The sequence below is a fragment of the Citrobacter werkmanii genome, from assembly GCF_008693645.1.
Taxonomy (GTDB): domain Bacteria; phylum Pseudomonadota; class Gammaproteobacteria; order Enterobacterales; family Enterobacteriaceae; genus Citrobacter; species Citrobacter werkmanii.
On sequence record NZ_CP044100.1, the window covers coordinates 57672 to 114210 of the forward strand.

62 protein-coding genes and 1 pseudogene (2 of these 63 only partly in view) are annotated in these 56539 nt (G+C 52.7%); 50 read left to right on the forward strand and 13 right to left on the reverse strand.

The features are described 5' to 3' along the window. Positions 1–1449: the 5' portion of a multicopper oxidase PcoA gene (pcoA, locus tag FOB24_RS00335; protein WP_001176305.1), read on the reverse strand. It extends 369 nt beyond the left edge of the window; only the first 1449 of its 1818 coding nucleotides appear in the window; the start codon lies at positions 1447–1449; the stop codon falls past the left edge of the window. Between the two features lie 234 nt (positions 1450–1683). Between pcoA and FOB24_RS00345 the strand changes: the two genes are divergently transcribed. Both FOB24_RS00345 and FOB24_RS00350 read left to right on the forward strand, forming a co-directional pair. Beyond that, positions 1684–2130: a hypothetical protein gene (locus FOB24_RS00345; RefSeq protein WP_000688485.1), complete on the forward strand. Its 447-nt coding sequence runs from the start codon at positions 1684–1686 to the stop codon at positions 2128–2130. A 283-nt stretch (positions 2131–2413) separates the two neighbouring features. After that, the gene (locus FOB24_RS00350) at positions 2414–3154 is read left to right on the forward strand and encodes a peptidoglycan DD-metalloendopeptidase family protein (RefSeq protein ID WP_001667049.1); all 741 of its coding nucleotides are present in this window, start codon (positions 2414–2416) and stop codon (positions 3152–3154) included. Positions 3155–3184: 30 nt separating this feature from the next. Here the strand turns inward: FOB24_RS00350 and FOB24_RS00355 are convergent, their stop codons facing one another. The 7 genes from FOB24_RS00355 to FOB24_RS00385 form a co-directional block, all read right to left on the reverse strand. Further along, positions 3185–3382 carry a DUF2933 domain-containing protein gene (locus tag FOB24_RS00355; RefSeq protein ID WP_000843500.1) on the reverse strand — a complete coding sequence of 66 codons (198 nt, stop codon included), beginning with the start codon at positions 3380–3382 and terminating at the stop codon, positions 3185–3187. Between the two features lie 30 nt (positions 3383–3412). Next, complete coding sequence (gene silP / locus FOB24_RS00360; protein WP_003830763.1) at positions 3413–5866, reverse strand: Ag(+)-translocating P-type ATPase SilP; 2454 nt, start codon at positions 5864–5866, stop codon at positions 3413–3415. 118 nt (positions 5867–5984) lie between these two features. After that, positions 5985–6425 (reverse strand): DUF411 domain-containing protein, encoded by a 441-nt coding sequence (locus tag FOB24_RS00365; RefSeq protein WP_000758233.1) that lies wholly within the window; start codon positions 6423–6425, stop codon positions 5985–5987. An 86-nt stretch (positions 6426–6511) separates the two neighbouring features. Next, positions 6512–9658, reverse strand: coding sequence for a Cu(+)/Ag(+) efflux RND transporter permease subunit SilA (gene silA / locus FOB24_RS00370; protein WP_000574019.1), 3147 nt, complete (start codon positions 9656–9658; stop codon positions 6512–6514). A gap of 10 nt (positions 9659–9668) precedes the next feature. Continuing rightward, complete coding sequence (locus tag FOB24_RS00375) at positions 9669–10961, reverse strand: efflux RND transporter periplasmic adaptor subunit (protein ID WP_000168542.1); 1293 nt, start codon at positions 10959–10961, stop codon at positions 9669–9671. Positions 10962–11052: 91 nt separating this feature from the next. After that, the gene (gene cusF / locus FOB24_RS00380; RefSeq protein WP_001246157.1) at positions 11053–11406 is read right to left on the reverse strand and encodes a cation efflux system protein CusF; all 354 of its coding nucleotides are present in this window, start codon (positions 11404–11406) and stop codon (positions 11053–11055) included. A gap of 28 nt (positions 11407–11434) precedes the next feature. After that, complete coding sequence (locus tag FOB24_RS00385) at positions 11435–12820, reverse strand: efflux transporter outer membrane subunit (RefSeq protein WP_000475508.1); 1386 nt, start codon at positions 12818–12820, stop codon at positions 11435–11437. Between the two features lie 189 nt (positions 12821–13009). On the opposite strand from FOB24_RS00385, the gene silR reads away from it, so the two are divergent. From silR to copM, 4 genes are all read left to right on the forward strand, one after another. After that, positions 13010–13690: a copper/silver response regulator transcription factor SilR gene (silR, locus tag FOB24_RS00395; protein WP_000697973.1), complete on the forward strand. Its 681-nt coding sequence runs from the start codon at positions 13010–13012 to the stop codon at positions 13688–13690. Then, positions 13683–15161, forward strand: a complete 1479-nt coding sequence (locus FOB24_RS00400) for a Cu(+)/Ag(+) sensor histidine kinase (protein ID WP_001230590.1) — start codon at positions 13683–13685, stop codon at positions 15159–15161. Before silR ends, FOB24_RS00400 begins: the two co-directional genes overlap by 8 nt. A gap of 236 nt (positions 15162–15397) precedes the next feature. Continuing rightward, entirely contained in the window at positions 15398–15829 is a 432-nt protein-coding gene (gene silE, locus FOB24_RS00405; protein ID WP_000725002.1) for a silver-binding protein SilE, read from the forward strand. A gap of 148 nt (positions 15830–15977) precedes the next feature. Further along, entirely contained in the window at positions 15978–16328 is a 351-nt protein-coding gene (gene copM / locus FOB24_RS00410; RefSeq protein ID WP_000695683.1) for a CopM family metallochaperone, read from the forward strand. Positions 16329–16499: 171 nt separating this feature from the next. Here the strand turns inward: copM and FOB24_RS00415 are convergent, their stop codons facing one another. Then, positions 16500–18326, reverse strand: coding sequence for an AAA family ATPase (locus tag FOB24_RS00415; protein WP_003830762.1), 1827 nt, complete (start codon positions 18324–18326; stop codon positions 16500–16502). Between the two features lie 607 nt (positions 18327–18933). Here FOB24_RS00415 and FOB24_RS00420 point away from each other — a divergent pair. Beyond that, entirely contained in the window at positions 18934–20139 is a 1206-nt protein-coding gene (locus tag FOB24_RS00420; RefSeq protein WP_000817638.1) for an AAA family ATPase, read from the forward strand. Next, entirely contained in the window at positions 20136–21107 is a 972-nt protein-coding gene (locus FOB24_RS00425) for a ParB family protein (RefSeq protein WP_000756331.1), read from the forward strand. Before FOB24_RS00420 ends, FOB24_RS00425 begins: the two co-directional genes overlap by 4 nt. A gap of 145 nt (positions 21108–21252) precedes the next feature. Here FOB24_RS00425 and FOB24_RS00430 read toward each other — a convergent pair whose 3' ends face one another. The 3 genes from FOB24_RS00430 to FOB24_RS00440 form a co-directional block, all read right to left on the reverse strand. Beyond that, positions 21253–22524: a Y-family DNA polymerase gene (locus FOB24_RS00430; protein ID WP_000457553.1), complete on the reverse strand. Its 1272-nt coding sequence runs from the start codon at positions 22522–22524 to the stop codon at positions 21253–21255. Beyond that, positions 22524–22946, reverse strand: a complete 423-nt coding sequence (gene umuD, locus FOB24_RS00435; protein WP_000600201.1) for a translesion error-prone DNA polymerase V autoproteolytic subunit — start codon at positions 22944–22946, stop codon at positions 22524–22526. The genes FOB24_RS00430 and umuD overlap by 1 nt, the downstream gene beginning before the upstream one ends. A 179-nt stretch (positions 22947–23125) precedes the next feature. Then, the gene (locus tag FOB24_RS00440) at positions 23126–23797 is read right to left on the reverse strand and encodes an SOS response-associated peptidase family protein (RefSeq protein ID WP_000334635.1); all 672 of its coding nucleotides are present in this window, start codon (positions 23795–23797) and stop codon (positions 23126–23128) included. A 351-nt stretch (positions 23798–24148) separates the two neighbouring features. Between FOB24_RS00440 and FOB24_RS00445 the strand changes: the two genes are divergently transcribed. The 21 genes and pseudogenes from FOB24_RS00445 (at position 24149) to FOB24_RS00550 (ending at position 37993) form a co-directional block, all read left to right on the forward strand. Continuing rightward, the gene (locus tag FOB24_RS00445) at positions 24149–24826 is read left to right on the forward strand and encodes a DNA methylase (protein ID WP_000085947.1); all 678 of its coding nucleotides are present in this window, start codon (positions 24149–24151) and stop codon (positions 24824–24826) included. Beyond that, positions 24826–25047 carry a hypothetical protein gene (locus FOB24_RS00450; RefSeq protein WP_001104877.1) on the forward strand — a complete coding sequence of 74 codons (222 nt, stop codon included), beginning with the start codon at positions 24826–24828 and terminating at the stop codon, positions 25045–25047. Before FOB24_RS00445 ends, FOB24_RS00450 begins: the two co-directional genes overlap by 1 nt. 10 nt (positions 25048–25057) lie before the next feature. Then, a complete protein-coding gene (locus tag FOB24_RS00455; protein WP_000274510.1) occupies positions 25058–25477 on the forward strand; it encodes a DUF1380 family protein in 420 nt (139 codons plus the stop codon). A gap of 53 nt (positions 25478–25530) precedes the next feature. After that, entirely contained in the window at positions 25531–26310 is a 780-nt protein-coding gene (locus FOB24_RS00460) for a hypothetical protein (protein WP_003830760.1), read from the forward strand. 404 nt (positions 26311–26714) lie between these two features. Beyond that, the gene (locus FOB24_RS00465; protein ID WP_000108571.1) at positions 26715–27221 is read left to right on the forward strand and encodes an antirestriction protein ArdA; all 507 of its coding nucleotides are present in this window, start codon (positions 26715–26717) and stop codon (positions 27219–27221) included. 42 nt (positions 27222–27263) lie between these two features. Beyond that, positions 27264–27455: a hypothetical protein gene (locus tag FOB24_RS00470; protein WP_000761848.1), complete on the forward strand. Its 192-nt coding sequence runs from the start codon at positions 27264–27266 to the stop codon at positions 27453–27455. Positions 27456–27647: 192 nt separating this feature from the next. Further along, positions 27648–27902, forward strand: coding sequence for a DNA polymerase III subunit theta (locus FOB24_RS00475; protein WP_000049508.1), 255 nt, complete (start codon positions 27648–27650; stop codon positions 27900–27902). A gap of 34 nt (positions 27903–27936) precedes the next feature. Further along, positions 27937–28254: a hypothetical protein gene (locus FOB24_RS00480; RefSeq protein WP_003830759.1), complete on the forward strand. Its 318-nt coding sequence runs from the start codon at positions 27937–27939 to the stop codon at positions 28252–28254. Positions 28255–28412: 158 nt separating this feature from the next. After that, a complete protein-coding gene (locus FOB24_RS24610; RefSeq protein WP_162798824.1) occupies positions 28413–28694 on the forward strand; it encodes a hypothetical protein in 282 nt (93 codons plus the stop codon). Positions 28695–28928: 234 nt separating this feature from the next. Further along, positions 28929–29483 carry a single-stranded DNA-binding protein gene (locus FOB24_RS00490; protein WP_000218312.1) on the forward strand — a complete coding sequence of 185 codons (555 nt, stop codon included), beginning with the start codon at positions 28929–28931 and terminating at the stop codon, positions 29481–29483. Between the two features lie 52 nt (positions 29484–29535). Next, a complete protein-coding gene (locus tag FOB24_RS00495; RefSeq protein ID WP_015062663.1) occupies positions 29536–29778 on the forward strand; it encodes a DUF905 domain-containing protein in 243 nt (80 codons plus the stop codon). Positions 29779–29848: 70 nt separating this feature from the next. Beyond that, positions 29849–31882, forward strand: coding sequence for a ParB/RepB/Spo0J family partition protein (locus FOB24_RS00500; protein ID WP_000117155.1), 2034 nt, complete (start codon positions 29849–29851; stop codon positions 31880–31882). Positions 31883–31922: 40 nt separating this feature from the next. After that, complete coding sequence (gene psiB, locus FOB24_RS00505) at positions 31923–32357, forward strand: conjugation system SOS inhibitor PsiB (RefSeq protein ID WP_015059789.1); 435 nt, start codon at positions 31923–31925, stop codon at positions 32355–32357. Then, positions 32354–33082 carry a plasmid SOS inhibition protein A gene (locus tag FOB24_RS00510; RefSeq protein ID WP_000611691.1) on the forward strand — a complete coding sequence of 243 codons (729 nt, stop codon included), beginning with the start codon at positions 32354–32356 and terminating at the stop codon, positions 33080–33082. The genes psiB and FOB24_RS00510 overlap by 4 nt, the downstream gene beginning before the upstream one ends. After that, a complete protein-coding gene (locus FOB24_RS00515; protein ID WP_000872088.1) occupies positions 33079–33432 on the forward strand; it encodes a hypothetical protein in 354 nt (117 codons plus the stop codon). The genes FOB24_RS00510 and FOB24_RS00515 overlap by 4 nt, the downstream gene beginning before the upstream one ends. 354 nt (positions 33433–33786) lie before the next feature. Continuing rightward, positions 33787–34161, forward strand: coding sequence for a hypothetical protein (locus FOB24_RS00520; protein WP_001271110.1), 375 nt, complete (start codon positions 33787–33789; stop codon positions 34159–34161). A gap of 725 nt (positions 34162–34886) precedes the next feature. Then, a complete protein-coding gene (locus FOB24_RS00525; protein WP_001096026.1) occupies positions 34887–35291 on the forward strand; it encodes a hypothetical protein in 405 nt (134 codons plus the stop codon). A 56-nt stretch (positions 35292–35347) separates the two neighbouring features. Further along, positions 35348–35695 (forward strand): hypothetical protein, encoded by a 348-nt coding sequence (locus tag FOB24_RS00530; RefSeq protein ID WP_000550116.1) that lies wholly within the window; start codon positions 35348–35350, stop codon positions 35693–35695. 94 nt (positions 35696–35789) lie between these two features. Continuing rightward, positions 35790–35936 (forward strand): hypothetical protein, encoded by a 147-nt coding sequence (locus tag FOB24_RS00535; protein WP_001159045.1) that lies wholly within the window; start codon positions 35790–35792, stop codon positions 35934–35936. A 46-nt stretch (positions 35937–35982) separates the two neighbouring features. After that, positions 35983–36816 carry an N-6 DNA methylase gene (locus FOB24_RS00540; protein WP_000080851.1) on the forward strand — a complete coding sequence of 278 codons (834 nt, stop codon included), beginning with the start codon at positions 35983–35985 and terminating at the stop codon, positions 36814–36816. Positions 36817–37406: 590 nt separating this feature from the next. Beyond that, positions 37407–37993, forward strand: a pseudogene (locus FOB24_RS00550) (antirestriction protein). Positions 37994–38003: 10 nt separating this feature from the next. On the opposite strand, the gene FOB24_RS00555 reads toward FOB24_RS00550, so the two are convergent. Further along, complete coding sequence (locus FOB24_RS00555; RefSeq protein WP_001232722.1) at positions 38004–38459, reverse strand: transglycosylase SLT domain-containing protein; 456 nt, start codon at positions 38457–38459, stop codon at positions 38004–38006. A 468-nt stretch (positions 38460–38927) separates the two neighbouring features. On the opposite strand from FOB24_RS00555, the gene traM reads away from it, so the two are divergent. The 21 genes from traM to traG form a co-directional block, all read left to right on the forward strand. After that, positions 38928–39311 carry a conjugal transfer relaxosome DNA-binding protein TraM gene (gene traM / locus FOB24_RS00560; RefSeq protein ID WP_001124390.1) on the forward strand — a complete coding sequence of 128 codons (384 nt, stop codon included), beginning with the start codon at positions 38928–38930 and terminating at the stop codon, positions 39309–39311. 300 nt (positions 39312–39611) lie between these two features. Beyond that, entirely contained in the window at positions 39612–40061 is a 450-nt protein-coding gene (locus FOB24_RS00565) for a helix-turn-helix domain-containing protein (protein WP_001144045.1), read from the forward strand. Between the two features lie 206 nt (positions 40062–40267). After that, positions 40268–40501: a TraY domain-containing protein gene (locus tag FOB24_RS00570; RefSeq protein WP_000662610.1), complete on the forward strand. Its 234-nt coding sequence runs from the start codon at positions 40268–40270 to the stop codon at positions 40499–40501. A 116-nt stretch (positions 40502–40617) separates the two neighbouring features. Beyond that, positions 40618–40977: a type IV conjugative transfer system pilin TraA gene (gene traA / locus FOB24_RS00575; protein WP_001054221.1), complete on the forward strand. Its 360-nt coding sequence runs from the start codon at positions 40618–40620 to the stop codon at positions 40975–40977. A gap of 1 nt (position 40978) precedes the next feature. Continuing rightward, entirely contained in the window at positions 40979–41284 is a 306-nt protein-coding gene (traL, locus tag FOB24_RS00580; RefSeq protein ID WP_000398849.1) for a type IV conjugative transfer system protein TraL, read from the forward strand. Positions 41285–41303: 19 nt separating this feature from the next. Next, the gene (gene traE / locus FOB24_RS00585) at positions 41304–41867 is read left to right on the forward strand and encodes a type IV conjugative transfer system protein TraE (protein ID WP_000406022.1); all 564 of its coding nucleotides are present in this window, start codon (positions 41304–41306) and stop codon (positions 41865–41867) included. Further along, on the forward strand, positions 41857–42597 hold the full coding sequence (traK, locus tag FOB24_RS00590) for a type-F conjugative transfer system secretin TraK (RefSeq protein WP_000794569.1): 741 nt from the start codon (positions 41857–41859) through the stop codon (positions 42595–42597). The genes traE and traK overlap by 11 nt, the downstream gene beginning before the upstream one ends. Beyond that, the gene (traB, locus tag FOB24_RS00595; protein WP_000024509.1) at positions 42584–43945 is read left to right on the forward strand and encodes an F-type conjugal transfer pilus assembly protein TraB; all 1362 of its coding nucleotides are present in this window, start codon (positions 42584–42586) and stop codon (positions 43943–43945) included. Before traK ends, traB begins: the two co-directional genes overlap by 14 nt. Positions 43946–44055: 110 nt before the next feature. Further along, positions 44056–44280: a TraR/DksA C4-type zinc finger protein gene (locus tag FOB24_RS00600; RefSeq protein ID WP_000786061.1), complete on the forward strand. Its 225-nt coding sequence runs from the start codon at positions 44056–44058 to the stop codon at positions 44278–44280. 110 nt (positions 44281–44390) lie between these two features. Continuing rightward, positions 44391–45005 carry a type IV conjugative transfer system lipoprotein TraV gene (traV, locus tag FOB24_RS00605; protein WP_000724456.1) on the forward strand — a complete coding sequence of 205 codons (615 nt, stop codon included), beginning with the start codon at positions 44391–44393 and terminating at the stop codon, positions 45003–45005. 10 nt (positions 45006–45015) lie between these two features. Continuing rightward, complete coding sequence (traC, locus tag FOB24_RS00610; RefSeq protein ID WP_000714154.1) at positions 45016–47607, forward strand: type IV secretion system protein TraC; 2592 nt, start codon at positions 45016–45018, stop codon at positions 47605–47607. After that, complete coding sequence (trbI, locus tag FOB24_RS00615) at positions 47604–48068, forward strand: type-F conjugative transfer system protein TrbI (RefSeq protein ID WP_003830754.1); 465 nt, start codon at positions 47604–47606, stop codon at positions 48066–48068. Before traC ends, trbI begins: the two co-directional genes overlap by 4 nt. Continuing rightward, a complete protein-coding gene (traW, locus tag FOB24_RS00620; RefSeq protein WP_000715590.1) occupies positions 48068–48703 on the forward strand; it encodes a type-F conjugative transfer system protein TraW in 636 nt (211 codons plus the stop codon). Before trbI ends, traW begins: the two co-directional genes overlap by 1 nt. Beyond that, the gene (gene traU / locus FOB24_RS00625) at positions 48700–49695 is read left to right on the forward strand and encodes a conjugal transfer pilus assembly protein TraU (RefSeq protein WP_000833231.1); all 996 of its coding nucleotides are present in this window, start codon (positions 48700–48702) and stop codon (positions 49693–49695) included. Before traW ends, traU begins: the two co-directional genes overlap by 4 nt. Positions 49696–49705: 10 nt before the next feature. Continuing rightward, positions 49706–50065, forward strand: coding sequence for a hypothetical protein (locus FOB24_RS00630; RefSeq protein WP_000961331.1), 360 nt, complete (start codon positions 49706–49708; stop codon positions 50063–50065). Next, entirely contained in the window at positions 50062–50676 is a 615-nt protein-coding gene (gene trbC / locus FOB24_RS00635; protein WP_000832511.1) for a type-F conjugative transfer system pilin assembly protein TrbC, read from the forward strand. The genes FOB24_RS00630 and trbC overlap by 4 nt, the downstream gene beginning before the upstream one ends. Beyond that, positions 50673–52526, forward strand: coding sequence for a type-F conjugative transfer system mating-pair stabilization protein TraN (gene traN, locus FOB24_RS00640; protein WP_000683618.1), 1854 nt, complete (start codon positions 50673–50675; stop codon positions 52524–52526). The genes trbC and traN overlap by 4 nt, the downstream gene beginning before the upstream one ends. Next, entirely contained in the window at positions 52523–53299 is a 777-nt protein-coding gene (traF, locus tag FOB24_RS00645) for a type-F conjugative transfer system pilin assembly protein TraF (protein WP_001203361.1), read from the forward strand. The genes traN and traF overlap by 4 nt, the downstream gene beginning before the upstream one ends. Positions 53300–53324: 25 nt before the next feature. After that, positions 53325–53936, forward strand: a complete 612-nt coding sequence (gene trbB / locus FOB24_RS00650) for a type-F conjugative transfer system pilin assembly thiol-disulfide isomerase TrbB (protein WP_000958503.1) — start codon at positions 53325–53327, stop codon at positions 53934–53936. Beyond that, entirely contained in the window at positions 53936–55297 is a 1362-nt protein-coding gene (gene traH, locus FOB24_RS00655; RefSeq protein WP_001237460.1) for a conjugal transfer pilus assembly protein TraH, read from the forward strand. The genes trbB and traH overlap by 1 nt, the downstream gene beginning before the upstream one ends. A 1-nt stretch (position 55298) precedes the next feature. Further along, positions 55299–56539, forward strand: partial view of a conjugal transfer mating-pair stabilization protein TraG gene (gene traG, locus FOB24_RS00660; protein WP_000257544.1) — the 5' end (the start) only. Its footprint extends 1657 nt past the window's final position; the window shows 1241 of its 2898 coding nt (coding positions 1–1241); its start codon is at positions 55299–55301; its stop codon lies off the right edge, out of view.

Consider the following 56539-nt stretch of genomic DNA (forward strand, 5'->3'; position numbering starts at 1 on the left):
CGGATCCTCAAAGCGGCTTCTGAGATCGGCATAGGTAAGAACCTTACGACCGTTGTTGCGAAGCCCTATGCCTGGATCGCTTAATTTCGGGGAGACGCTCATTGCCTGCATATCAACCAGTGGATTATTGGTTTCGGACGCAGGATGGCTCTGCATTCCCGGCATTCCAGCCATCAGGGAATGATCCATACCGGCCATACTGCTGTGATCCATTGGCGTGGAGGGTGCCGCGCTGTCCGGCATCCCGGAGCCGTCCATTGACATCATCTCTCCGCTGTTATCCATTCCCGCCATCTGGCCGTGATCCATCCCTGACATATCATGGCTCATTCCCCCCATACCCATATCATCCATTGTCAGCAATGGACGCGGATCGAGTGCGGGGACGGCAGCACTTACACCCTCTCGCGTGGCAAGCGTTCCCCGTGCGTAACCGGTACGATCCATCGATTGTGCGAAGATGGTATAGGCCTCATTCTGAGGCTCAACGATGACGTCATAGGTTTCGGCAACAGCGATCCTGAATTCATCCACGGTGACCGGATTAACATACTGGCCATCCGCAGCTACCACCGTCATTTTCAGGCCTGGTATGCGAATGTCGAAATAGGTCATCGCCGAGCCGTTGATAAAGCGTAAGCGTACTTTCTCACCGGGGCGGAACAGCCCTGTCCAGTTTTTCAGTGGCGCCTGTCCGTTCATGAGATAGGTGTAGGTATAGCCGCTGACGTCGGCGAGGTCAGTCGGGTTCATTTTCATTTCAGCCCACATTTTCCGGTCGGCAATGGTGGCTGACAGACCTTTGGTGTTCACATCCCGGAAAAAAGACCCCACGGTCGGTTTATTGAAATTGTAATAATCCGACTGTTTTTTTAATTTTTTCAGCAAGCTGTGAGGATTTTCATCCGTCCAGTCAGACAACATCACCACATACTCGCGGTCATAAGCAAAGGGCTCCGGTTCCCGGGCATCAATAATGATGGCACCGTAAACCCCCTCCTGCTCCTGGAGCCCTGAGTGGCTGTGGTACCAGTACGTCCCGTTCTGCCTGACCCTGAAGGTATAGACGTAGGTATCATCTGGTTCGATACCCGTAAAACTGAGCCCCGGCACACCATCCATGTTGGCCGGAAGAATAATGCCGTGCCAGTGTATGGACGTCTGTTCATCAAGGCGATTTTTGACTCTGAGGGTGATGGTATCACCCTCTTTCCAGCGCAGGGTCGGCCCCGGCAGCCCACCATTGATCGTCTTGGCCTGACGTTCGCTTCCTGTGATGTTTACTGCCGTTTCTCCAATGGTCAGGTCAAAATTGGTGCCCTGCAGGGACGCTGCAGGTGGCAGACTCAGGGTGGAGCGCGCATTAAAGCTCCATACGCCAAGACTTCCGGCTACGCCAGAGAGGGTTAATCCCTTCAGAAATGTTCGTCGTGACGTTTTTAACTGCATGCGAGTTCCCTTAATTAAATTGTGGCCATTAGCGGAATTCGAGAATTGGTTATAATCAATTTTCCGGTTCTGCCTCTTACAATGAAATGACGTTAGCACAACTAAAAAAACAATTTCATTACAATGCTGTAATGAAAGAAGTTGTATTACATTTACGTCATCTTTCCCACGGGAAGGTTATTTTTATATATGATCAAGTGGACATCTTATTATGCGCCACCGAAGGTATTCATTATGAAAATTTTTATCGCAGTTATTATATTATCCACGTTATCTATGGGTTCAGCGTTTGCTCAGCCCAGTAACCTGTCTCATGATGCACATCGCTTCGTAAATAATGCCACAGCGTTTCCTCATGTTGAGGCAGCCAGGCATGAACAACCCCGCGTAAAAATAAACAAAGCCAGCGCAATTTCTTTCTCAGAAATGAATGAACATGAAAGAGCAATTATTGCCCATTCCTTTATGAATAACAGTACGTCGTATGCCCATCAAAAAATGATTGAGGGGCATAAAAAAAAGCTGAACAAAAGTGAGACAAACACAGCATCCTCATCCTTCAGTGAACTGAATGCCGGAGACAAAGCCGCCCTGGTCCATGAGCGTGTCAATAACGCAGGGGCTGAAGCTCACCAGATACAGGCGAGAAACCTTCGTGGATTGTATGAAAATAAGGAGTAGCTGACGGAGTGCGTGCGGCTTTCGTATGACCCGTCAGCCTCACGGAAAGGACACAGGACGGGGCGTTAATCTCACGGCGTCCCGCCGAAATCTTTTCTCCCATGCTATTCTTCGTTGTCCGGGTGGTCATAAAGCAGCCAGAGCATCTGCAATAAATGGATTAAATGATATGTTACAAAAAGGACAATCATCAGTGTAGCTCCGGGAATACTGGCAGATGACTTATCTCCTGAAATCCCATAGCATATCGCGCAGTGATAATGCTAACGGCGACTTTCAGTAAATGTACTCTACCGATGTTGTAAAAGATAATGCTTATGTAGCTGCCTCCCGTGCAGGCCTGGAAAAAAATGAAATTGCTGTCCTCCAGCGCTCCCTGCCTCCCCGGTACGATCTTCGACATTTAAAAAATAATGAATCACTAAAACTCCTGCTTCAAAAAAAAGCAGGACAATCCCGGGTCGTGGCCTATAAATTCACGTCAGGTAAATTTAATTACACCGCTTATCGTATTTCAGACAAGAAATTCTACAACCTGTCGGATACCGGCAGCAGGGCCGGACTGGATTATCCGCTGCCGGTCACCGCAAGACTCAGTTCACCTTTCAACCCGGCCCGCCTTAATCCTGTGTCGGGGAAGGTCAGTCCGCATAATGGTATTGATTATTCAATGCCAATGAATACGAAAATTGTCAGTGTTATCAACGGGAAAGTTACCCGGGCCGAATACAACAGCACCATGGGCTATTTTGTTGAAGTGTCCGGCAAAGACAATGTTAAAACGCGTTATCTTCATCTCAGTAAAATCCTCGTTAAAAAAGGAACGCCAGTTTCCCGGGGAACTGCTATCGCGTTGTCCGGTAACAGCGGGCGCTCATCCGGTCCTCATCTTCATTATGAGCTGGTCATTAACAATAACCCGGTCAATTCACTGGCTTTCAGGGCGGCAGGGCCTGCGGATAACAATAAACTCGAACAGCACGCGTACGCCCATGCCCGTGACTATGGGCGATATCTGGACTGATACCCGGGCCGCAGAGCGGCCCGTCGTCGGTCAGTTTTTTTTATCATCCGACCCGTCGTGATGCTGATGTTGCCCGTGCCCTCCGTGGCCATGAAACAGGTGCATGAGGGGACATATCAGCAGCAACAGATAAGGCCAGTAGCCGGCCAGATGTGACCAGTGCTCCCGTAAAAGTGCAAATACCGCGATCGCGGCGACAGCAATCAGAGCATAAGTGGTACTTTTCATGACGGACTCCTTATGTCAGCAAATGCGCATTTATTCATGCGCTTCTTTGCCGAGCCTGATACTTCTGAGACGTAACGCATTGACGATAACGCTGACGGAGGAAAGGGCCATTGCTGCTGCCGCGATCACCGGCGAGAGGAGTATGCCATACGCCGGATAAAGCAGGCCTGCCGCCACGGGTACTCCGAGGGCATTGTAGATAAACGCAAAAAACAGATTCTGCCGGATATTCTTCATGGTGATCTCGGACAGTTGTCGGGCCTTGTTCAGCATCATCAGGTCACCTTTAAGAAGCGTGATGCCGGCACTCTCTATCGCCACATCTGTCCCCGTCCCCATTGCAATCCCCACGTCAGCTGCCGCGAGTGCAGGTGCATCATTCACGCCGTCTCCCGCCATCGCCACCACATGGCCTGATGCTTTCAGACGGCTAATCACTGCTTTTTTACCATCAGGCAGAACCCCGGCTTCAACCTCTTCTATTCCGAGCTTATGCGCCACCGCTTCAGCGGTAAGCTGGTTATCCCCGGTCAGCATGACAATACGGATACCCGCCTCACGCAAGGCCTTAAGTGCGTCGGGCGTGGTTGCTTTCAGGGGATCAGAAATAGCGATCAGGCCGGCAAGCTGCCCGTCTGTCGCCACATAGATAACGGTAGCGCCTTCCCTGCGTAAGGCATCCGCAGTCGCCTTCTGGCTATCAATAACGATACTGTTTTCCTGCATGGCCAGCTCATTACCGATAATAACCCGCAGCCCTTCAACATCCCCTGAAACCCCTTTACCCGACGGGGCATTAAAATCACTGACAGCCGGCACCGTGATCCCTTTTTCACGTGCGGCGTTGACCACTGCCATACCCAGCGGATGCTGTGATCCTTTTTCTACGGCGGCCGTCACACGTAACAGCGCCTCTTCGCCGCCCGGCTTCAGGCTGATTATGCCAGTCACCGTGGGCGCACCTTCCGTGAGCGTGCCGGTTTTATCGACAACCAGTGTGTTCACTTTTTCAAGGCGTTCCAGGGATTCAGCATTTTTGATTAAAACCCCTGACTGGGCCCCTTTGCCCACCCCCACCATTATCGACATGGGTGTGGCCAGACCCAGCGCGCAGGGACAGGCGATAATCAGGACCGAAACCGCGGCTATCAGACCGTGTGCCACCCTGGGTTCAGGCCCCCAGACAGCCCAGACCACAAACGCGACAACTGCAATGAGTATTACCAGGGGAACAAACCATCCCGAGACACTGTCAGCCATTCTCTGGATGGGCGCGCGTGAGCGTTGCGCATCAGCGACCATCTGTACAATACGGGACAGCATTGTTTCATCACCGACTTTCTCCGCCTGCATGATGAGGCTACCGGTCTGATTTATGGTTCCTCCGATAACGCGGTCATTTTCCGTTTTGGTAACCGGCATTGATTCCCCGGTTACCATTGATTCATCCACGGTGGTACGGCCTTCGAGCACGATGCCATCAACCGGAACACTCTCGCCGGGCCTGATACGGAGTTTATCGCCAGGCAGGACGTCTTCTGCTTTGATATCCGTCTCATGGCCATCAGGATCCAGACGTCTGGCTGTTTTGGGGGCGAGATTCAGCAACGCGGTAATGGCGCCTGACGTTTGTTCCCTTGCCCGTAACTCAAGAACCTGCCCCAGCAGGACCAGCACCGTGATAACGGAGGCCGCTTCAAAATACACGGCAACCTGGCCATTCATGATCCTGAAGGATGCAGGAAACAGAGAGGGAAAGATCGTGGCGATGACGCTGTACACCCAGGCCACTCCCGTGCCCATTGCAACGAGAGTAAACATGTTCAGCGAGCGGTTACGTAGCGAGGCTCCGGCACGCGAGAAGAATGGCCATCCGCACCACAACACCACCGGAGTGGCCAGAAGCAACTGCAGCCAGACGTTGTACTGTGGCGGCAGTAATTGCATCATTTTCGGAAACAAATGGGATCCCATTTCGAGCACCAGAACCGGTAACGTCAACAGCAATCCCAGCCAGAAGCGTCTGGTCATGTCGCGAAGTTCATCACTCTGGCCCGTGGATGCCGTGGCAACAAGCGGTTCCAGCGCCATTCCACAAACGGGGCAACTTCCGGGACCACTGCGACGTATCTCCGGATGCATCGGACATGTCCACACGCCGTCAGACATCGCTTTCTCACTCTGCCGGTGTGACGGTTCTACCCTTTCAGGGCTGGCTTCATGATGGTCATGATGATGGGAGGTTTCACTGGCGTTTCCGCTCAGATAATGATCGGGATGGGCTGAAAATTTGCTCTCGCAGCTGGCAGAGCAGAAGTAAAACTGATGATCATGGAATCTGATGCTGCTGTGCGCCTTTTCCGGCAGGATGGACATTCCGCACACGGGGTCCCTTACCTTTCGCACTGACTGACTGTCGTCTGCGGATCGCGTCTGTTCAGAAGCAGGCTGGTGAACGTGTTTCACTGCATTATCATTTTTCACAGTAATTCTCCTTATGCACACCTGAAGCGTCTTATATCTACAGGGTATGTCACGGATGCGATTACCACGAATAATGCCGGCATCAGACTGGATGATGCCGGCGTCCCGTTATCAGCGTCTATTCGATTCTCTGGAAGACGTTCTGACTTCCATCCGGGGCAAAGGCGATAACATCGTAAGCCTCTTTTCGGTCGCCCATCTCCATTCCCGGGCTGCCTGCAGGCATGCCGGGGGTGGCGAGACCGTAAATACCCGAACCTGACTGCATTGCCTGATGTATCGTCGTCGCCGGGACATGGCCTTCGATGACCAGCTCGCCTGCAACCGCTGTATGACAACTGCGTAGTCCTGCCGGAACAGAATACTTTTCTTTCAGGGCTGACAGCGCCTGATCGTTCATGACGTGTGTTCGCACTTTAAACCCGTCTTTTTCCATCGCCTTGCCCCATAAGGAACAGCACCCACAGTGTTCAGACTTGTACATATCTATGACTTTTTCACTTGCGATTGCCGGCAGTGACAGGCCGAGAGCCAGGGCCACTAACACCACTTTTTTCATACTCACCTCGGTAAATTAGCGATATAAACCGTGTCGTTCACACGAATCTGTTCAGAAGGGCACCCTCCCGGGGTGCCCTTTCAGGATTAAGACACGCTTTTTTTATGTCTGCGCAGCCAGATTAATTTGTAGGCGGCAGGAATAATGAACAGCGACAGCAGCGGAGCAGTGATCATCCCGCCAATCATCGGCGCCGCAATACGGCTCATGACCTCTGAACCGGCGCCGGTTCCCCAGAGTATGGGCAGCAGACCCGCAATTATCACCGCCACGGTCATGGCTTTCGGCCGGACACGCAGCACGGCACCGTGATAAAGGGCTTCATCAAGGCCTTCCGGTGTGAACGTCTCCTTACGGGACAATTCCGGATGCGCTTCGATGGCATGACGCAGGTACATCAGCATGACCACGCCAAACTCCGCCGCCACCCCGGCCAGGGCTATAAACCCGGTGCCGGTGGCCACAGACATATGGAAGCCCTGCCAGTAGAGGAACCATATTCCTCCGACGAGTGCGAACGGCAGACTCATCAGAATGAGTAAGGCTTCATCAACGCGACGGAACGCCAGGTATAACAGAATGAAAATGATCATCACCGTCATCGGTACCATCAGTTTCAGCTTTTTATTGGCATGCTCCAGTAATTCAAACTGCCCTGAAAAGGATACACTGGTACCCGGTCTCAGTTTCACCTTCTGGCTGATGGCCGTCTTGATGTCGTTTACCACTGACACCATGTCCCGGTCGCGGGCATCAATATAGATCCAGCTGGCGGGTCGGGCATTTTCCGTTTTCAGCATCGTCGGTCCGGAAACCACCTTCACATCAGCGACATCACCCAGGGTGATTTGCTGCTTCATCGGTGTCAGGATCGGCATCTGCCTCAGGGCCTGCGGACTGTTCCGGTAATCCTGCGGATAGCGGATATTAATCGGGTAGCGGGCGACGCCTTCCACCGTTTCGCCTACCATCGCGCCACCGATGGCTGAGGAGACGAACATCTGGACATCGCCGACTGTCATCCCGTAACGGGACGCTTTTTCCCGGTTGATATCGACATCAATGTAGCGGCCGCCTTCCAGACGTTCAGCCAGAGCAGATACCACACCCGGCACGGTTTTGGCTACCGCTTCAATACTCTGTGCTGTCGCATCGATATCCGACAGAACGGTTCCGGAAACCTTGATACCGATCGGGCTTTTAATCCCGGTCGAGAGCATATCGATACGGTTACGGATAGGGGGAACCCACAGGTTTGCCAGACCCGGTAAACGGACCGTCTTATCCAGCTCGTCAACAATCTTGTCAATCGTCATGCCCGGTCGCCACTGATCTTCGGGTTTCAGCTGAATGGTGGTTTCCACCATTTCCAGTGGCGCAGAATCCGTTGCGGTCTCAGCCTTACCGGTTTTGCCAAAAACAGACGCCACTTCAGGCACGGATTTGATGAGCTTGTCCGTGGTCTGCAGGAGCGCCGCTGCCTCTGCCGGCGACACGCCCGGCAGCGTTGACGGCATGTAGAGCAGATCTCCCTCGTTGATCTTCGGCAGAAACTCCCCGCCCACCTGACTCAGTGGCCAGATCACCGTGAAAATGGATAAGGCCGCAACCAGCAGGGTTGTTTTTGGCCAGTGAAGTACCCTGAGCAGTAAGGGGTGATACGCCTTAATCAGCCACCGGTTGAGGGGATTACTGGTCTCAGCGGGTATTTTCCCACGGATCCAGAATCCCATCAGGATTGGAATAACGATGATGGCCAGCGCGGCCGCACCTGCCATGGAATACGTTTTCGTGAAGGCCAGTGGCCCGAACAGGCGCCCTTCCTGCCCTTCCAGGGTAAAAATAGGAATGAACGACAGGGTGATGATCAGCAGGCTGATAAACAGCGCCGGCCCTACTTCCACGGAAGCATCGGTGATGACCTTCCAGCGGGTGGCGTTATCTATCTCCTCGCCAGGATGCTGATGGTCCCACTCTTCCAGCCGTTTATGCGCGTTTTCAATCATGACGATGGCCGCATCCACCATCGCCCCGACGGCAATCGCGATCCCCCCCAGCGACATAATATTGGCGTTCAGGCCCTGGAAGTGCATGACAATAAAGGCGATGCACAGGCCAAGCGGCAGAGAAATAATCGCCACCAGTGCTGATCGGACATGCCAGAGGAACAGCGCACAGACAATGGCTACAACAATAAACTCTTCAAGAAGTTTATAGCTGAGGTTGTCAATGGCCCGGTCAATTAACTGGCTGCGATCGTAGGTGGTGACAATCTCGACACCTTCAGGCAGGCTGGCCTTCAGCGTATCCAGCTTATCCTTCACGGCGGTAATAACCTCGCGCGCATTTTTACCTGAGCGCAAAATCACCACGCCGCCTGCCACTTCACCCTGGCCGTTAAGCTCGGCAATACCGCGACGCATTTCCGGCCCGATCTGTACGCGGGCAACATCACGCAGGTAAACCGGGATCCCGTTCTCGCCGGTTTTCAGGACGATGTTATTGAAATCATCAATGGTCTGAAGGTAGCCGCTGGCCCGGACCATATACTCCGCTTCTGCGATTTCAACGGATGAGCCACCGGCCTCCTGGTTAGAGGATTCAAGCGCCTGCTTAACTTCGGGCAGGCTGATGCCATACTGTGCCAGTTTTTCCGGATTCACCTGGATCTGATACTGCTTCACCACGCCGCCCACCGACGCCACTTCGGCAACATTCGGAATGGTTTTCAGTTCAAATTTCAGGAACCAGTCCTGCAGGGAGCGCAGTTCCGCAAGGTCGTGTTTTCCGCTACGATCGACCAGAGCATACTCAAATATCCAGCCCACGCCGGTGGCATCAGGACCTATTTCAGAACTGACACCGGCAGGCAGCTTGCCCTGAACCTGGTTCAGATATTCCAGAACGCGTGACCGCGCCCAGTACAAATCGGTACCATCTTCAAAAATGACGTACACGTAGGAGTCACCAAACTGAGAAAAGCCGCGCACGGTCTTTGCGCCCGGTACCGACAGCATGGTAGTAGTGAGCGGATAGGTGACCTGGTTTTCAACAATCTGCGGAGCCTGGCCGGGATAGCTGGTTTTGATAATCACCTGCACATCAGACAGGTCGGGAAGCGCATCCACGGGGGTATTGATGATTGTCCAGGTTCCCCAGACGCTGAGGAACAGGGCTGCCATCATCACAAGGAAACGGTTGGCGACTGACCGCCGGATAATCCATTCAATCATCGTCGTCTCCTCAGTGTCCTGAATGCATGTTTACAGGCTGGTCAGTCATTGCGGGCATTGTGTCGTCCGTTTTTTCTGGATGGCGCATGCGCTCCAGTGCACCGGTAATATTAGCCTCCGAGTCAATCAGGAAGAGGCCGCTGACCACCACGGTGTCGCCTTCGTTCAGCCCGCTACCAATACCAGACTGTTGCTGTGATTCGTGCAGAACGTGGATTTTTTTCGGCACAAACCGGCCTTCATCATCAACGGTGATCACACGCTGTTCTTTACCGGTATCAATCACGGCCTGGCTCGGTATCAGCAGCATTTCCTGGCTTTGAGTATTCAGTTTCAGATACGCATTCATACCCGGCTTAAGCAGTTCGTCTTTGTTCGTGACCTGCAGACGTACCTGCAGCGTGCGGGTTGTCTGATCTGCGCTCGGGAGAATGTTCCATTTTTCAACATGAAATGTTTTGTCCGGATAAGCCGGTACCGATATTTCAAACTGTGAAGTGTCTTTCAGCAGATAGGCGATGGATTCCGGGACTGCCGCACTGATCCAGACCGGATCCATCCCCTGGATCTGGGCCACTACTTTATCTTTCGAAATGTTCATACCGGTACGCAGGTCAAACGCAGTGATGACACCATCGATAGGTGCCTTAATGGTAAACCGGGTCTGAATACTGCGGGTGGAACGCAGTCTCTGAATGTCCTCTTCCGGCATGCCTGCCAGGCGAAGCCGTTCCAGAACGCCTTTCAGTTGCGTGGGCGTGCCGCCGGTCCCGGACAGCAGGAGGAACTCACTTTGCGCCTCCACCCATTCCGGAATGGTAATATCGATAAGCGGCGTCCCTTTCTTCACATGATCGCCTGTTGTCAGGGGATAGACTTTTTCAACGAAGCCGTCAGAACGGGCCTGAACAATAACAAACTGATATTCGTTATAACTGACGTTGGCAGGGATTGTCTGGGAATAATTCAGCATTCCGCGCGAGACTTTTTGTGTTTTCAGTCCCAGATTCTGCACCTGAGTCGGGTCAATACGGATCCCGCTGCTGCCTTTATCTTCGTTTTCATCAGCATATTTAGGCACCAGATCCATATCCATGAAGGGGGATTTACCGGGTTTGTCAAATTTGGTATCCGGCTTCATGGGGTCATACCAGAAAAGCACCTTGCGTTCCTTTTCGGTATTTTCTGTTTTTTCAGCTTTCTGTGCGGAATTTACAAACTGCCAGGCAGTGACAGATATCAGCCCTCCCGCTATGAGGCTGCTGATAATTATTGCAGCATATTTTATCTTTGAAGAAGCCATACAATTTCCCGCTAAAAAATCAAAACCCCTGGCATATGCGCCTGATGATTAATTAACAGGCGCACAGGTTACATTCGCTCCGGATTGTCAATCAGGACTGCGTATCGTTGATGCTTTTGAGTAAAGAAATATTGCCCTGCTGAACAAACGTAAAGTCAACATGAGTGCCCGCCTTCAGCGCCGTAATGCTGTCGTCTGCATTCACAAAGGTAAAGCGCATAGTCATAGCAGGCCAGCCAACCGCCGGGATGGCTTCGTGAGAAATCGTGATTTTCTTACTGCTGAGGTCAACGTCTTTGACAACCCCCGTTCCTTTAATTATCTGCTGTGCTGAGGCATCACCGGCAGCATTCATTTCGCCGTGCTGATGGGTTTCTGCATGCAGCCCCGCTGAAAACATTACGGAAAGAGCACTAAATACAACTGCTTTAAGTGAATTACGCATTTTATATTTCCTGATGAATTAAATAGCTTTACTCTACCCAACCGCCACCCAGCGCAGTGAAAAGATTAATTTCATTGACCTGCCGGGAATAGGTAAGATCCAGAATGGCTTGCTGCGTGGTAAACAGAGAACGTTCTGCATCAAGCACTTCGATATAACTGACGGCGCCACTGGAATATAATCCTCTGGCACGCTGAAGCGTTATCTGTAATGAGTCAAGATAACGCTGTTGTGCCTCCAGTTGCTGATTAATGCTGTCCCGCAGCGCGAGCGTGTCAGCAACCTCTTTAAATGCCGCCTGAATTTTTTGTTCGTAATTAACCACTGACTGCTGCTGACGAATTTCAGCGAGTTTCAGATTGGCTTTGTTTCTGCCGGCATTAAAAATCGGGATGTCAATTTTCGGGATAAAATTCCACATTCCACTCGCCGGTGTGAAGAGGCTGGATAATTCCGTGCTGCTTGCCGAAAGCCCGCTGGTCAGCGTGATGGACGGGAAAAAGGCGGCACGCGCTGCGCCGATATTGGCATCAGCGGCTTTCAGCTGATATTCCGCCTCCATAATATCCGGCCGCTGCAGCAAAATCTGCGATGACAGGTTTGGTGGCAGTTTTACTGGTTTGATCGCATTGCCTTCCATCCTTTTTTCCGATGGAAGCGCGCGATACGTTCCCAGTACCAGCTGCAGGGCATTATTGGCCTGAGCCAGGTCGCCTTCTCGCTTGGCGATCTCTGCACGGGTACTTTCTATCTGCCCGCGAGCCTGTTCCAGTGCCAGAACGTTTGTACTGCCGGTGACCAGCTGTTTCTCAACGAACGCATAGGACTGTTCGTAATTCTTCAGCGTTTCCCGTGCGATACGGAGTTGTTCATAAGCCAGCTGCTGACTGAAATAGCTCTGGGAAACATTTGAGACCAGCAGGATATGTACGGCACGACGGGCTTCTTCGCTGGCGAAATAGTTCTGCCTGTCAGACTCGCTCATATTTTTGAGCTTGCCGAAAAAATCGAGCTCGTAGCTGAGCGTCAGACCTGCGTCATATTCCTGGGTGGTCGGTTTGTCCCCTTTCAGTCCACCACTGTAGGTGATCCCTGAAGAAGCATTTAGCTGAGGATAACGGTCTGCATCCGTGACGTTGTACTGAGCCCGGGCCTCTTCCACCTTGAGGGCGGCCATTCTGAGATCGCGGTTATTGGTCAGGGCTTCAGCGATAAGCCGGGTCACCTCGGGATCGGCAAAAAAGTTACGCCACCCGGTGTCCTGGTATCCCGTCACCGCCGGCTCCAGGCTGTTGCGGGACAGGGAGAACTGCTGGGGTACCGGTGCTGCCGGCCGCTGATATTCGGGCGCCAGAGAGACACAGCCTGCCAGGATGAATATCGTGCTGATGCTAAGTAGTTTTAATTTGAACATAACGCTTCTCGTCCAGGCCGACCTGGTAAATGGTTCAAATGAAGTCCGGATTATTGATAGGGATACTTTACAGAACGCTCTCTGTTTGCCGGGTGACAGAATAATGACAATGTTGTCATTATTGCTGTCATCCGTTGATAACGGTCGCGGGCGCAATAGAATGACATTAGCAGCCTGTCGGAGAGAAAGATGAAAATACTGATCGTTGAAGACGAAATGAAAACCGGTGAATACCTCAGCAAGGGGCTGACTGAAGCCGGATTCGTGGTCGATCATGCTGATAATGGTCTGACCGGGTATCATCTCGCCATGACCGCCGAGTATGATTTGGTGATCCTGGATATCATGCTGCCTGATGTGAACGGCTGGGATATCATTCGTATGCTGCGCAATGCCGGTAAGGGGATGCCGGTATTATTACTGACCGCCCTCGGCACGATTGAACACCGCGTAAAAGGGCTTGAGTTGGGTGCGGATGATTACCTGGTAAAACCTTTCGCGTTTGCTGAGCTTCTCGCCCGGGTACGAACCCTGCTGCGACGGGGTAATACGGTGATCACGGAGAGCCAGTTCCAGGTGGCCGACCTTACGATTGATCTTGTATCAAGAAAGGTCAGTCGCGCCGGGAACCGCATTTTATTGACCAGTAAGGAGTTCAGTCTGCTGGAGTTTTTCGTTCGTCATCAGGGGGAAGTTCTCCCGCGCTCTCTGATTGCCTCTCAGGTCTGGGACATGAATTTTGACAGTGACACAAATGCCATTGACGTCGCGGTCAAGCGGCTTCGCGCTAAAATAGACAATGATTACGAGCCGAAGCTTATCCAGACGGTACGGGGCGTGGGCTACATGCTTGAGGTCCCTGATGCGTAAAATGCTCTCCAGGCGCCCTTTCTCTCTCGCCCTGCGGCTGACCTTTTTTATCAGCCTGTCCACGATACTGGCGTTTATCGCCTTTACCTGGTTTATGCTGCATTCCGTTGAGAATCATTTTGCCGAGCAGGATGTCAGCGATCTGCAACAAATCAGCAAGACAATGCACGGCATACTCCAGTCGCCGGCCGATCCTGATGAAAAAAAGATAAGCAAAATAAAGGAGTCGATTGCCAGTTACCGTAACGTTGCCGTTCTGCTGATGGATCCGCAGGGAAATATCCTGTTCACTTCGGCACAGGGGGCGGCATTACGTCCGGCGATGAAGACGGCGGACTTCGGCTCACACACTCGCGCGCAGGATGTTTTTCTCTGGACGGTGGAAGATCCGGTCATGCCCGTGCACGGCGGGCCGGGCATGAAGATGGAAACCTACCGGATTATCGCCTCTTCAGGAACCGCGACACTGCAGGGAAAAAACCAGAACTATGTCCTGCTGACGGGCCTCTCCATCAATTTTCATCTTCACTATCTCGACGCGCTGAAAAAGAATCTGATTGCGATTGCTGTAGTGATAAGCCTGCTGATTGTGTTCATCATCCGCATTGCAGTTCGTCAGGGACACCTGCCCCTGCGTAACGTCAGTAATGCCATTAAAAATATCACCTCGGAAAATCTTGATGCACGGCTGGAGCCCTCACGTGTGCCCATTGAGCTGGAGCAGCTGGTCGTCTCTTTCAATCACATGATTGAGAAAATTGAGGATGTTTTTACCCGACAGGCCAATTTTTCTGCCGATATTGCACACGAGATCAGAACGCCGATTACTAATCTCGTGACGCAAACTGAAATTGCACTGAGTCAGGACCGGACGCAGAAGGAGCTTGAGGATGTCCTCTACTCCAGTCTTGAGGAGTATAACCGGATGACCAAGATGGTCAGCGATATGCTTTTCCTGGCGCAGGCGGATAATAATCAGCTGATCCCGGACCGGGTTATGTTCGACCTGAGTGCGGAGATCATCAAAGTCTTCGATTTCTTCGAAGCCTGGGCGGAGGAACGTAACATCACACTGAAATTTAACGGGGTGCATTGCCTTATTGAAGGTGATCCCCAGATGTTCAGACGCGCCATCAACAATCTGCTCTCTAATGCCCTGCGCTATACGCCGGAAGATCAGGCGGTAACCGTATCGATAAAGGAACAGGAAAATTATTTCGAACTCATGATTGAAAATCCGGGGAAACCAATCCCTGAAGAACATTTATCAAGGCTTTTTGACCGCTTTTATCGTGTGGATCCTTCCAGGCAACGGAAAGGTGAAGGCAGTGGAATAGGGCTTGCTATTGTAAAGTCAATCGTGGAAGCACATCACGGCAGGGTCCATGTGGAATCGGATGTACGCTCGACACGTTTCATATTATCAGTGCCAAGGCTTGAAAAAATAATAAATAGCACCCCACAATCGTGATTTAAGGGAATACAATGACAAAGTTGTCATCAGCCTGTCACGTGGCAAACAGAAGCCATTCGATATAATTAGTGCAACTTATCAGGAAGGCTGTATTACCTGCCAGGAAATGTTTCCAGGAAGAATATACAGCCAGCCACCCGGTAAAACAGGTTAAGCGAAACAGCATTCTGTTTGTCACTGAATGCGCTGGCTTCAGTAACCGGACATCACTAATTCAGGAATGGAGAATTACCATGAAAAAAATTGTACTGGCAACTGCTTTAGGTTTTGGCCTGGTGTCTGCGTCATGGGCCGCTGAAACCGTGAACATTCACGAGCGCGTCAATAATGCCCAGGCTCCGGCTCACCAGATACAGTCAGCTTCTGTCCCGTCTGCTGTCCAGGGGGAGACCTCCCGGATGGCCGGAATGAATCAGCATGAACAGGCCATCATTGCTCATGAAACCATGAACAATGGCTCTGCGGAAGCGCACCAGAAAATGGCTGAAAACCATCAAAAGATGATGGGAAATATTGCCGTCAACGATACCCGCCCGTCAGTCTCGTTCGCAGCGATGAATGAACATGAAAGAGCGGCCGTAGCCCATGAAACCATGAATAACGGCCAGTCCGGGGCGCACCAGGCGATGGCTGAAGCGCATCGCCGCATGATCAACGCTGGCTGAGTACCGCTGTAGTATGAGTGCTGTTACCTTTTCCTTGATAGATATTTCCTTAACCGGATATGTTGCTGCATTTTTGCCCCCGAACGGGGGCTTTTTTATCCCTCTCAGCTACAATTATCCTGTATCAACCTGAATAAGGATTAATTGCATGAAAATCAAAACCTCCCTTCTGGTTATTTTAATGTTATCCATGCCTGCTATTTCTGCTGAACATTCTGATATGAAGATGGGTGACATGGGGTCATCTGCCTCGTCGCAGGCATATATGTCCGGCATGAATGAAATGCATGAGAAGATGATGGCTGCGGTTAAGGAACCCGACCCTGACAAAGCCTTTGCAAAAGGCATGATCGCACACCATGAAGGCGCAATAGCCATGGCTGAAACGGAGCTCAAATACGGCAAGGATCCGGAAATGAGAAAACTGGCTGAGGACATCATTAAAGCGCAGAAAGGCGAAATCGACCAGATGAACAAATGGCTTGATAACCAGAAATAAGGGTTGTCAATACTGTATGCCGGGCGTGGATTTTATATCGTGCCCAGAGTACAGGGGATCTGTTAATCGTTAATTAATAAAAACCCGAATTATTCCGGGTTTTTATTTTATTACCACTGAAGTCTGTTTTTCTGGAATGAGGAAGTCCGTCTGAGTTTCTCTGCCGATTATTCAGTGCGTCATGGAGATAATTTCGGTCAGGATCTCTTTCAGCTCCACTCTTTCCTGCACACCATCATGATAGGTGGATCTGGCGAGGATTTTATCCCCCGTCATCCGGGGCCAGAATGTATCCAGTACATTATCAGGCTTCATGCCGACCGCCCTGCCGATAATTTTTTTTGCATCACAGGTGTCCGTATAGGTGACCTGTACGCCGGTGAGTTCATGAATGAGATCCGGGCAAAGATAATTCTCTATCTCGCGCTTACGCGTGGCAAAAAACATCCTCCCGGCCTCCTCGACTTCTTTCTTTCGCTTCTGAATTGACTGGGCCTGAGAGGGATCTCCGCCCGTATCGGAGTCCAGAAATACGCACCAGGGCAGGCCCAGATCGTTGGCCAGGTTTAAGGTGACCCAGTGCTTGACACTCCCGCACCCCCCTATCAGAACAGGCACAACGCTGACATCTTCCAGGCAGGCGGGCAGTACACCGGACTGCTTCAGTGAACGTGCGGCATGCCTCAGGAAGGTGACATCCGATTTTCCTTCAACCAGCACAATGCCTTTCGCGCGTTCCATGCCGGTTTCCGGCAGCACTCCCAGGCTTTCCGTGGCTTCCTTCAGTACCGCGTGATCAGGCATTTTTACGACAGGTTCTCCTGACCGATCCCGGGTAACATAACGAACACCGTCGACAGGGATCAGTCCGGCAAGTGCCGGCACATGAGTGGTGACAATAATCTGACGGTGTGGCTGGCAGGCTAACGCCAGCAGCGCTTTCATCAGCAGAACCTGGTAGTTCGGATGCTGGGATGTTTCAGGCTCTTCAATGGCGTAAATGACATTTCGCTGCGTATTCGCCACCATTTTCTCGGCTTCAGCCCTGAAAAAATTCAGCAGAATTAGCCGCCTTATCCCGCTACCCCGCTTATTGATGGGGATACCATTTTCCCCGTCCAGGGTGAAACTGAAGGTCCACTTCGGTTTCTCCTTAAATCGTGGCGTCAGTTCACTGGCGAGTTCAGGTGCCATTTCCCGTAATTTATCCAGCGTACGCCGGGCGACATCCAGCACACTGTCCTGAATTTCGTTTTCAAGCGCTGTGATTTTATCCTGCAGTGCAGCCTGAGCATCCTTCACCGCCTGCTGAAGGGGATTTTTGGCTTCGGAATCCCCGTCGCTGCTCTCCCTGTCGGCTTTAAAGAGCGCAAACGTGGGCAGTAAATCGAGGATCTTGCCCCACAGCGATTTTGTGTCGGTACCAAACTCCTTGTCGACATCCAGTAAAATTTCCGCGCAGTCATAAGGAACGGCGGCTTCCCTGATAGCCTGGCGCCATAAGGATGCCGTGCGTTTATCTGCCACATTTTCTTCAACGGCTTTTCCCACGGCCCTGAGCTCCGCCATTTTCATCCCCATTAAATTTCTCAGGGGCTCGTGCGCAGGATGCATGCAGCGGATGCAGGTTTGTTCAGGTTTACCTGTCGTTGTGGCTTTAAAGGATTTTACGATCTCGAAATTACCGTCTTTATTGAGCAGATGTTCAGAGGCGAGTGTGGTCTGCACGCGTTCGTCGATAATTATAGACTCCGGCAGATCATCAAACTCGCACGCGATTTCAAAACGGCTCGCGCCTTCCCTCAGGCTGAAGCAGTTCATGTCATTTCTGTCAGCCTTCATCCCTTCCGTTTCAAAAAAAATAGCCAGAGCCTCAAGAATGGTGGACTTGCCGAAATCATTACGCCCGACAATACCCGTCATTCCCTCATCAATGTTTATTTCCGTTGTGTTTCTGTAGCCCCTGAAATTTGTCAGTTTTATTTTTCTGAGTCGCATAGGCAGTCCTGCTGTGTATTAGAAAAGGGGATCCTGTAGTCAGATGTAATATTTTTAAGAACCAGTCTGGCCGGTATCAGCATATCTCACTTGCCTTCAAGAATTTTGATCACGCTCCACTTTCTGATAACCCTTGTCCTTTCTGTCACAAAAAACGGCATGAATACAAGGTGATCAGGACACTGCGTTGGCAGAACCGAGAAGACTCGCATCTGTGGGATCACCGATTGGAGCATTTAATGAAACCGTTGAAACTATTGCTTTCTACGAGTGACCTTTTCATTCTTACACCAAACCAATCTCTTACGTGGGAATCCCATCAGAAGTGCTGCAGCTATCCTGGGGGCTTCTTGATGTGAAATGTCCATATGTGACAGACTGACGCGCTCACAGAGCTTGTCCAACCCCTCCTCTGCTCAGAAGCTAGTTCTGAACAGAGGAGGGGTTTTGAATTTGTAGACACTAATTTTAATGAGACCCGCCGCTCAGTGATGTACATTACTTTCATGTTCTATCAAAATATGTTGTACGTTCAAATTTGATGTGTACAATCTAATTAAAGTTTGTACGCCATGATGTGCAGGGAATCTATCTGTGAGGAAAAACGATGAAACGCGATTACGGTAGTGTGGGTACTATAGCGCTCAGAGCAAGTGCTTTACTCCAGGCTATGAGCCGGGATATCGAGGAGCAAAGGAAAGAATTTAATCTGACTGAATATCATCAGACATATACTCGAAATGCTGTGGCAAAGTTACCAAAATTGAGCCGTCGTATAGTTGAATTGGCCGTAAAAGAAATGGAAGAAAGCGGCTACGAATTCAATAAAAAGCAAGTTGGCAACGTCGAGCAATACGCATTAACAATTCAGAACGTCATTGATATATACGCCCACCGGCAGATACCTAAATACCGTGATATTCATAAAGATCCTTATGTGATTTTTGTCGTAAACCTAAAAGGTGGGGTATCAAAAACAGTCAGTACAGTAACGCTTGCACATGCGCTACGTGTACACCAGGACTTGCTCCGCCATGATCTTCGTATCCTGGTTATAGACCTTGATCCTCAGGCATCTAGTACCATGTTTTTGGACCACACTCATAGTATTGGTACTGTTCTCGAAACAGCCGCTCAGGCAATGCTGAATGATCTCGATGCTGAAACATTGCGAGAAGCGGTTATTCGGCCCACCATTATTCCTGGCGTTGATGTGATCCCTGCATCTATTGATGACGGCTTCGTGGCGAGCCAGTGGGAGTCTTTGGTTGCAGAACATTTACCTGGCCTTAAGCCTTCTGAAGTACTCAGGAAAACAATCATTGACCGTATCGCAGGTGATTACGATTTTGTGTTCATTGATACTGGCCCTCATCTTGATCCCTTCCTTCTGAATGGTCTGGCTGCGAGTGATTTGCTACTAACCCCTACCCCTCCAGCACAGGTTGATTTCCATTCAACCCTTAAATACTTAACACGTTTGCCTGAAATGCTCGAACGTCTTGAAGAGGAAGGTGTAGAGCCACGCCTGAGTGCAAGTATTGGATTTATGTCAAAAATGACCAGTAAGCGCGATCATGAGACGTCCCATAGTCTGGCTCGTGAGGTGTATGCAAGTAACATTCTGGACTCGTCACTTCCACGGTTGGATGGATTCGAACGATGTGGTGAATCTTTTGACACCATCATTAGTGCTAACCCTGTTTCGTACCCGGGAAGTGCAGAGGCACTGAAAAAAGCACGTACCGAAGCGGAACGTTTTACTAAAGCCGTTTTTGATCGCATTGAATACATTCGGGGAGCGTCCAAATGAAAAAGGTTTTAGCTAGAGGGCGCGTTCTGGGTAATAGCAATTCAGAGTTCGCCCGTATGCTGGAGAGTGACGGAGATGTCAAAACCTTTACACTTAAATCAGGTAAGCAGGCCAAATTTGTCAAAACGGTAGTGTTAAGCGGAGAGATTGAATTAAAGACGTTCGTTGATGCTTCGGTTAATGGACGCGATCAGGCTATGCTTTCGCGCGAGTCAGTTACTGACATTTCCCGCACGATTAAACTTCAACAATTCTTTCCTGCTATTGGTCGGGAAGTTAACGGACGAATTGAAATATTAGACGGTACTCGTCGTCGGGCTGCCTGCATCTATAACAACGTAAAATTCGAAATTTTGGTAACAAAAGACGATATTGATCTTGCAGACGCAAGGCAGCTTGCAAAAGACATACAGACTGCAAGAGAGCATAGTCTTCGAGAACTGGGAAAACGACTGGAAGTTACCTATGGGACCAGTATGACTAAAGAAGAGATTGCTCTGGCTGAAAATATCTCTTCTGCAAAAGTTACACGGGCATTTCAGGCGGCATCAGTACCGGACGAAATGATCTCTGTATTTCCTGTAATAAATGATATTTCGCTGTCGGATTATCAATTTTTATTGAAACTGTCTGAAGAAGCAAACCACAAAAAAACGTCAGTGAAGGAGTTGATGGATAAAGTGCGGCAAAAGCTGATGGCTCTGCCTGATTATCCAGCAATTGATAAAAGCAAAATCTTGTCAGTCTTTCGGGCAGAGAGCAAAGCTCTTATGGAGCCGCCTGCAAAAACTGTTGAAACTGAGAAGTTGAAAGAGTTTGCTGATCGCAACCAGTTTGCAAGGAAGAAAACTGACTCGAAGAAGCGGCTTGTTGTTTATGAATTCTCACGTATATCTAATGAAGTGCAGTCAGAGATTGATGAAGCTATTAAGCGTATTCTTGAAAAACTGCCTTCATCGGGGGGATAAAAATTCAAAAAAAAGGATGCCAAATGGCATCTTTTTTTTACTTTTTTCACCATGCTTTTTTGATGCTTATTGCATTGATTATAAAGTTTTTTTTAAAATTCTTTCATAGTGAAATCACCACGAGTTATCTTGTGTTTTTGCTTCGTCATAGTTTGGCTATTGGCAAATCAGACCAGCGAGTCGTATAGGCTGGTGAAAGCATTTCTCGTTTCATTTGCCACTCAGGAGCAATGCCTCGTCCCGCAAACCAGACTTTCCCAAGTCCTGAATGGTTAATACCGTCCACGACTTTCATCAGCTGATTACTGTTGCTTCGGGGCTGAGTATCATCGAACAGATTCAGCTGTGAAACACCGGTAGGAGTGAAATCATTGAGCATGCAACCTGCTTTTGCATATCGATGGCCATTCACCCAGATCCGATCCAGCGCTTTCACCGCTGCGGCTATGATGTCCCGGGTATCCTGCGTGGGAGTCATCAGCTTTTCACTGGCCACATTCCCGTAATACGGTTCGTTTACAGCGAACGGTGACGTCTTCACAAAAACGGCAATATGCCTGCAGAACTGACGCTCGCCGCGCAGCTTTTCAGCTGCACGCTCAGCATACTGACAGACTGCCTGCCGCATGGCTTCATATGTCGTTACACGCTCCCCAAAGGAGCGGCTGCAGACAATCTGCTGTTTCGGCGGAGGCGCTTCTTCCAGCGAAATACAGCTTTCTCCGTTGAGTTCCCGGACGGTTCTCTCCAGCACAACGTTGAAATTTTTCCTGATAAATACAGGGTTCGCGCGCGCCAGCTGCAGTGCAGTTGTTATCCCCATTGTGCTCAGTTTCTTCGAGATCCTGCGGCCAACCCCCCAGATTTCGTCTACTGGCTGCAGTGACAACAGTTTCTCCGTCCGCTTTGGATTGCCTGAAGTCAGAGCAAGCACGCCTCCAAACTGCCGCCATTCCTTAGACGCCCATTGTGCGCTTTTAGCCAGCGTTTTGGTCGGCCCCATCCCGACGCCGATGGTCAACCCCGTTCCGCTTCGCACGTGCTCGCGCAGCTGGCGTCCGAAATCCTCAAAATCCATACAGCCATCTATACCCCTGATATCCAGAAACATCTCGTCGATGCTGTACTGCTCCACGCGCGGCGCCAGCTCCTCAAGGTGAGACATCACTCTGTTGGACATAGATGCATAGAGCTCGTAATTGCTCGAGAACGTGATGACCGGCTCCGGGAATTGTGCCGTCTTCAGCTGGAACCAGGGGACGCCCATTTTAATACCAAGCCGTTTCGCTTCGGCACTGCGCGCGATGACACAACCATCATTATTACTGAGCACCACAACAGGCCTGTTACGCAGGTCTGGACGAAACACCTTCTCACAGCTCGCGTAGAAGCTGTTGACGTCAGCCAGGGCGAACATTAGTTGCTACCCCGCGTCTTATGTATGAATGCCATCACCACGCCGAATATCTGCAGTTCTTCCGGATAGAGGGTGGGGTAGGCGGGATTCATCGGCAGCAGAGCAATCCGGGGTTTAAGCTGCAGGCGTTTAACGGTGAACTCGCCATCTGTCTCCGCGATGACAATATCCCCCTGCATAGGTTTTTCTGCTTTATCGACAACCATTAAATCGCCGGAGTGCAGGCCCATATCTTTCATCGAATCACCAATGGCCCGGACAAAGTAGGTCGCGCTGGGGCGACGGATACAGTAGGCGTTCAGATCCAGTTCGTCTTCGGTATAGTCCGCGGCCGGTGACGGAAAACCTGCCGGACAGCGCTCTGTGAAAAGTGGTGCGGTAGACAGTGCTGGCTCAGATGCGGGAGTGACAAAAAGGATCATGGTATACCTCTTAAAATAACTGTTTTTATATACAGTATTATTTAAGATGTTTCACGTCCTGCAAGGAGAATTTTACCTGCTCCTGCCAGGTTATTGTTCTGGCAGATAAAACAGGCTCAGGGTTATCCACAGAAACGGTGCATAACCCTGTGAGTGGATGCCAGGTATATCTCCGTCTGCTAAGCCAGCGGCTCAATAAGTTCCCGGCCCTGGCTCCGGGGATTGCCAACAGCCCGACTGACGGGGTGCCATGTGAAATCTTCGGCCGAAAGACTGCCCTCACAGGCAATGTCTTCCGCCTCTTTACCGGTTGTGTTTTCGCTGAGCCATTTACGTGCGGCAGCCGGTGAGTACACGAGCGGTCGCCGATCGTGAATGTCCAGCAGTCCCTCATCCGCAGCTGCTGTGACGATAAGGAAGCCTTCCTGGTCATTGCCGTTCTCAAAAGGTGGTTTCCCGATGGCTGCGAGCAGGAGTGGATTTCCGTCCTTACGGTAAATGAAAAACGGCTGTTTCACGCCGTTTTGCTGTTTCCATTCGAACCAGCCGTCGGCAAAAACAATGGCCCGTCCGTGCTCCCAGAGTGGCCTGAACATCCGGCTGCCGGTCGCAGTTTCACTTCTGGCGTTGATAAGAGCGGGCTTGTTCCACCACTCCGGGGCATACCCCCAGTGAACTGGATCAAGCTGCAGCTGCGAGCGGCGTTCGCTCAGCAGCAATACCCGTGTCCCGGGGGCAACGTTGTAGCGGCCGACGGGTTCCGGATCATACGGAATATCCCGTTCTGCTTCTTCTCCGAGAAAGGAAAGGTACTTCTCGCGGGAGTGATACTGCGTAAACCGACCGCACATTGTGTTTCTCCGCTGTGGAGCTCTAATCAGGGTTCACCTCAGTTCTGAACATAGGCTGTATTTCAGGTTCCTGCCATCGTGTGGCCGCCGTGCCGCTACTGTAGCCGGGCCGCTTCGAATGCAAGGGTTCGCTCTGCCGGTGTCCTCACCCGGTCGCAGTTAATTTCAAAGGCATTACCCGCTGTCTTCCCGTCGTTTTCCGTCTCAGGTTTCGCCGTCAAACCGTCCAGCCAGCGTCTGCTTTTTCACTGCGCTGCGGCTTGCGGCACCGCCCCTGCATTCTCCGCTTTTCGCCCGGCTGTCGTATCGGCACGGCGTAACTGGCGCCGCATTTGAGAAAGGAGAACTACCATGTCCCGATTTATCCAGGGTAATTGCGTCCATATCATGTCCGGATTTCCGGATAATGCTGTCGATTTCATTCTGACCGACCCGCCATATCTCGTCGGTTTTCGTGACCGTCAGGGGCGTACCATCGCCGGCGATAAAACCGATGAATGGCTGCAACCCGCCTGCCATGAGATGTATCGCGTGCTGAAAAAAGACGCGCTTCTGATTAGTTTTTACGGATGGAACCGCGTCGATCGCTTTATGGCCGCCTGGAAAAACGCGGGATTCAGCGTTGTCGGCCACCTGGTGTTTACCAAAACCTACACATCGAAGGCCGCATATGTGGGCTATCGCCACGAATGCGCCTACATCCTTGCAAAAGGCCGTCCACGTCTGCCACAAAACCCGCTGCCGGACGTGCTGGGCTGGAAATACAGCGGCAACCGGCACCACCCGACAGAAAAACCCGTAACCAGCCTGCAACCGCTGATCGAGTCCTTCACACATCCCGGCGCGATTGTGCTCGACCCTTTTGCCGGCAGTGGTTCTACCTGCGTGGCCGCGCTCCAGGCTGGCCGTCGCTACATCGGTATTGAACTGCTGGATCAGTATCACCGGGCCGGACAGCAACGTCTGGCCGCCGTCCGGCGCGCCATGCAGTACCCGGCCGCTAACGACGAGTTCCCGGAGGCCGCGTAATGAACTATGCAGGACACGAAAAACTCCGCGCAGAAGTGGCAGCAGTCGCCAACAACATGTGTGACCTGCGGGCGACGCTGAACGGGATGGAGCACCGCTATCGCTTTGACTCCGATGTGCTGGCCGAACGCCTGACCCGTCAGACCCTTTTTCGCATCAATGCCCTGTTTATGGCGGCGTACAACGAAATTCTTGAGCTGGATGCCTGCTTTAAGGACTAAGGAGAAAAACATGTACGGAACCTGTGAAACCCTGTGCCGGTTGTTAGGTGAGCTGTATCCCGCAGAAACCCCGCTGAACCTGATTATCTGGTCCCCGGCGGATATCGAAGCGCTGGCCGACGGAATGGAATATGCCGTTTCGGAGCAGGACACAAGGGCGGTACTGGCGCGTATGGACGCCATTCCGGAGGAACAACGGCTTGAGTCGGGCGTGTCTGCCGGTGCGGTGATGGATCTGATTGAACAGGTGAAAGAGGCCGCGTCGGGAGTGGTGGTGCCGGTGGAACTGCTTGAAACCCTGCTGATCACTGCCGAACAGGCGTTATGGCACAGGGAATGGACCGCCCGGGATGAGAACCATCCGGTGCCGGAAAGCATTACCCGTCGCCTGGCTGATGCGGCGAAAGTTCGCGCCTTACTGAAAAAATGAAATCTGCACGCCGCTCGGGCGGCGTGTACTGACCCCATTCAGAGGAACCCATTATGCAGGAAACCACCACGTTAAACGCCCTTGTGATGCGCCGTGCGCGCGATTTGATTGCTGATTATGGATGGCCTGACCATACCGATGTTGATCAGCGTGATCCGGTCAATAAACCGGGCTGGATAAGCATTTATGTCCGTCTGGATGCGGCAAATATTGTTCATCTGCTGCCTTTGCTTTGTACCGGTGACGTACCCGCAGAGCTGCAAAGTGCCATGACAAAAATAGCCGGGACGCCAGCGCAGATTATTTTATCCGGCAGCCGCTATGCCGACGCGCCGCAGCTTCCGGAGGACGGAACACAGATAGCGTTCCCCTGGGCCGGGGAATGGCTGACGGAGCCGGAGATTCAGGCTGTAACGGATTGCCTGTCCCGCGCCGTGCGGGATGTCTCCCGGCAGGTATGGGAGGATGCGCGCCGGATAAAGGCGGCGCTGACCACGCGCGGGGAAACGCTGTTTTATCGCCAGACCCGAAATTTCCGTCTGGTTGTGAAGGAAAATGATATGCCCTGCTGGCTGGACGATGATGACAATTTGCCGGTGGTGCTCGATGCCATCCTGAACAAAGGGGCACGCTACAGCAGCGTCGAGTTCTTTGTTATCAGCGACAAAGTTGATCAAATCCTGGCATGTGGCCAGATGTGCGATGTGCTGCGTATTCCGGGCGAGCCTCCGCGCCGGTGGATGGATTTAACCCTGTTACATGAGGTCATGGCAGAAGCGCGTGCAGAAATCAGTCTTGTCCGCAATGCCCTGTCAGCAATCCGGCCAGTGTAGCGAACAGCAGGGGGCGGCGGCCCCCTGAATCTACAACGAAGGATAAGGATGTCGCCGGCTCCGCTTTTACGGCTCTTCCTCCACGTTGTTCCGGCTTCGCGGTGAGTAACGTCCCGTGCGGCCTGCGGCAAACGCCGTGCCTCTACTATAGCCGGGCCGCGGCTGATGCAAGGGAAGCGTAAACGCCGTCACCTTCACTCGGTCGCAGTTTATTTCATACGTTATCCGCCGTCTTCCCGTCGTTTTCCGGCTCATTTTTCGCCGTCAAACCGTCCAGCCTGCTCCTGCTTTTTTACTGCGCTGCGGCTTCGGTGACGCCCTTGCATCCTCCGCTTTTCGCCCGGCTGTCGTGTCGGCACGGCGTAAGCCGGAACTCAGACGACATCGACTATGGAGGATTTTTTATGAGCACTACGACCACCACACCGGCTGTTTACGTGGGCACCTGGCATAAATACAACTGCGGCAGCATTTTCGGCAAATGGTTTGATCTGACGGAGTTTGACGGCAGGGAGGATTTTTACGAGGCCTGTCAGGCACTGCATGCCGATGAATGGGATGCCGAGTTTATGTTCCAGGACTGGGAAGGTATCCCGTCACACTTCGTCTCTGAAAGCTCCATTGACTGGGATTTTATCGCCGCTTACAAACGCGCCGAAGAAGAGAGCAGGGAAGCCGCTTTTATCGCCTGGGCGGAGTATACCGGCGAGTGTGACTATGACGCGTTTGATGATGCGTACCGCGGCGAGGCGGAAAGTGAGGAGGACTATGCGCGGGAGATGGTTGAGGACAACGGCCTGTTAAATGAGGTGCCGGAGCCGTTGCGCAGCTATTTCGATTTTGAAGCCTGGGCGCGTGACCTGTTCAGCAGCGGCTATGTGTTCCATGACGGTTATGTCTTCAGCAACTGATTTATGTCCGGCGGGGAAACCCGCCGGACAGGGAGAAAACGTATGAAACTTGCACCACAAAGCCGTGAGATCCTGCGACAGTACAAAGCCCTGATTAATGCCCGCCGACGTGATGCCGGTCAGCGGGAACTGACCACCGCGCAGGTGATGGATGAAATTTGTTACTACATGACGTGTCAGTGTGCCGTGTACATCGGCGGTCATTTCATCTTACAGGGCGGTAAAGGGCAGTAAGTATGATTGCAGGCGTCCGGCCCGGAGGGCGCCTGTCAGCCCGCGCGAAAACCCGGGCAGGCTGCGCCTGCCGGAGAGAAACTTCGCCGCGCCTCCGGCGCCGCGCACTCTCCTCTCCGTTGTCCGTCGCTGTTGCCCGGGAATGGGCGTATTATCCGGGATATCTTTCTGTAAAGCAGACCGGTGATGCATATGTCGAAGTGGAATATCGCCTCTTTCTCAAAAGAAGAGCAGGATAAGGTCTCAGTCGATAAAGCCGCCGCCGCTGTTGCCTGGCAGGAACGGATGAACAAGCCTGTGGTGCCAGAGCTGGCTGAACGGGAACAGCCTGAACATCTTCGCCAGTATTTCCGGCAAAGGCTGGAAGTTCATCGGCAGAACAGTCAGCAGCTGCCGCGCGCAAATGCGCCCGAATATAATAAACCCGGTGATGAGCAGCAGAAGTGATTCTTATAGTCAGTGTGTCCAGGGAGGAAAATCTGTGCGTATGTCTCTGATGTTTGCAGCCGTGACTCTTTTAACCGGTATTAACCTGTTGTTTATTCCGTTTCAGCCTGTACCGGCTCTGTGGGGGGGAATCCTGGCCGTTGCTTTTATACTGATGAATGTCGTGGCGGATAAATTGCGTCTCTGGAGTGGCGTTGCATGGATTATCGTTGCCGGCATCATCATAACGTTGATGCTGAAGGGGAAGGAGCCGGGTGACGAATTAAGAGTGCTGATCACCGTTTTTGCTTTCCTGGCTTCAGCCTGGTACAGCGTTGTGCAGTACAGAAAAGAAAAGCATTTTCGCTCCTGATGTTCCCGGCAGGTATTAAGCCGGATAATTGTCAGCCATCTCGTGACTGCTCCCCGCCCTGTTGGCGAGGTTTCCCATTAAGCCGCATGTAATCCATTCTTATCCTCCCGTTCCCGTTTTCACTACGGGCGACTTCCCTGACGGGAACCGGGGCTGTCATGCTTCGCACCGAGCCAGCTGCGCTGTCTCTGCCCGGCCCCTTCGGGGCAGCGGGTTTCCATCCCAGGCTGTCGCAACGTCAACGGCAGGCTTGCTGCGACCGTTCCGGTCACGCCGCCCTTTTTACGCGCCGTATCCTGCGCTTTCTGCACCCCGGCAAACTGACGCCGGGCTGTAAGGCGCAACGCCGTTTCGCGCCCGCGCTTTCCGTCGTTGCGGCGGGTTCCTGCTCATTCCTTGCCTGGTTTTTTCACCCTTTTGAGTCCTTTCGCCGGGGCTGAGACAAGCACAGTCGCTGTCAGCTGTCCAGGGTAAATGGCACGCGGTAAACCGCGCCCTGGACATCCGCCATCGCCCGCGCTGGTTTACGCCCTTGCGGCGAACGGCTCTCAAACGGGTGAAGGTAACAACCAGCGGGCGCGTTCAGCAGGTCCCCGCAAAACGTCAAAACCGCGGCCCCGGCAACTCAACGGGTGATGGTTTTTAAAAGCAAAACAAACGGAAGGAGATTCATCATGACAGTACGCGGCATCAACAAAGTCATCATCGTGGGTAATCTGGGCCAGGACCCGGAAGTCCGTTATATGCCCAATGGCGGCGCGGTCGCTAATCTTAGCCTCGCCACTTCGGAGTCCTGGCGCGATAAACAGACCGGAGAGATGCGCGAAAACACCGAATGGCATCGCGTGGTGCTGTTTGGCAAGCTCGCGGAAGTGGCCAGCGAGTATCTGCGCAAGGGCGCTCAGGTGTACGTCGAAGGGCAGTTACGTACCCGCAACTGGCAGGACGACAGCGGCGTAACGCGCTATGTCACTGAAATCGTTGTCGGACAGAACGGCACTATGCAGATGCTGGGCGGTCGTCGTGACGGCGGTCAGCCACAGAACACGGCTCCACAGCAACCCGCACAACCGCAGAGTCCTGCCGCTCCGGCACAACCTGCTGGCTCCCCTGAAAAATCCCCGAAAAAAGGCGGCAGAAAACCCCGTCAGACTACAGCGCCGTCTCAGCAGGTGCCGCAGCCGTTACCGGACGATTATCCGCCGATGGATGATGATGCCCCGTTTTGACCAGCATGATGAAAACGCCCCGCAACCAGCGGGGCAGGAAAAGGAGAAAGACATGACCAGCAACGTTATACCGCCCCTTCAGTCACTGCCAGATGGCACATTCACTCGCGAACAGGCTGAAGCGGTCGCAGCGCAGTATCAGAATGTCGCGATTGAAGACGATCAGGGAACGCACTTTCGCCTGGTGGTTCGTCAGAACGGCGAAATGGTGTGGCGGGTATGGAATTTTGAGCCGGGTGGTGAGTACCTGATGAACCGTTATATCCGGGACTACGGCATCCGTAAACAGCAGTAAAAAGGTGCCCTGCCGGAGCAGCAACTCCGCAGGGCCGGACAGTAATCAATATCTGTGAGGAGTATCAACTATGTCAGTAACCGAGTCTAAAGCAAAAAAGGTTAAAAAAGCCAGCCCCAAAGCGTCAACGCGTAAAGCTGATGCTCAGTCAGACGTCCTGGTTGCCGTACTGGACAGTGCCCCTGTCAGTTACACCGCATGGTCCCGCCTGTTTATCGGGGATCTCAACTGCCGTCTTATCCCGCACACGCCGGAAGAAATCAGGGGTTATGCCGACAGTATTTTCGCGGTCGGGCAAATCCATAACATCGTGGTCGTGGAATGTGATGATGGTCGGCTGGAAGTGGTATGCGGCGGTGGGCGTACCAAAGCCATCGGTTTGCTGGTTGAAGAAGGGAAGGTCGACCCCGATCACGAATGGATCTCCTGCAAAGTGGTTCCCCGCGAACTGGCGAGGGCTATCTCTCTGACTGAAAACGGCAGACACAAGACAATGCACCCTGCCGAGCAGATCGCCGGATTCCGTTCTCTGGCAGAAGAAGGGAAAACACCAGCGCAAATCGGGGACCTGCTGGGCTACGGTGTGAAGCACGTCCAGCGCATGCTCAGGCTCGCAGGACTGGCTCCGGTTCTTCTTCAGGCACTGGCAGAGGACAAAATAACCACCGAACACTGTCAGGCGCTGGCGCTGGAAGATAATCCCGACCGTCAGGTGCAGGTGTATGAGGCTGCGTGTCGTCAGAGTTGGAACAATAAACCGGAAGTGCGTGTGATACGTAATCTGATCACCGACAGCCAGGTTTCCACCCTCAACAACAGCAAGTACGCATTTGTAGGGGAAAACGCCTTCTCCGGCGATGAAATCCGCGCTGACCTGTTCAGTGACGAACAGGGTGGTTTTGTGGACAAACTGGCGCTGGATACGGCCCTGCTGGAAAAACTCCAGGTGGTGGCAGAGTGCCTGAAAGAGGCCGAGGGCTGGGCATGGGCCACCGGACGCCTGGATGCGGTCAGTTATCACGGCGAAGACAGTGTGGTGTACCGGATTCAGCATGAACCTGACGCGGTTTACACGGAGCAGGAACAGCAGCGCATGGATGAATTGCAGGGCGAGTATGACGAGAACCAGACCGCCAGCGATGAAACAGACGCGATGGAGTCAGAGATGGAGGCCATCGAATGCGCGGCACAGCTCCGGGCATGGACGCCGGAAATGCGCGCACAGTCCGGTGTGGTGGTGTCATGGCGTCAGGGTGACGTTTATGTCCAGCGCGGGGTGATCCTGCGTGAGCAGTCTGAAACGGAAGACGAACCTGCTCAGGTTCCTGTATATGAGCGCCAGCCCGAACCCGTTGACGAAATCAGTCTGCCTCTGCTGACGAAGATGTCCTCTGAACGTACGCTGGCCCTTCAGGCTGCGCTGGTACAGAAGCCAGAGAAAACGGTAGCTCTGATGGTCTGGCGTCTGTGTACCTGCGTTTTCGATAACTGTACCACGACCCGTCATCCGTTCGTGATGCGTCTTGAGGTGCATCACAACCGTCTGGTCAGTGAAGCCCCGTCCGGTGAAGAGGGAAAAGCGTGGCAGTCCCTTATGCAGGAAAAAGCCCGTCTGGAGGCGCTGTTGCCGGAAGGCTGGAAAAAGGATTTCACCACCTTTTTTACCCTTGACGGAAAGACGCTGATGTCCCTGATGGTCTTCTGTACGGCCTGTTCTGTCGATGGTGTGCAGACCAGAACGATGGGACATACCACACGCAGTGATCTTGATGGTGTTGAACGTGCTGTTGATTTCAATCTGCATGAATGGTGGCAGCCGACGAAGAACAATTTCTTCGACTACCTGAAAAAGCCACAGATTGTTCAAATCCTCAGTGAGAACGGTTTGAGCGGGGCCGCCAGCGATGCGCTGAAAATGAAGAAATCTGACGCAGCGGACCTGGCTGAAACCATGATGGCCCGTCACTGTCCTCAGTGGGTGCCTGTCTGGATGCGCGCCCCTGATGCAAAAACGCCGGATGCTGAAGCAGAAAATAACGCTTCTGATGCTACCGCCACTGACGTCCCGCCTGTGGCTCACAACAACATTCCAGATGCAGCCTGATAACGGAGGCCGCCCCTTCGGGGGCGGCAGTAAGGAGAACATGATGCGTAACATTATTACCCCTGATGTGCTGAAAACCATGATCCCCCAGGAATATGAGGACTGGCGGGAAGGTGGCGAAGATTTACGCCGCGAACTGACCCATGCCGTGATGCGTGACCTTGACTGTCCGGCTCACTGGGACCTGAACGGCGAGTACCGCAGTGAGTTCGGCGGTTTTTTCCCGGTGCAGATCCGTTTCACGCCATCCCACGGCAATTTCAGCCTGGCAGTGTGCAGTCCCGGTGATATCAGCCCGTCCTGGATGGTGGTGTTTATTCCTGCCAGTGGTCGCCCTTTCTCTGTGATCTGCACGCTGCCAGCCTGGTCGCCGGAGGTTATCAGCCACACGTTGAGTCTTGTCGCCCGCCTCGATGCCGATGGTTACAGTCAGGCCAGTATCATCAGCGTTCTGGCGATGGAGGGTACATTATGATCCCGGCAAACCTGTCACTGGTCCCTCTGAGTCATGAGCGTCGTGCGGTAATGCAGGCCATCGCAGAGGTGGAAGCAAAATACGAGCGCGGTATCGGTGTCGCTGAATTTCCCTATGCCCGCACCTTTTTCCGCATCCTGAACGGCAGTAAGCGTGTCACCGTAAAGGATATCGGCTGGTTCTCTCCAGGGCTGACGGATCAGTCGCTGCGGGGAAATAAACAGGACTGGCTGGCGGCGATCGACCGGCTGATTGAAAGTCGTGGCGCATGTTGCTGGTTACCCCTGTCGCTTTCTGATGGCTGGCGACTGTTCCCGGAAACGAAGTTTCAGATGCAGGAGCGTACCCGAAGGCACAGTGAACTGGGTGCTGAAAAATACACCCGCCAGCGCCGAAAAGAGGCGTGCCAGCGCGAAATGGCGTATCAGGCGCTGGCGGGGCAGGCGGAAATTGAGCTGGCTTTTCATACCCCGGAAACGGTCAGCAGCTGGAGCGCACGCTGGTCGGGTACTGAACTGCGCCAGTACGACCTGGAGGAAATGTTCTGGCGCTGGAGTGAGCGTTTTCCGTCACTGGCATCGATGGAACGCTGGATGATGGCGAATCAGCCATTCTGGAGTGTGATGGTGGAGTCTGATGCTCTCGCTAAAGAAAGCCCGGAACCGGTCAGACAACTGGAGCGATGGATGGTACCCAACAAGCTGATACACCGGAGCCATGCATGAAGTGGCGTTACTCGTTGCGCTGGAGACTGCCCCGGACACCATGTCCCGGACCGCAGGAACTGGTGTCAGAAGTGGTGGAGGCCGGGAAGCCCGCTCCTGAATCGGTGATGGCCCGCTGGGTGGCAGGTGTCGGGTATGCGGTGTGTGTGGATTTCCTGGATGACAGGCAGATCAGGCGCTGGAGCGATGAGCGGAAAGCGGCTACCCGCAGACGAAATCTGGAGCGCCGCGTAAACCGGATCGCGCCACTGTTTGCTGATGAGCTTATCGAGCGGGAACTGGAAACCCGACCGGAGTATTTTCAGGGAAAGACCATGAATATGCCTCCCAAAGGAGGGGAGTCATGCTGAAGGTTATGAGCCGTATGGTCAGACAACGGATTTATATCTGTTAAAACACTTTTGGTAAGGAAAGACTATGACTCACGTATTTGTTTATCTCGTTATCGCTTCATCTGTACACGGTGGCAGCAGCTGGAACGTAACCCCTATGCCTAATATGGATGTTTGCAATCAGTTCAGCGAAAGTATCACTAAACCCCGGGGATTTGACCTTAATTTCCCCCGGGCAAGCCTGGTTCGCTGTGTTGAGGTAAAGACTGATAAGCCTGTTAATCCGTAATATCACATGAATGATCGATATATTTCCTTCACGATATACGGTCAGCAGGGGACAAGAGGGAGTTTAAAAGAGGCAATTTTTATATGAGATACTGGATACTGGTTGTTCTGCTAAATGGATTGTTTGCGCTGGTCATTCACTTTGCCGCGCCGGAATTGTTCGGAAGTACTGAGCATTATGTCGGCGCTGGGATCTGTGCTCTGATAGCGATAGTTATTACCTGGCGAGATCCTCCAGGGATGCTGGACAACGTGCTCTTATTTCTCTTTAAGTGGGGAATTGTGGCTTCAGGTCTGGCGTTTTTTTTCTGGGGTATCGGATACAAGCTGGAATTCTGGGGAAATCACAACCCCGATGAAGTTTTCACCAGCACTTTTGACATCCTTCTGCCAAATCTGGCATTGCTGAGCGGTATTGTGATTCTGGTTAGTGCCTGGATATCCTGGAGGCAAAGGTAACAAATAATTCGCCAGAATGAGGGCAGGAAAGTAAAAGAGCAGTGGTGCCTGCGGCACGACTGCTCTTTTTTTTAACCTTCATTCTTTGTCATACCCGCGTGAGTATCTCCCCGGAAGAACGGACTCTTCCAATTGTGATGGTTGTTGTCTGTATTACTTTTTCAAATTTACCTGCTGTCGGATGGGGTTACAGGCCATAACTGAGGGCGACTTCCCTTCGGGAACCGGGGCTGTCATGCTTCGCACCGAGCCAGCTGCGCTGTCTCTGCCCGGCCCCTGCGGGGCAGCGGGTTTCCATCCCAGGCTGTCGCAACTTCAACATCACGCTTACAGCATCCGTAAACGGATGCGCCGCTTTTCACCATGCCGGCGATAAGACCGCCGTCACTCTGAGGGGCAACGCCGTTTCGCGCCAGCGCTTTACGTCGTTGCAGCGGAGCCCTGCTCAGCTTTGCCCCGGTGCGTTTCCCCCGTTTAAGTCCCTTTCGCCGGGGCTGAGACAAGCACAGTCGTCATCATCTATCCAGGGTAAATGGCACGCGGTAAACCGCGCCCTGGACAGCTGCCGCCGCCCGCGCTCGTTTACGCCCTTGCGGCGAAGGTTCTCAAACGGGTGAAGGTAACAACCAGGGGAACAGAGCAGCAGGTCCCCGCGAAACGTCAAAACCGCGGCTCCCGAAACTCAACGGGTGATGGTTAAAAAAACAAAACAGAGGGAAGCAATAATGAACACACAAAACGTCAGCATCAAAATCGCCGCTCAAAAATCATCCGAACGATGGGGTTCAGACCCAAAAGCGCGTCTGGACTGTGTTATCGCAGAACAGCGTTCGTACCTGGCTCAGCTGTGCCAGGTCTGGAATCTTCAGTTGAGCCAGAAAGACGAGGCCGAGGAAGTCCTGCGTCTTCTCAGTCTGATGAGTGACAACGTTCACAAGGAAGGCGTGTTGTGCTGGGAACGTTCATATCCGCTGGTTTCGTTCTATGTCGTACAGCCGTGGTTGCAGGCTAAAGATCATGCCATCCGCTTATACGGCGTTATCGGACGTGAGGCGTGGGAAGTCGCGCGAAAAGACCTTTGCAACAACATTAATTTTTCCCAGGCCATGATGCGCCTGGAAGAATGTTAATCGGCATCATTCACGGCGGCAGGGTATGTCGCCATCAACAAAAGAAGGAGAACACCATGCATTTACACCTGACTGAATCTTCCGCTGTGCCGGGGATGCAGACCACCGCTGAGGCTGAGCGGGCCTACTGGCTGAACCGTGAACAGGCGGCGGTGAAAGCCCCTGCTGAAATCGACGTACACGCTTTCCATGATGCGCTGGGGCTGATGTACCCGATGAACTGGCGAAGCAGTGAGAACGGTGAGTGCGAAACCTTCATGCTGGCAGAAATGATCTGCGGCAACGTGACCGAAATTTATGCACGAATCGGTATCCGTTATTACCGGATGCGTGACTACAGCAACCTTGACCACGCGGAAATTCTGGCCCGCGTTAAGGAGGTATCAGACAAGAGCCAGAAATGAAAAAAGCAGGCATAAGCCTGCTCATTCCACGCCGGATGACACACCCGCAAAAGTTTGCATCCGGCATACGCAAAATCAACATGGAGATTAAACCATGCAATTTGACCCGCAAATCGTCGCACAGGCGAACGCATTTGTAAATGCCCTGCGCAGTGGTAAACGCGCCCGTGTTCCGGCCTTAAAACTGGAGCACTGGCAGCAGTTCATGACAGTGGTATACGCTGGCCTCGGCCTCGCGTGATGTGAAACCTGCCGTCCCTTCGGGGACGGCATTACAGGAGATTTTCATGTCACAACTGAGTTTTGTCGATGTCTTTGATATGGCCAGAGAGAGCGCAGGCGGTTGTTGTGTCACTCAGGATGCGGAGGCTGGTAACGGGTATTTCCCGTCTGTTCACAGGCTGATGAGTGCACAGTACAGCCGGAGCCGCTTTATCAGCGTGTTCAGGTCCACAGGCTGCCATCTTCGGCGCTGGGAAGTGTTCAGCGATTTTCTGGCGCTGGCAGCCAGTGAGCTGGATATGGCCCGGATAAGAACGCCGGAGAGTATGGCGCACTGTCAGAAAATTTGCGATCGCTACACCACCGCCGATATTGAGAACATGAACGAAATGTTCAGCCTGATGGTGTGTGCGCTGGAGGCAAAATTTCATGATTTTCTCGGCGCGATTTTCATGGAGCTTGAACTCGGAGATAATTTTCGCGGGCAGTATTTTACTCCCTATTCCGTACAGTGCCTGATGGCGCGCCTGCTGATGCCAGGAATTCAGGACACCATCCGGCGGGAAGGAATAGTGACAGTCAGTGACCCCGCCAGTGGTGCGGCGGGAATGCTGATTGCTTATGCGGAGTGTCTGCTTGAAGCAGATATCAATCCTTCCTGGCACATGTTCGGCAGTTGCATCGATATTGATCCTGTGGCGGCTGATATGGCTTTTATCCAGTTGTCACTGCTGGGTATTGCTGCGGAAGTGGTGACGGGTAACACACTCACTATGCAGTTTAACCGGGTGCGGTATACGCCAGTGTATTACTTCAACGACTTTGAAAAACGTCTGTCGGACCTGAACCGACACAGGGTTATGCTGGCATTTATGCGTGGACTATCGGATGCCACGTAAGTAACCAGAAGGGCAGGGGATAACCTGCACGACTGCTGTCAAAGGCCGCGCGCCTGCGGCGCAGGGTAATACCTGCTGCGCTACGCGCCGCACATATTACTCAGGCGCGTGGTTGTCATATTATTATTTATTCCCGCCTGTCACCTCTCATCCGGCATTCTTCTGTTTGTCTTTTTTGGTATTTATTCATTGTATTTAAAATAATAAATATCAAACCGGGCGACTTCCCTGACGGGAACCGGGGCTGTCATGCTTCGCACCGAGCCAGCTGCGCTGTCTCTGCCCGGCCCCTCCGGGGCAGCGGGTTTCCATCCCAGGCTGTCGCAACATCAAAATCCCGCTTGCTGCATCCTTTAAGGATGCGCCGCATGAACCGCGGCGGTAATAAATTCCCGCCACTTTAATGGCCGGAACGGTAATTCGTCTCGCGCCGATTTTCCGTTCCGGGTTGTGTGCATTCTCCCTGAGTATATATCGCCCGATTTCATCAATTCGCGGAGGGCTGCTTTTAGCATCAGCCAGGAATAAATAAAAGGGTATATAAACGCTGCGCGCCCTTTTATTTATTCCTGGCAGCTGCTCATCGCCCTTTGCCGCTCAGTGATGAAGTCGAACGATTTAATAAATCCATAAGGAGAAAACCAGAATGCACACAATTAACGTCAAAACCGCCACTCGTGAATCAGCCGAACAATTTAAAACAGATAAATTCCAGCGCTATTGTGTAATCGATGATAATGAACGACTTGATTTCATCCCTGCCCTCTTTTTTACACCAACTGCAGACAATATGATCGCCAGCTGGTTACGCCAGCATTCAGATTATGATGGTGGTTTCTGGAACTACTGGATCATTCCGCAGGGTGTTGGTGGAAATGTGGCACCGAACAAAATTATCTTCACTACTACACAAACCGGATATATCGCACCTGCAGGAGAACAACGATATAACATGTGCATTCCTGGTAATTATTTTGAATCAGAGGTCAGTGCCGATGCTGCCGGAATTATTGCAACGTTGATGATAATGAACTGGCTGTCCTGGCAGGCAGCCGATATGGGGACTGAATATGCGAAAGTCTGTAAATATCTTGTCGCCCGTCAGGATGCCCTGAAGGATTATGTCAGTCTTATTCAACATCCGGAACGTGGATTGATATGGCGGGCTATCGATTAAAACAGGTGCGTCACTCTGGTGGCGCATTTTTTTTGATGGCAACATAAATTGCCTGAATTTCTTTTGCATATTGCTGGCGCTTTTTCTCCTGTACTTCCGTTTCACGAAATCCTGCATTATAAGCCCCTACAGCCCGCCATGAGTATCCCCAGCGTTTAAAAGCAATGGCAAGGTAGTAAGCGCCAGTGTAAATGTTCAGGCAACTGTCAGTATAAAGTTGTCGGGGAGTGATCCCGAACTGAGCCAGATGCGAAAAATTTTGTGAGTGTATTTGCATCTTGCCGACAGCATATTCGCTCTGTGATACAACGTTGAGCGCATTATCACGCCATGACGACTCACGGAACGAAATCGCCCGTAACAGATCCGGCTCGATCCTATAATCCCTGCCCGCCATTTCAAAACAGTCCCGCGCATTAACAGAAAACGTTATCGCCAGTAGCCCAGTAATCAGAGTTTTCCTCACGTCAGCTATTCCTCATTACCTTCTCTTTAGCCAGAGTGCCATTTTTCATAAAAAACGGCAATGCCCGGAAATACTGAATTCTTCCTGGCTGACATATTTCCGTATGCCTGCTCCTTAACATCAAAGTCCCACACCCGTCGCAAGATTTAATCTTGCATGATTATCCTTTATTATCAGTATATTATGTTAATATTGTTATCGTTGTTCTATGTCAGATATAGATACTAGATTCACATGCAAATCTTTAGTGAATCGTAAAGGAGTCGAATCCAGATTCATCTGCGAATCAGGCCACTAAATTAAGACAAATTAAAGGATTCGAATCTGGATTCGAATCCTTAATTTCGGTATAACAGATTCGCCTGTATGAAGTTGGTGAATCCAGACTGACTCTAATAAAAAAAATGGCCGATTCACATGTGACTCTTGATAATCAGATAAATTTTAATTTCTAATAAGGTTTTTGAAATGCCAAAAATACAGACTTATGTGAACAATAATGTTTATGAACAGATCACCGATCTCGTTACCATCAGGAAACAGGAAGGTATAGAAGAGGCATCACTTTCCAATGTTTCTTCAATGCTGCTGGAACTGGGCCTGCGCGTCTATATGATTCAGCAGGAAAAGAGAGAGGGGGGATTTAATCAGATGGAGTACAACAAGCTCATGCTGGAAAACGTTTCGCGGGTACGTGCTATGTGTACAGAAATTCTTAAAATGAGCGTCTTAAACCAGGAGTCGATTGCCAGCGGTAATTTTGATTACGGCGTTATCAAACCCGCTATTGATAAGTTTGCCAGAGAGCAGGTCAGTATATTTTTTCCTGATGATGAGGATGATCAGGAGTGAACCTGGTTTCATTTCTAAACGCCGGAATCATTTCCCTGATTCCGGCTTTTTTTTGGTCTCTTTAAAAATATGGAATCTTTACATTCGCGTTAGCGACTCACGTCACATAAATCTGGCACTTTGAATGTTCTGGTGGATTTGAAACGTCTGGTCGCTATTATTTTATTTATCAGCTCTAAGTGAGAAACAGGGAGATAGTTTTAAATAAAATATTGACGAGTAACTTCAGCATGTCTTAGAAATTGCAATGGAACTATTCATTGCTTTTGGAGTTCTTTTGTCTTTTTTCAGGAGGCCTGGATGCCTGTTATTGACCCAGTACATTTTATGTATGAACGTAATCATTTTCCATCTTTGACAGATAAAGAGTTTGAAACGTTAGTTTTATACTGTCAGATGATGAATGTTCAGATGGTTGCTGATTATCAGAATCGTAAGCCTGATGTAATCATTAGGCATTTGAAGAGTTGCAGACAAAAAATTGGTGTTGAGAGCGACTTTGAGCTTTACTTCATAGTAATAAATACGTTTGTAAACTTTGAGAGAGTTTTTCCGGAGTTAACATCAGAACAGATAAATATTCTGGCTGCATTTTCCTTCTATCCAAAAAGGTCAACAATTGCCCGGCGTTTTGGTATATATCGGTGTGATATATATGATGAGCTGATTAAAATCAGGAACAACCTTGGCATTGAAGATTTGGAGTCTCTCAGGATGCTTTTTTTCATGAAGATTACAGTTTTTTTGTAAGTTTTAAGTGTTTATCTGAGTGCTTACTGGAGCCTGTTTTTTTTGATTTAGATCAATCTATATTCCGTTGATTTTGTGAATTAAATCACCTTTTGAAAAATAATATGTTGTTTTTTCAATGAAAAATAAATTTACCCCAAACCCTTGAATGGAGGAAATTGACTTTGTCTAATATCCCTATCGCAAATTAAAACAGGTGGCGAGAGATGAAGGAGCCAAAATCTAATATCAGAAAGCTAATTGACATTGGTGGATTAATTGGCAAAAAAGTGAATATTAGCTGTAGTCTGGATGAAGCCATTGATGAACTATTAATGGAGAGTGCACTCAAGAGTGGGAGGAGTAAAAAAAGAGAAGCTGAATTAAGACTGGAGGATCATTTACGAAGATTTTCTCTCGTACCTGCTGAAGAACAGTATATTGAAAAAAAAGTGGATTAATACGTTAAGTATTCTGTTTCAGAATCATTGGTCTTATCTGATGGTTCTGTGCCGGATTGACTTAACCCGTCAATACCGCTCTGGGTTGTTTTGTAAATAATATAAATGGAGTTTCTATGAATTTATCCTTATCAAAAGGCGGCCTCCCCGCGTCTGTAAAAAACCGTGCATGGCAGTACTGCCAGATGGCATGGCGTGGTGTGACCAGTAAAAAAGCGCTGTCCCGTCTGGCCGCGCTGTCTCCGCTGCTGTTACTCGGTGTGGGACAGATGGCCAATGCAACCGACCTGCTGGCCGGGGGCAAGGATGATGTGAAAGCCACCTTCGGTGCCGACTCATTCGTCATGATGTGTATCATCATCGCCGAACTGATTGTCGGTGTGGCGATGTATATCCGCACCAAGAACCTGCTGATCCTGCTGGGCCTGGTTGTGGTTATCGTCTTCACCACCGTCGGTCTTACCTTCATCAACTGATATGGAGGGAAACGATTTAGACAAATACCGTTTCCCGAAAACCCTGTCAGAGCAGAACCGCATTATTGGACTGCCCCTTGATGAAGCTATCCCCGCAGCGGTTGTTTTGCTGTGGGGATTTTTCACCAAGAAATATTTATTCAGTCTGATTATTGCGGCAGTTATCTGGCAACTGATCAGGGCGGCGAAACGCGGAAAAAGCTCCCGCTGGTTATACAACTGGTGTTACTGGTATTTGCCTACTGAATTATTCCGGGTTGTCTACCGCGTTATTCCCGATTCCAGTTTCAGGAAATGGATAAAATAAATTACCGCAGGGCCATATTATGGAAATTAGCGCTCGTAATTCATCCACCAAAATTATTGCCGTTATTATTCTGTCACTCACGACACTGGTCTTTATTCTGGGCTTTGCCGTGGCATGGCTGGCTGTGACCAACAGAGCACTCATCCACGAGCAACGTACAGTCGTCACTCCGATGACCTACAACGCGCCTTTTGTGGTATCCGAAACGAAAGCCGATACCGAGTATTTCCGGATGATGACGCTGTCCTTCCTGGCCCTGCGTCTCAATGTTGCCCCTGAAACGGTCGATTCCAACCACGCCTTTCTGATGACCTTTGTCGAACCTGATGTTCGGGCGGATTTTGTAAAAGTCCTGGATGAAGAAGCTGCACAGATTAAAGCCAATGATGTGAATTCCACTTTCTACACCACAGAAATCAATGTCTATCCCGTTGACGGCCGAATCGATGTTCGCGGCGTGCTGAAAATGTGGATTGGTAACTCTAAGCCTTCCACGGAAATAAAAACCTACCGGCTTCGTCTGAAGTATACCGGAGGCTTTACCCGTATCGGCCGGTTCTATGAGGTGACCAATGAAAAATAACCTTCCGGCGTTATTGTTTGGTACAGCCATGATGGTCGTTGTGCCCCCGGCTGCGCAGGCACAGTCACCTGCCACGATCAGCCTTCCACAGGGCGGGCAGTTCCGGCTGAGTATCAGCAATACCGATCCTAACATGATTTTTATCCCTGGAGACAAAGTCACCGCCATCACAGCGCCTGGGGGAATGCTGGCAGACAAGCGACTGACAACGGCCGGAGGTGTGCTGTTCACCTCGGTGGCCACACGCACGTTCACGATTTTTGTAGAAACAGCGCTGGGCCAGACCTTCTCTGTCGTGGCCACTCCCGTAAAAGGCGAAGGTCGCGTCTATCGACTGATGAGCGCAGAACCGCCCTCACGGCCTGAAACCCGTAAATGGGAAACCGCTCAGGCTTACGAAAAGCTGCTCATCAGCCTTAACCGTGCCGTGCTGACGGGCGACATACCTGATGGCTACGGCGAAGTAAAACCTCTTTCTGACGGTATTCGTCTCCCCGGTGGTTTTTCTGTTACCCCCCTGAAAGCCTGGGCGGGCGACCAGCTGCGTGCCGATCGTTATGAGCTGCGTAATGCCAATACCTGGGGGGTGGCGCTGCGGGAGCAGGACTTCTGGAAGCCCGGGGTGCGTGCCGTGATGTTTGATAACAACGCACAGACTCTGATTGGCGGAGGAAGAATGACCGTCACCGTTATCCGTGGAAACGGGGAGGGGGAAGATGGCCAACGTTAATAAAGTCGTCCGCCGTCGTCAGGTTGCCCTGCTTATAGCTCTTGTGCTGGGGATTGGTGCTGGCGGTGCCGGGACATGGATGGTCTCAGAGATGAACCTGAAGAAAGCGCCGCCCGCAAAAGCGCCAAAAGGAGAACCCGCGCCGGATATGACCGGTGTGGTCAATCAGTCATTTGATAACAAAGTCCAGCGTTCTGCCATCGCGGAAGCCCAGCGGCTTAATAAGGAAACGCAGACAGAGATTAAAAAACTGCGTACCGAAATGGGGCTTGTCAGTCGCGACCTTAAAGGCAGTCAGGATCGCATTCGTGAACTGGAAGACCAGAACCAGTTGCTGCAGACACAGCTTGAGGCCGGGAAGAATTTTGACTCTCTCAGTGCCGAACCTCTGCCGGGGGCGCTGGCCTCTCAGGGGAAACCTGCACCCGCTGGTAATGTTCCCCCCCCGACCAGTTTCTGGCCAGCAGGCGGCGGACAGGCCCCGGCTGCGCCGGTGATGACCCCCATTCAGCGTCCGGGAATGATGGACAGTCAGGAATTCAGTCTGCCGGATACCGGGCCTAAAAAGCCCCGTTTCCCGTGGATTTCTTCCGGCAGTTTTGCTGAAGCAATCGTCGTGGAAGGGGCTGATGCCAATGCGTCCGTTACCGGCGATAAAAATACCGCCCCGATGCAGCTGCGTCTCACCGGCAAAGTTCAGATGCCTAACGATGAAGAGTTCGATCTGACGGGTTGCTTTGTGACCCTGGAGGCATGGGGGGATGTTTCCAGTGAACGAGCCATCGTTCGTAGTCGCTCAATCAGTTGCAAGCTGGGTGATGACGACATCGACCAGAAGATTGCCGGTCATGTGTCCTTTATGGGCAAGAACGGCATCAAGGGCGAAGTGGTTATGCGTAACGGTCAGATCCTGCTGTATGCCGGGGGCGCGGGCTTCCTGGACGGGATCGGCAAGGGCATTGAGAAAGCCTCCTCCACTACCGTGGGTGTCGGCGCAACTGCCAGCATGAGCGCCGGCGATATCGGCCAGGCAGGGCTCGGCGGTGGTGTCAGTTCTGCGGCCAAAACACTCTCTGATTACTACATCAAACGCGCCGAACAGTACCACCCCGTCATTCCAATCGGTGCGGGCAATGAAGTCACGCTGGTTTTCCAGGACGGTTTCCAGCTCGAAACACTGGAAGAAGCGCGCGCGAAAGCGGCTGCACGTAAGAAACAAAATCAGCCTTCTGCCTCATCCACGCCTGCTGCCATGCCAGGTAACACCCCGGACATGCTGAAGCAGCTGCAGGACTTCAGGGTAGGGGACACCGTTGATCCGACGACCGGACAGGTCGTCACACAGTAAACGGGGCCGGGAAACCGGCCACAACAACACAATCCGGAATAGTTAGTGCCCTGGAAGACGAGAAAGGGATGGGCGGTAGCGTGTCCGGGCAGCATACACAGGAAAGAGTGATGGCAGACGTACTGGACCAGTTGCAGGAGCAGGAAGACCTGATTCACAGGCTGCACATTCAGGCGGTCAGACAACAGTTGAGCGTTAAAGGCGAAAGCCTTACCCGGTGTGAATGTTGTGGAAACCGTATTCAGGAACGGCGCCAGAATGCGATACCTGGCGTGCGTACCTGCACTGAGTGTCAGCGGGTACTGGAAATTCGGGAAAAAAATTATCAGAGGTGAAGGATGGGAAGCAGAAAAGCCAATGTGATGGGCGTGGGGAAAACCGGTAGCGGTAAAACCACGACACTCCCAGCCAGACCCTTCAGCGCATAATTGTTCAGGAAACATCAATGAAAAAAATCACACTTTTGCTGGCAGGCAGCGCCCTGCTGTTATCCGGTTGTGCCGGTGTCAAAAGCAGTTTCGACTGCGATGCCACAACGTCTGATACCTGTATGACCATGACGAAGGCTAATCAACTGGCCCGGGACAAGGCGGCAAAACAGGCGGGAAAGCCGGCTGCGGGCGGACTGCCTTCCCTGGTTAATTTACCGGCCACCTCTGCTGTGGGGATTCCGTCTGCATCCCGTTCCGCCGTCAGTCCCCCTTCCGGCACGCGGACCGTCAGCACCACGCCCCCCGTATCTGCAGGCATGTCCGCAGGTGTAAACACAAACACGACAACGTCAACACTGACGCCCCGTCCGGTTGCCGGAACGCCGGTCACAACCACCCCGTCATCAGTGGCTTACCGTCCGGTCGTCTCTGTGGTCACACCGACACCGTCATGCCAGAACGTGCGTTGTGACAATCCCGGATCTGTGCACCCACAACGCAGCCAGGACCAGATAGCCACGGTCTGGATTGCGCCCTGGGTGGACAGCGATAACGCCTTCCATCAGCCCGGTCGGGTGTCATTTGTGGTCAGTCCTGCCGACTGGGTTCTTCCGGCCAGGGTAAATTAAGGAGTTTCGGGTGAAAAAATTTCTGAACGTACTGGAAAATCTGCAGAACGCCTTCCGGATGCCGGATGGCGCGTCGGAGATGACGCGCAATCTGGCCAGCCTGGACTTTCCGCAGCTGACCAGCGTCCTGCCATACCGTGACTATGACCGTGACAGTGGGCTGTTTGTGAACCGCAGTACGGTGGGTTTTCTGCTACGTGCAGAGCCTCTTATCGGCGCTAATGAACAGATTGTGTATGTGCTGGAAGATCTCATCAAAAGCAAGCTGCCGCGTAAGACGCCAATATCGTTCCACCTGGTCTCCAGCAAGCTGATCGGTGATCAGCTTGACCGGGGCCTGTCTGAGTTCCGCTGGCAGGGGAAGCATGCGGACAAATTTAACCGTATCACCCGGGCATATTATCAGCGCGCAGCGCAGCAGCAGTTCAACAGCCCGACCGGCCTGCCGCTGACCCTGCGTGACTACCGTCTGTATATTTCTTACTGCGTGAAGGCGAAGAAGCGGACGGCGGCCGTGATGACGGAAGTCGCTCATACCCTGAAAGTGCTGCGTTCTTCTCTGGACGCGGCAAAAATTTACACGCAGGCGGCCGATGACCAGGAGCTGGCCACACTGGTTCACGGGATGCTGAATGCCCGTCATGATCAGCTGTACCCGGATGAGGTTCGTGTCGGCAAATTTGATGAGCTGCATCAGCGCTGTGTTGACCAGCGTATCGGTATCGATGTGCGTCCGGATGATGTCCTCATCAGTCTTGCCGACCGTCAGGGCAGCGTGACCTCCACGCGGGCCATGAACTTCATGCTGGAGAACAACCCGGATATGTTCATGCTGTGGATGGGGGGCGATAACCTGTCCAACCTGCTCAGCCCGGACCTGACCATCGCCAGCCCGTTCGTCATCACGATGGTGATGGAGGCCGAAGACCAGGTGGCGACGCAGGGAGAAGCCACGCGCAAGTATCTCGACCGGGAGAAAAAAGCAAACTCGCCCTATGCCACCCTGTTTCCCAGCGTGGCCAAACAGGCCAAAGAATGGAAGGAAATCCGCGAGCATCTTAACAGCAACCAGACCTGTATTGTCCGCTATTACTATAACGTCACCACGTTCTGTCCGGATACGGATGAGGATGCGCTGGTCTGCGAACAGCAGGTCATTAATACCTTCAAGAAGAACGGCATAGATCTGTTTTCCCCGACCTATATGCAGTTCCGTAACTGGATAGCGATGATCCCCTTCATTCATGCGGAAGGGCTCTGGGAAGACATCAAAATGGGCGGAGCCACTTGCCGGGCGGAGAGTATCCAGGCCGTGAACCTGCTGCCAGTAGTGGCCGACAACCGGTTGTGTCAGGGGGGATTGCTGACGCCATCCTACCGTAACCAGCTGGCATTCCTCGATATCTACGGCGACGGGATGGGTAACACCAACTACAACATGGCGGTCACCGGCACCTCGGGGGCAGGCAAGACTGGTCTGGTCCAGCCTATCCTGCGCAGCGTGCTGGATTCCGGTGGTATCGCCTGGGTGTTTGACATGGGGGACGGCTACAAATCGTTCTGTGAGAACGTGGGTGGCACGTACCTTGACGGTAAGTCACTCAAATTCAATCCGTTTGCCAACATCTCCAGTATCAATGAGTCCGGGGAACGTATCCGTGACCAGCTGGCTGTGCTGGCAAGCCCTAACGGTACGCTGGATGAAGTCCATCACAGTCTGCTGCTGCGCGGGGTTCAGGAGGCATGGGAAGCGCACAGGGAAAAAGCCCGAATTGACCACGTAGTGCAGAAGCTGACGACCATCCGTGAGGATGATAAATACCAGAACTCACCGGGTATCACCAACCGGCTGGATGAAATTATCGAACTGCTCGGTAAGTACTGCTCCTGGGGAATTTACGGCGAATACTTTAACAGCGACGAGCCGTCACTGACCGATGATGCCCGCTTTATCGTCCTGGAGCTGGGGGGGCTGCAGGACAAGCCTGACCTGCTGGTTGCGGTAATGTTTTCTCTCATCATCTACATCGAAGACAAAATGTACCGCACGCCGCGCAGCCTGAAGAAATGTTGCACCATCGACGAAGGCTGGAAGCTGCTCAACTTTAAAAATGAGAAGGTCGGTCAGTTCATTGAAACCGGCTACCGTACGGTACGCCGCCACCGTGGCGCGTTCATCACCATCAGCCAGAACATCAAAGACTTTGACGCCGATGATGCTTCCGGAGCTGCAAAAGCGGCCTGGGGTAACTCAGCCTTCAAGGTGATCCTCAAACAGGATGCCTCTGAGTTTAAGCAGTATAACCAGAACCGTCCCAACCAGTTCAGCGAGCTGGAGCGTAGTGTTATCGGCAAGTTCGGTGATGCCAAAGACCAGTGGTTCTCCTCCTTTATGCTGCGCATCAACGATACCTGCAGTTTCCATCGTCTCTTTGTCGATCCGCTCAGTCGAGCGATGTTCAGTTCAAAGGGTGATGACTTCGAGTTTATCCGCCAGTGCCGGGAACAAAACATGGATATCCATGACGCTGTATACCAGCTGGCACAACGTAACTTTCCTGATGAGATGCGCGAACTGGAAGCGCTCGCGGAGGCTGCATGACTACTGACCAAAAACTTACTCCTGCTCAGTCTGAATCCCCTCTCACTTCCGATGATGTCAGGAAGGGGATAAACATCACAGCGGGAGGACACAGGCGGGAGCAACGTCGCCGTCGTTGCCTGCTCAATCTGCTACTGGTCGCTGCCACCATTATGTGTATCAACGCGGCGGTAACGACGCTGCTGATTAGCTGGCGTACGCCGACGGTGGTGTCCTTTGATATGAAAAAAACGCTGGATCAGTTCACAGAACAGGCCAGCGCTCAGTCACTGGATGAGGCTCAGACTAAGGCTCTTACCGAACGATTTATGACCAGCCTCAATGCGGAGCTGCAGGACTGGCAGCGCCGCCATGATGCACTCATCCTGGTGACGCCTGCTGTGGTCAGCGGGGCGGGCGACATCACTGGTGAGATTCAGACAGGGGTGGCACACCGAATGGCGGCAGGAGGCGGCAACTGATGAAAAAAGGGCTGCTGACACTGTTGCTGATTTCCGGCGTAGCACAGGCAAAAAATCTGGGGACATGGGGGGAAATGTACCCCATTGCTGAGCAGGACATGCTCACTACCATCCAGACACGCCTGAAGGCAATGGAGGCCAGTGGTGAGATGGCCCGGGAGCAGGAAGCATTCAAACAGCGCGTCATTGAAAATACTCTGCGTCCCAGGCCGGTTGAAGGACTGACACTGGCGCAGGAGAACACCACGCACTATATCGATCCATCGCTGACGGTCAGTGAAGATCTGAAAGACCATCAGGGGCGGGTGTTCGCCCATAAAGGGCAGGTGATTAACCCGCTGGATACGGTGCCGTTCACCGACACGCTCTATTTTATTGATGCAGATAACCCGCAGCAGCTGGCATGGATGAAGGCACAGAAGCCCGGGACACTGACGTACCGCGTCATTCTGGTTAACGGGGATGTCCGTGAGGCCACGAACGCCCTCAATACCCGTATCTATTTTGACCAGGACGGTTCACTCTGCCGGAAGTTTAAGCTGAAAGCTATCCCGGCCCGGGTGACGCTGGCAGAAGATCGCCGCCGTCTTCGGGTGGACACGTTCGCCCTGGATGCGCCGGAGGTGAAGCCATGAAACGTTATCTGGCCGGTCTGGGGCTGATGCTGCTGTGTCTGACCGGGATGAGCGGCACGGCACAGGCGGCTTCAGCAGAATGTGAGGGGAATTTTGTTAACCCGATCACCGATGTCTGCTGGGAGTGCATCTTTCCGGTGACCATCGGCAATGTGCCGGTAGTCAAAGGTCGCCAGCCGGACACGCCGAACCCGTCGATGCCCATCCAGTTCTGCCCGATGGGCATTCTGTACCGGGTGGGGCTGGCCATTGGCTACTGGGAGCCGATGGCGCTGACGGACGTGACGCGTTCACCGTACTGCATGGTGAATCTGGGCGGGTTCAATATCAATATCGGTAACGTCGGCAGCGGGACCGGAGGACAGGAAAACCGCGCAAATCCCGGCGCGTTCTACCATGTCCACTGGTACAAATACCCGCTCACCTACTGGCTCAACATTATCACCTCAATGGGCTGCCTTCAGGGCGGCGACCTGGATATTGGTTATCTGTCCGAGCTGGACCCGATGTGGGACAGCAGTTCGCTGAGCATGATCATCCAGCCCGAAGCCATTCTCTTTGGCAACGTTATCGCGCAGGGGGCCTGTGCGGCAGACGCCGTGGCGAGTCTGGTGGGGAAACCCATTGATGCCCTGTTCTGGTGTGCCGGTAGCCAGGGCAGCATGTATCCGTTTAACGGCTATGTCTCTAACGAATTCAGCCCCCTGCAGACCTCTTTACTGCTCAGTGAACGTATGGCGTTCAAACTGCACCGTCAGGGCATTGTGATGAACAGTATCGGTGAAAACACCGCCGTGTGTTTTGAATATCCGTCCCCGATCATCCCTAAAAGCCGCTGGCGGTATCACCTGGTTAATAAATACCCCGATGCAGGCCAGTGTCATCCGCTGGGCCGTAGTGTGACCCGCTGGGAAGCCGGCAAAAACATGCCCAATGACCGGCGTAACTTCGGCTACCTCTTCTGGCGCAAGCGCAACTGCGTCTTCCTGTAAGGAGCACTGTATGCTCGTGAGTAAAAAAAAGTATGACTTTCTGCTCGATCGCTACGAGCAGTCCGCCTCCCGTGCGGACTTGCTGGAGCGTCAGCTGGCAGACCTGAACGGCGCGCTTAAGAAAAATGGCGGCCCGTACAAATGCGTTCTGGAATGCCGCGAAGCGGCGATGGCGCTGTCATCGTCAGGGCGTGAACCGACATGGCAGACGCTGGAGCGTCTGGCGTTTGTTGACAGGTGGATAAGTGGTCTGCTTCCGGCACTGACACGCCAGATATCTATCCAGGAATGGCAGGAGATGCTGGACATTTGTTCTGCAGATCACGCCTACGGTATGTCGCACCACCAGTCACAGGGGGAAACGCGATGAAACGAGTACTGATATCACTGGCCCTGCTTCTGGCCTGCGGGGCCGGAATGGCCAGCGATCATACTGAGAACCGTCAGTTTATTCACGACCAGCTACAGATGGATCGCCAGCGCTTTCGTGCCCTTCAGACCCCGGAGTTTCTGCAACGGCAGTGGTCAGCGGGGGCAGAGAACCAGGCGTTTCTGGACGCGCAGGCCTCGCAGTTGCGCCAATCCATGCAGCCCGGGGAGCGCCCGGTCGATGCAGCCCTGGTATTTGTGTCCTTCTCGATGCCACCGGATGAACTGAAGCAGCGCGTGAAGGATGCGGCGGAACTCAATATTCCGGTGGTTATCCGGGGGATGGTGAACGGCGACATGCGGGCCACGGCGAATGCTGTAGCTGGTCTGGTAAAAGAGAGCAATACCGGAGGCGTGCAGATAGACCCGACCACCTTTCGTAAGTACAACATTACCGCCGTACCGGTACTGATTGTCGCCTGCGGCAACCAGGGCGATACAGTTGACCGGCTTCAGGGGGACCTGACCTTACATCAGGCCCTGAAGCGGGTGGCGGAGGTGGGGGACTGCGCTGACACGGCCCGGAACCTGCTGCGTGGGGAGGTGCAATGAAACACTATCTTCCTTTACTGATGGCGATGACATCGTTCTGTCTGGTCGCGCCGCTTGTCGCCAATGACCAGTTTAATCAGGGCATGCAGCAGGGTAACGCCAGCAAAGGGCAGGGGGCCAGCGCTATACAGGGGTTTAAGCCGGCGGAAGTGATCCCCGGCTATACCGACTCGCCAGCTGAAAGCGGCTATTACGGGGGCGTCACGTCGTCCGGGGTGGACATGACCTCTCCCGGTTCGACGGCGCTGAACACGTCTGAGGCCGGGAAAACCATCACCGAATCCATTCTGAACACGCCGCCGGATAACAAGCCTTCACTGGATGCGCCGTTTATCTCTGAAGGGCTGGCGATGAAAGACAAGGCGGAGGCCATCACCGGCGGCGGGTTTGACGGTTGCGTGGACCAGCCTGCCAGCTTTACCGAAATCACCACTCACCAGTGCCTGCGGGACACCAAAATTGAGCAGTACTGCACACGCACCGCGACCATTACCGGGGACTGGAAAAACACCGAGGTTTACCGGTATGTGACGATTTCTCCGGGGCAGTTCCGCTACAGCCAGAACGGAAAGCAACTGGTATTCAGCGTGACCTCTCCGGTTACGGGCGTCGTGATGAATGCACAACTGAAGGTGTATTCCAGTTTTTATTTTCTTAACTCCCGTTATACGTTCATGAACTCTGTGTTCAACGTCGGGACCGTACCGGGCGCGACGGATACGTTCACTCTGAGTGGTGCGCCGGGGCTGAATATTACCGAAGGACAGGTGCTGACGGGCTCCGGTTGCACAGCTAACGGCAACTGTATCAGCGGTGGTAACGGGGACTGGCAGGTTTATCAATCGCTGGCCAGTGGGAAATCGACGTTTACGCTCACCATGTACGTCAGAGTCAGCGAAAAAGAATGGGTGCCACGGGTTGAATGGTCTGAAAGCTGCCCGTTCAGTAAGACCGAAGGGGCCATGACCGGCTCACAGTGTGTGGAGCCGGGGGAGACACGGACCGTCGTTGTGGGCGGTAAAACGTACAGCATTCATCAGGACTGCTGGAAATGGCAGGACACCTACCTGACCCAGACCGAGACCGAAGGCACCTGCGGGGAGTTCATAAAGAATCCGGCCTGCACGGTGACCCGCAGCGAGTGTGCCGATACGGTCGACGGCTTCTGCGTCAGCCAGCAGGTTACCTACTCCTGTGAACGTAAAAAGGAGGGTAACGGCCAGATTTGCGGCGGGGAATTCTTCTGCAAGGACGGCAGCTGCGCCCAGGCGCAGACAGGAACCAGCAACATGTTCGGTCAGGCCGTCTCGGCGCTCGCGGCAGTGGCCGCCGCTGGCGAGGATGTGGCCGCGCTCAATGGTGTGGACGTCCGCGCCTTTACCGGCGAAGCGCAGCACTGCAAGAAGATGGCGGTGGGCTTCAATAACTGTTGCAAGGACTCCGGCTGGGGCCAGGATGTGGGCCTGTCGAGCTGCAGCAGCGAGGAAAAGGCGCTCGGCAAAGCGAAGGATAAAAAGCTGACGGTGTATGTCGGGGAATACTGCAGCAAGAAAGTGCTGGGCGTATGTCTCGAGAAAAAACGTGGTTACTGCGTGTTTGATTCCAAACTGGCGCGTATCGTCCAGGAGCAGGGGCGTCGTGACCAGCTGGGCGTGGGGTTCGGTAAAGGCAAGTCACCGGACTGCCGGGGCATCACGGTGGATGAACTGCAGCGACTCGACTTTGGCGTGATGAACTTCAGCGATTTCTATGATGATCTTAATGCCGGCAGTGAAATCCCGGAAGACCAGGCATTACTGAAAAAGGCGCAGGACATCATTGCCGAAAAAATGCAGGAGAACGCGCCATGAGATGTATTGCCGGTGCGCTAGCCCTGATGATGTCAGTATCGCTGCATGCTGCTCCCGAGGATGTGCTGGCACCTGAGTATGCCCGGGAAGAGGGATGGCAGTGGTACAACCCCAGTGCTGAAGAGACCGAGCCTGAACCGGCGGCGCCGACCCTACGGGAACGTCTGGCCAGCATGACACCATCTGAGCAGAAAAAGGTGCTCCAGCAGGCAACACGTGAAGCGCTGGACACCGCCATTCTGTATCCCTCTGCGGAGAACTTCCGCCGCTTTATGACACTGCAGAACTTCTGGACTGACCGGGCAACGGACTTCACCCAGACGGCGAAACTGGCCCGGCTGAAGTATCCGGAGCTGGATTACAACGTGAAGCGCAGCCATTACAACGGCACGGTGGAAGCCCGCCTGACGGAAGAGAAGAAGGTCCAGAGTGCGGTTATCAGCCAGGTGGCGCAGCGCTATGGCCTGTTCTTTTTCTACCGGGGCAACAATGCCGTCGACAACCTGATGGCCGGGGTGATACGGGCTTTCTGTGAAGATCGCGGGATCAGCCTGATGGCCGTCAGCGTGGACGGTAAACTCAGCGACCAGCTGCCGCAAAGCCGTCCTGACAGCGGACAGGCTGAAAAAATGCGTGTCACCCACTTCCCGGCCACGTTTCTGGTCGACCCGAAAACTCACCAGTGGCAACCCCTTGCATGGGGCTTTATGAGCCACGACGACCTGGATCGCCAGATGGTCAGCGTCCTTACCCACTTTGCACCTGACTACTGATAACACCTGTCTTTTGAGGTAACCCATGCTTACTACTGTATTGCGGACCGCCATCCTGATGGCGGCGATGCTGGCTGGCTGTCTGCAGGCCGGGACACTGGATGATATTCGTGCCCTTGAAGCCGGAAAAACGGGCCGGAGCGCACCCGCGATGGATTCGCTCAGTCTGCCAGAAAACGGGGCAGCAACAACCACAGACCGTAATGTTCAGAATACGTCACCCGTCTGGTATTCACTGAGTGATAACCGGAAAGTGAAGGTCCAGGACTGGAAGGTGGTGCTGTTCATGCAGTCGACCTGTCCGTACTGCCGCCAGTTTGCGCCGGTGCTGAAAGCCTTTTCTCAGAAGACGGGCTTTGATGTCTTTCCCATCAGCCTTGACGGGAAGGGTGATGCCGAATTCCCTGATGTGCTTCCCGCCACGCCGGATGTGATGGTGGAATATTTTCAGAGTGGCCTGCCGGTGGCCACGCCAACCACCTTTCTGACCAACGTCAACACGATGGAAACCTGGCCGCTGCTGCAGGGTGCCGCAGAGGCAGGTGAGTTTCGTAGTCGGCTCAATGAGGTGCTGCGTATGGCACTGGATCGGCAGTCAGGGAAAAGCATTCCACTCAACGCTCAGGGACAACAATAATGCGACTGAAACCGCTCTGCCTGGCCTTTGCGCTGGGCCTGTACAGTGCAGGAACGGCACATGCCGGGCTGCAGGATGACATGAATTCCTTCTTTAATGACATGAGTTATGCCAGCAACACCACTTCGGCAAAAGCCTGGCAGGGACAGGCCGCACGTTATGTCTCCGGGGGCTCGTTTTATGCGCGCACTGGCAACAAGAACATTCAGCTGGTTTCTATTAGCCTGCCGTCCATTAACGCCGGGTGTGGCGGGATTGATGTGTATCTGGGGGCGTTCTCTTTCATAAACTCCGACCAGATTATGGCGTTTGTGAAACAGACGATGGCTAATGCTGCGGGCTACTTCTTTGACCTTGCGCTGGAAACCACCGTACCGGAACTGAAGGCTGCGAAAGACTTCCTGCAGAAGATGGCCGCTGATATTAACCGGTTCAATATGTCCAGCTGTCAGGCGGCAAAGGCGATGGTCGACAGCGTGGCATCGCTGTGGGGAGAGAGCCAGCAGAACGTCTGCCAGTCTGTTGGCGGGCAGAAAAGTGTCTTCTCTGACTGGGTTGCCTCCCGCCAGGGGTGTACTTCAGGCGGCAAATACGGCTCCGTCGCTGACAAGGCCACTGGCGCGGAAAAGGACCAGGTACTGAAGGATATCAACCTGATGTGGGATGCGCTCGGCAACAGCTCGCTCAGCAGCAACGCAGAGCTGCGTCAGTTCGCCATGAGCATCAGTGGTTCGGTGATTTTCGGCAGTAACGGCGAATTGCGGGTTCTGTCTTCAATGGCATCGGACCGCAGCCTGCTGACAGCGATGATGAGCGGGGGGACGGCAAAGGTATACGTTTGCGATAACCAGAATAAATGCCTGTCCCCGACCCTGAATAACGTGACGATTTCCGCAGACAAATCCCTTATTAAGATGGTGCAGGACATGCTGACCAGCATCGAGAACAAGGCCATCACCGACACACCGCTGACGGAAAAAGAGAAGCAGTTCATCAACAGTACCTCCATCCCCATCCTCTCCTGGATTGTGGACCAGTCGTCACTGAGCGTCTCGCAGTCCCTGTTTGCTCAGCTGACGGATTACATCGCGGTCGATATTTATCTGCAGTATCTGGAAGCCGTGATGAAGGTGGTTAACGGATCGCTTGCCACCAAAGATTACCCGGGCGCCAACATGAAGGAGCTGAAAAATGGCCTGTCCGATGCCAGACAGGCCCTTAACTCGCTGCGTATGGAGGTACAGATTAAGGAGGATGCCCTTATCTCCGCGCAGCAGCAAATCCGCTTTATCCGCCAGCAGGTCTCCTCAAAGATGAGCGATCGTGTGCTGGGTAACTACCAGTTCAGCAGGGTGAATTGATATGGCCGTTGATACGATTTACACCGTTGCCGGCGGGGCGTGGTTTCAGGATACGCTCAATGGCGTGGCGGCATTTTTTAACAGCAGAGCCGGAGACTCACTGATTGCTATGGCCACCGCCGTATCGGTGATTGTCGGGGCGGCAACCTATATCCGGACGCGCAATATTATGGACCTGGTCAAATGGGCCGGATTTTATGTCCTGGTGATTGCCGTTCTGGTCGGGGACAAGCGGAACGTGCAGATTATTGACCTGTCTGAGCCAGCGGCTATCTATCAGGTGGATAATGTCCCTACTGGCCTTGCAGCCCCTGCCAGCCTGATCACCCGTATTGGTGCCGGAATGGCACAGGTTTACGATTTTGTGTTTGCCCGTCCGGACGCGCTGACTTACAGCAAAACCGGGATGCTGTTTGGCGCGCAGCTGGCGGCGGGGAGCAGTGATTTCCGGTTCTCTGAGCCGGAAATTCAGCGCATGTTCTCTGATTACGTTCATAACTGCGTGGTGGGTGACATTATGCTGAACAACAAGTACAGCATTGGCGACCTGATGAATTCTACAGACCCCTACGCGCTGATATTCAGTAAACCGAGTCCGCTGCGTGGTCTGTATGACAAAAACCGCAATTTTCTGACCTGCGAGCAGGCCACAACCAAAATAAACACTGATTCGAGTGATATCAGTGGCAGGAATATGTTCCCGTTTCTCCAGCAGGTGCTTAACCGGATGCACGGTTTCACGAACCAGGTCTTTGGTCCGACAAACGGTGCCAGTACGGCACTGTTCACCGAAATGCTGGGCGACAGCTATAACTATTTTCACGGCAATTCCATGACCTCCACCGAAATCATCCGTAAGAACGTGGTGATGAATGGCCTGCGCAGTGGTCTGGAGAGCTTTTCAGCGCAGAATGGCGATACTGCCGGGCTGGTGAACACCGCCACGCAGACCTCGATGGCAAAAATGCGCCTGTCTCAGGCAACCAGTGCGTCCATCGCTGCCAACACGCTGCCGGTGATGCACAGCGTTCTGCTGGGCATGACAATGGCGCTGTTCCCGGTGCTAATTGTTCTGGCCGTGGTGAGTTCCTTGTCCTGGACCATTATAAAAGGCTATATCTACACCATTGCTTATCTGCAGATGTGGCCCATTCTGTTCTCCATACTGAACCATGCAATGAACTTCTATCTGCAGGGTAAGCTCAACGGGACGGCGGTGACGCTGGCCACCTTTGACCAGGT

Bases quoted from the DNA above. Each gene is read 5' to 3' on its own strand.
- FOB24_RS00345 (WP_000688485.1), top strand. From the start codon at position 1,684: ATGAAAATTTTTATCGCAGTTATTATATTATCCACGTTATCTATGGGT.
- FOB24_RS00350 (WP_001667049.1), top strand. From the start codon at position 2,414: ATGTACTCTACCGATGTTGTAAAAGATAATGCTTATGTAGCTGCCTCC.
- FOB24_RS00355 (WP_000843500.1), bottom strand. From the start codon at position 3,382: ATGAAAAGTACCACTTATGCTCTGATTGCTGTCGCCGCGATCGCGGTA.
- FOB24_RS00365 (WP_000758233.1), bottom strand. From the start codon at position 6,425: ATGAAAAAAGTGGTGTTAGTGGCCCTGGCTCTCGGCCTGTCACTGCCG.
- silA (WP_000574019.1), bottom strand. From the start codon at position 9,658: ATGATTGAATGGATTATCCGGCGGTCAGTCGCCAACCGTTTCCTTGTG.
- FOB24_RS00375 (WP_000168542.1), bottom strand. From the start codon at position 10,961: ATGGCTTCTTCAAAGATAAAATATGCTGCAATAATTATCAGCAGCCTC.
- cusF (WP_001246157.1), bottom strand. From the start codon at position 11,406: ATGCGTAATTCACTTAAAGCAGTTGTATTTAGTGCTCTTTCCGTAATG.
- FOB24_RS00385 (WP_000475508.1), bottom strand. From the start codon at position 12,820: ATGTTCAAATTAAAACTACTTAGCATCAGCACGATATTCATCCTGGCA.
- silR (WP_000697973.1), top strand. From the start codon at position 13,010: ATGAAAATACTGATCGTTGAAGACGAAATGAAAACCGGTGAATACCTC.
- FOB24_RS00400 (WP_001230590.1), top strand. From the start codon at position 13,683: ATGCGTAAAATGCTCTCCAGGCGCCCTTTCTCTCTCGCCCTGCGGCTG.
- silE (WP_000725002.1), top strand. From the start codon at position 15,398: ATGAAAAAAATTGTACTGGCAACTGCTTTAGGTTTTGGCCTGGTGTCT.
- copM (WP_000695683.1), top strand. From the start codon at position 15,978: ATGAAAATCAAAACCTCCCTTCTGGTTATTTTAATGTTATCCATGCCT.
- FOB24_RS00415 (WP_003830762.1), bottom strand. From the start codon at position 18,326: ATGCGACTCAGAAAAATAAAACTGACAAATTTCAGGGGCTACAGAAAC.
- FOB24_RS00420 (WP_000817638.1), top strand. From the start codon at position 18,934: ATGAAACGCGATTACGGTAGTGTGGGTACTATAGCGCTCAGAGCAAGT.
- FOB24_RS00425 (WP_000756331.1), top strand. From the start codon at position 20,136: ATGAAAAAGGTTTTAGCTAGAGGGCGCGTTCTGGGTAATAGCAATTCA.
- FOB24_RS00430 (WP_000457553.1), bottom strand. From the start codon at position 22,524: ATGTTCGCCCTGGCTGACGTCAACAGCTTCTACGCGAGCTGTGAGAAG.
- umuD (WP_000600201.1), bottom strand. From the start codon at position 22,946: ATGATCCTTTTTGTCACTCCCGCATCTGAGCCAGCACTGTCTACCGCA.
- FOB24_RS00440 (WP_000334635.1), bottom strand. From the start codon at position 23,797: ATGTGCGGTCGGTTTACGCAGTATCACTCCCGCGAGAAGTACCTTTCC.
- FOB24_RS00445 (WP_000085947.1), top strand. From the start codon at position 24,149: ATGTCCCGATTTATCCAGGGTAATTGCGTCCATATCATGTCCGGATTT.
- FOB24_RS00450 (WP_001104877.1), top strand. From the start codon at position 24,826: ATGAACTATGCAGGACACGAAAAACTCCGCGCAGAAGTGGCAGCAGTC.
- FOB24_RS00455 (WP_000274510.1), top strand. From the start codon at position 25,058: ATGTACGGAACCTGTGAAACCCTGTGCCGGTTGTTAGGTGAGCTGTAT.
- FOB24_RS00460 (WP_003830760.1), top strand. From the start codon at position 25,531: ATGCAGGAAACCACCACGTTAAACGCCCTTGTGATGCGCCGTGCGCGC.
- FOB24_RS00465 (WP_000108571.1), top strand. From the start codon at position 26,715: ATGAGCACTACGACCACCACACCGGCTGTTTACGTGGGCACCTGGCAT.
- FOB24_RS00470 (WP_000761848.1), top strand. From the start codon at position 27,264: ATGAAACTTGCACCACAAAGCCGTGAGATCCTGCGACAGTACAAAGCC.
- FOB24_RS00475 (WP_000049508.1), top strand. From the start codon at position 27,648: ATGTCGAAGTGGAATATCGCCTCTTTCTCAAAAGAAGAGCAGGATAAG.
- FOB24_RS24610 (WP_162798824.1), top strand. From the start codon at position 28,413: ATGCTTCGCACCGAGCCAGCTGCGCTGTCTCTGCCCGGCCCCTTCGGG.
- FOB24_RS00490 (WP_000218312.1), top strand. From the start codon at position 28,929: ATGACAGTACGCGGCATCAACAAAGTCATCATCGTGGGTAATCTGGGC.
- FOB24_RS00495 (WP_015062663.1), top strand. From the start codon at position 29,536: ATGACCAGCAACGTTATACCGCCCCTTCAGTCACTGCCAGATGGCACA.
- FOB24_RS00500 (WP_000117155.1), top strand. From the start codon at position 29,849: ATGTCAGTAACCGAGTCTAAAGCAAAAAAGGTTAAAAAAGCCAGCCCC.
- psiB (WP_015059789.1), top strand. From the start codon at position 31,923: ATGATGCGTAACATTATTACCCCTGATGTGCTGAAAACCATGATCCCC.
- FOB24_RS00510 (WP_000611691.1), top strand. From the start codon at position 32,354: ATGATCCCGGCAAACCTGTCACTGGTCCCTCTGAGTCATGAGCGTCGT.
- FOB24_RS00515 (WP_000872088.1), top strand. From the start codon at position 33,079: ATGAAGTGGCGTTACTCGTTGCGCTGGAGACTGCCCCGGACACCATGT.
- FOB24_RS00520 (WP_001271110.1), top strand. From the start codon at position 33,787: ATGAGATACTGGATACTGGTTGTTCTGCTAAATGGATTGTTTGCGCTG.
- FOB24_RS00525 (WP_001096026.1), top strand. From the start codon at position 34,887: ATGAACACACAAAACGTCAGCATCAAAATCGCCGCTCAAAAATCATCC.
- FOB24_RS00530 (WP_000550116.1), top strand. From the start codon at position 35,348: ATGCATTTACACCTGACTGAATCTTCCGCTGTGCCGGGGATGCAGACC.
- FOB24_RS00535 (WP_001159045.1), top strand. From the start codon at position 35,790: ATGCAATTTGACCCGCAAATCGTCGCACAGGCGAACGCATTTGTAAAT.
- FOB24_RS00540 (WP_000080851.1), top strand. From the start codon at position 35,983: ATGTCACAACTGAGTTTTGTCGATGTCTTTGATATGGCCAGAGAGAGC.
- traM (WP_001124390.1), top strand. From the start codon at position 38,928: ATGCCAAAAATACAGACTTATGTGAACAATAATGTTTATGAACAGATC.
- FOB24_RS00565 (WP_001144045.1), top strand. From the start codon at position 39,612: ATGCCTGTTATTGACCCAGTACATTTTATGTATGAACGTAATCATTTT.
- FOB24_RS00570 (WP_000662610.1), top strand. From the start codon at position 40,268: ATGAAGGAGCCAAAATCTAATATCAGAAAGCTAATTGACATTGGTGGA.
- traA (WP_001054221.1), top strand. From the start codon at position 40,618: ATGAATTTATCCTTATCAAAAGGCGGCCTCCCCGCGTCTGTAAAAAAC.
- traL (WP_000398849.1), top strand. From the start codon at position 40,979: ATGGAGGGAAACGATTTAGACAAATACCGTTTCCCGAAAACCCTGTCA.
- traE (WP_000406022.1), top strand. From the start codon at position 41,304: ATGGAAATTAGCGCTCGTAATTCATCCACCAAAATTATTGCCGTTATT.
- traK (WP_000794569.1), top strand. From the start codon at position 41,857: ATGAAAAATAACCTTCCGGCGTTATTGTTTGGTACAGCCATGATGGTC.
- traB (WP_000024509.1), top strand. From the start codon at position 42,584: ATGGCCAACGTTAATAAAGTCGTCCGCCGTCGTCAGGTTGCCCTGCTT.
- FOB24_RS00600 (WP_000786061.1), top strand. From the start codon at position 44,056: ATGGCAGACGTACTGGACCAGTTGCAGGAGCAGGAAGACCTGATTCAC.
- traV (WP_000724456.1), top strand. From the start codon at position 44,391: ATGAAAAAAATCACACTTTTGCTGGCAGGCAGCGCCCTGCTGTTATCC.
- trbI (WP_003830754.1), top strand. From the start codon at position 47,604: ATGACTACTGACCAAAAACTTACTCCTGCTCAGTCTGAATCCCCTCTC.
- traW (WP_000715590.1), top strand. From the start codon at position 48,068: ATGAAAAAAGGGCTGCTGACACTGTTGCTGATTTCCGGCGTAGCACAG.
- traU (WP_000833231.1), top strand. From the start codon at position 48,700: ATGAAACGTTATCTGGCCGGTCTGGGGCTGATGCTGCTGTGTCTGACC.
- FOB24_RS00630 (WP_000961331.1), top strand. From the start codon at position 49,706: ATGCTCGTGAGTAAAAAAAAGTATGACTTTCTGCTCGATCGCTACGAG.
- trbC (WP_000832511.1), top strand. From the start codon at position 50,062: ATGAAACGAGTACTGATATCACTGGCCCTGCTTCTGGCCTGCGGGGCC.
- traN (WP_000683618.1), top strand. From the start codon at position 50,673: ATGAAACACTATCTTCCTTTACTGATGGCGATGACATCGTTCTGTCTG.
- traF (WP_001203361.1), top strand. From the start codon at position 52,523: ATGAGATGTATTGCCGGTGCGCTAGCCCTGATGATGTCAGTATCGCTG.
- trbB (WP_000958503.1), top strand. From the start codon at position 53,325: ATGCTTACTACTGTATTGCGGACCGCCATCCTGATGGCGGCGATGCTG.
- traH (WP_001237460.1), top strand. From the start codon at position 53,936: ATGCGACTGAAACCGCTCTGCCTGGCCTTTGCGCTGGGCCTGTACAGT.